The sequence below is a fragment of the Candidatus Methanoperedens sp. genome (assembly GCA_027460535.1).
GTDB lineage: Archaea > Halobacteriota > Methanosarcinia > Methanosarcinales > Methanoperedenaceae > Methanoperedens.
Genome location: JAPZAR010000009.1, coordinates 1 through 57671, shown reverse-complemented (window position 1 = coordinate 57671; position 57671 = coordinate 1). Strand labels below are relative to the sequence as shown.

At 39.4% G+C, this 57671-nt stretch carries 53 protein-coding genes (1 of these 53 running past the window's edge); 38 read left to right on the top strand and 15 right to left on the bottom strand.

Annotated elements, in window-relative coordinates; all coding sequences use genetic code 11:
• Nucleotides 1-502, bottom strand: partial view of a PGF-pre-PGF domain-containing protein gene (locus O8C65_03195; protein MCZ7355916.1) — the start only. Its footprint begins 1286 nt before the window's first position; 502 of the gene's 1788 nt are visible here — the first part of the coding sequence; it begins with the start codon at nt 500-502; the stop codon falls past the left edge of the window.
• A gap of 322 nt (nt 503-824) precedes the next feature.
• Here O8C65_03195 and O8C65_03190 point away from each other — a divergent pair, with 322 nt between their 5' ends.
• The 16 genes from O8C65_03190 to O8C65_03115 all read left to right on the top strand — a co-directional run bounded on the left by O8C65_03190 (nt 825) and on the right by O8C65_03115 (nt 21663).
• Nucleotides 825-1742 carry a glycosyltransferase gene (locus O8C65_03190; GenBank protein MCZ7355915.1) on the top strand — a complete coding sequence of 306 codons (918 nt, stop codon included), beginning with the start codon at nt 825-827 and terminating at the stop codon, nt 1740-1742.
• Nucleotides 1743-1744: 2 nt separating this feature from the next.
• On the top strand, nt 1745-1870 hold the full coding sequence (locus tag O8C65_03185; GenBank protein MCZ7355914.1) for a hypothetical protein: 126 nt from the start codon (nt 1745-1747) through the stop codon (nt 1868-1870).
• Nucleotides 1871-2830 carry a glycosyltransferase gene (locus O8C65_03180; protein ID MCZ7355913.1) on the top strand — a complete coding sequence of 320 codons (960 nt, stop codon included), beginning with the start codon at nt 1871-1873 and terminating at the stop codon, nt 2828-2830.
• Nucleotides 2830-4296 carry a radical SAM protein gene (locus O8C65_03175; protein ID MCZ7355912.1) on the top strand — a complete coding sequence of 489 codons (1467 nt, stop codon included), beginning with the start codon at nt 2830-2832 and terminating at the stop codon, nt 4294-4296. The genes O8C65_03180 and O8C65_03175 overlap by 1 nt, the downstream gene beginning before the upstream one ends.
• A 27-nt stretch (nt 4297-4323) precedes the next feature.
• Nucleotides 4324-4683 (top strand): hypothetical protein, encoded by a 360-nt coding sequence (locus O8C65_03170; GenBank protein MCZ7355911.1) that lies wholly within the window; start codon nt 4324-4326, stop codon nt 4681-4683.
• A 173-nt stretch (nt 4684-4856) separates the two neighbouring features.
• Nucleotides 4857-5870: a glycosyltransferase family 2 protein gene (locus tag O8C65_03165; protein ID MCZ7355910.1), complete on the top strand. Its 1014-nt coding sequence runs from the start codon at nt 4857-4859 to the stop codon at nt 5868-5870.
• 3 nt (nt 5871-5873) lie between these two features.
• Complete coding sequence (locus O8C65_03160) at nt 5874-7019, top strand: glycosyltransferase (protein ID MCZ7355909.1); 1146 nt, start codon at nt 5874-5876, stop codon at nt 7017-7019.
• A 54-nt stretch (nt 7020-7073) separates the two neighbouring features.
• Complete coding sequence (locus O8C65_03155; protein MCZ7355908.1) at nt 7074-8105, top strand: GDP-mannose 4,6-dehydratase; 1032 nt, start codon at nt 7074-7076, stop codon at nt 8103-8105.
• Nucleotides 8086-9513, top strand: a complete 1428-nt coding sequence (locus O8C65_03150) for a radical SAM protein (protein ID MCZ7355907.1) — start codon at nt 8086-8088, stop codon at nt 9511-9513. Before O8C65_03155 ends, O8C65_03150 begins: the two co-directional genes overlap by 20 nt.
• A 60-nt stretch (nt 9514-9573) precedes the next feature.
• Complete coding sequence (locus tag O8C65_03145) at nt 9574-10944, top strand: class I SAM-dependent methyltransferase (GenBank protein ID MCZ7355906.1); 1371 nt, start codon at nt 9574-9576, stop codon at nt 10942-10944.
• Between the two features lie 77 nt (nt 10945-11021).
• On the top strand, nt 11022-12215 hold the full coding sequence (locus tag O8C65_03140) for a glycosyltransferase family 4 protein (protein ID MCZ7355905.1): 1194 nt from the start codon (nt 11022-11024) through the stop codon (nt 12213-12215).
• 134 nt (nt 12216-12349) lie between these two features.
• Nucleotides 12350-13144: a class I SAM-dependent methyltransferase gene (locus O8C65_03135; protein MCZ7355904.1), complete on the top strand. Its 795-nt coding sequence runs from the start codon at nt 12350-12352 to the stop codon at nt 13142-13144.
• 11 nt (nt 13145-13155) lie between these two features.
• Nucleotides 13156-16191, top strand: coding sequence for a hypothetical protein (locus O8C65_03130; protein MCZ7355903.1), 3036 nt, complete (start codon nt 13156-13158; stop codon nt 16189-16191).
• 643 nt (nt 16192-16834) lie between these two features.
• Nucleotides 16835-17857: a hypothetical protein gene (locus O8C65_03125; protein ID MCZ7355902.1), complete on the top strand. Its 1023-nt coding sequence runs from the start codon at nt 16835-16837 to the stop codon at nt 17855-17857.
• A 199-nt stretch (nt 17858-18056) separates the two neighbouring features.
• Nucleotides 18057-19544, top strand: a complete 1488-nt coding sequence (locus O8C65_03120) for a polysaccharide biosynthesis C-terminal domain-containing protein (GenBank protein MCZ7355901.1) — start codon at nt 18057-18059, stop codon at nt 19542-19544.
• A 682-nt stretch (nt 19545-20226) separates the two neighbouring features.
• Entirely contained in the window at nt 20227-21663 is a 1437-nt protein-coding gene (locus O8C65_03115) for a hypothetical protein (GenBank protein MCZ7355900.1), read from the top strand.
• A 210-nt stretch (nt 21664-21873) separates the two neighbouring features.
• Here the strand turns inward: O8C65_03115 and O8C65_03110 are convergent, their stop codons facing one another.
• From O8C65_03110 to O8C65_03100, 3 genes are read right to left on the bottom strand one after another with little or no spacing between them, the layout of a single operon-like run.
• A complete protein-coding gene (locus tag O8C65_03110) occupies nt 21874-23274 on the bottom strand; it encodes a PGF-pre-PGF domain-containing protein (GenBank protein MCZ7355899.1) in 1401 nt (466 codons plus the stop codon).
• Nucleotides 23271-24065, bottom strand: a complete 795-nt coding sequence (locus tag O8C65_03105) for a hypothetical protein (protein ID MCZ7355898.1) — start codon at nt 24063-24065, stop codon at nt 23271-23273. The genes O8C65_03110 and O8C65_03105 overlap by 4 nt, the downstream gene beginning before the upstream one ends.
• Nucleotides 24066-24092: 27 nt before the next feature.
• The gene (locus O8C65_03100; protein ID MCZ7355897.1) at nt 24093-26348 is read right to left on the bottom strand and encodes a PGF-pre-PGF domain-containing protein; all 2256 of its coding nucleotides are present in this window, start codon (nt 26346-26348) and stop codon (nt 24093-24095) included.
• A gap of 90 nt (nt 26349-26438) precedes the next feature.
• On the opposite strand from O8C65_03100, the gene O8C65_03095 reads away from it, so the two are divergent.
• The 3 genes from O8C65_03095 to O8C65_03085 are packed head-to-tail and all read left to right on the top strand — an operon-like array spanning nt 26439 to nt 29218.
• Nucleotides 26439-27125 (top strand): ABC transporter ATP-binding protein, encoded by a 687-nt coding sequence (locus O8C65_03095; GenBank protein MCZ7355896.1) that lies wholly within the window; start codon nt 26439-26441, stop codon nt 27123-27125.
• A complete protein-coding gene (locus O8C65_03090) occupies nt 27112-28278 on the top strand; it encodes an FtsX-like permease family protein (protein ID MCZ7355895.1) in 1167 nt (388 codons plus the stop codon). Before O8C65_03095 ends, O8C65_03090 begins: the two co-directional genes overlap by 14 nt.
• Before the next feature lies 1 nt (nt 28279).
• Complete coding sequence (locus O8C65_03085; GenBank protein MCZ7355894.1) at nt 28280-29218, top strand: DUF1616 domain-containing protein; 939 nt, start codon at nt 28280-28282, stop codon at nt 29216-29218.
• Here O8C65_03085 and O8C65_03080 read toward each other — a convergent pair.
• The 6 genes from O8C65_03080 to O8C65_03055 are packed head-to-tail and all read right to left on the bottom strand — an operon-like array spanning nt 29205 to nt 35949.
• Nucleotides 29205-30011, bottom strand: coding sequence for a hypothetical protein (locus O8C65_03080; protein MCZ7355893.1), 807 nt, complete (start codon nt 30009-30011; stop codon nt 29205-29207). The genes O8C65_03085 and O8C65_03080 overlap by 14 nt on opposite strands.
• On the bottom strand, nt 29993-31393 hold the full coding sequence (locus O8C65_03075; GenBank protein ID MCZ7355892.1) for a DUF58 domain-containing protein: 1401 nt from the start codon (nt 31391-31393) through the stop codon (nt 29993-29995). The genes O8C65_03080 and O8C65_03075 overlap by 19 nt, the downstream gene beginning before the upstream one ends.
• The gene (locus O8C65_03070; protein ID MCZ7355891.1) at nt 31394-32341 is read right to left on the bottom strand and encodes a MoxR family ATPase; all 948 of its coding nucleotides are present in this window, start codon (nt 32339-32341) and stop codon (nt 31394-31396) included.
• Complete coding sequence (locus O8C65_03065; protein MCZ7355890.1) at nt 32342-33340, bottom strand: DUF4350 domain-containing protein; 999 nt, start codon at nt 33338-33340, stop codon at nt 32342-32344.
• Nucleotides 33333-35678 carry a carboxypeptidase-like regulatory domain-containing protein gene (locus O8C65_03060; GenBank protein MCZ7355889.1) on the bottom strand — a complete coding sequence of 782 codons (2346 nt, stop codon included), beginning with the start codon at nt 35676-35678 and terminating at the stop codon, nt 33333-33335. Before O8C65_03060 ends, O8C65_03065 begins: the two co-directional genes overlap by 8 nt.
• 4 nt (nt 35679-35682) lie before the next feature.
• Nucleotides 35683-35949, bottom strand: a complete 267-nt coding sequence (locus O8C65_03055; protein MCZ7355888.1) for a hypothetical protein — start codon at nt 35947-35949, stop codon at nt 35683-35685.
• 83 nt (nt 35950-36032) lie between these two features.
• Here O8C65_03055 and O8C65_03050 point away from each other — a divergent pair, with 83 nt between their 5' ends.
• Both O8C65_03050 and O8C65_03045 read left to right on the top strand, forming a co-directional pair.
• Nucleotides 36033-37235 (top strand): ABC transporter permease, encoded by a 1203-nt coding sequence (locus O8C65_03050; GenBank protein ID MCZ7355887.1) that lies wholly within the window; start codon nt 36033-36035, stop codon nt 37233-37235.
• A 130-nt stretch (nt 37236-37365) separates the two neighbouring features.
• Entirely contained in the window at nt 37366-38871 is a 1506-nt protein-coding gene (locus O8C65_03045; GenBank protein MCZ7355886.1) for a glycosyltransferase family 2 protein, read from the top strand.
• A 3-nt stretch (nt 38872-38874) separates the two neighbouring features.
• Here O8C65_03045 and O8C65_03040 read toward each other — a convergent pair whose 3' ends face one another.
• Nucleotides 38875-39402 carry a metal-dependent hydrolase gene (locus O8C65_03040; GenBank protein ID MCZ7355885.1) on the bottom strand — a complete coding sequence of 176 codons (528 nt, stop codon included), beginning with the start codon at nt 39400-39402 and terminating at the stop codon, nt 38875-38877.
• 201 nt (nt 39403-39603) lie between these two features.
• Between O8C65_03040 and O8C65_03035 the strand changes: the two genes are divergently transcribed.
• The 15 genes from O8C65_03035 to O8C65_02965 all read left to right on the top strand — a co-directional run bounded on the left by O8C65_03035 (nt 39604) and on the right by O8C65_02965 (nt 52631).
• A complete protein-coding gene (locus O8C65_03035; protein ID MCZ7355884.1) occupies nt 39604-39783 on the top strand; it encodes a hypothetical protein in 180 nt (59 codons plus the stop codon).
• A 20-nt stretch (nt 39784-39803) separates the two neighbouring features.
• Nucleotides 39804-40100, top strand: a complete 297-nt coding sequence (locus tag O8C65_03030; protein ID MCZ7355883.1) for a hypothetical protein — start codon at nt 39804-39806, stop codon at nt 40098-40100.
• The gene (locus O8C65_03025) at nt 40079-40363 is read left to right on the top strand and encodes a hypothetical protein (GenBank protein MCZ7355882.1); all 285 of its coding nucleotides are present in this window, start codon (nt 40079-40081) and stop codon (nt 40361-40363) included. The genes O8C65_03030 and O8C65_03025 overlap by 22 nt, the downstream gene beginning before the upstream one ends.
• Nucleotides 40364-40567: 204 nt before the next feature.
• Nucleotides 40568-40780, top strand: a complete 213-nt coding sequence (locus O8C65_03020) for a hypothetical protein (protein MCZ7355881.1) — start codon at nt 40568-40570, stop codon at nt 40778-40780.
• A gap of 161 nt (nt 40781-40941) precedes the next feature.
• On the top strand, nt 40942-41262 hold the full coding sequence (locus O8C65_03015; GenBank protein MCZ7355880.1) for a nucleotidyltransferase domain-containing protein: 321 nt from the start codon (nt 40942-40944) through the stop codon (nt 41260-41262).
• A complete protein-coding gene (locus O8C65_03010; protein ID MCZ7355879.1) occupies nt 41255-41686 on the top strand; it encodes a HEPN domain-containing protein in 432 nt (143 codons plus the stop codon). Before O8C65_03015 ends, O8C65_03010 begins: the two co-directional genes overlap by 8 nt.
• A gap of 76 nt (nt 41687-41762) precedes the next feature.
• Nucleotides 41763-42164, top strand: a complete 402-nt coding sequence (locus O8C65_03005) for a hypothetical protein (GenBank protein MCZ7355878.1) — start codon at nt 41763-41765, stop codon at nt 42162-42164.
• Between the two features lie 28 nt (nt 42165-42192).
• On the top strand, nt 42193-43251 hold the full coding sequence (locus O8C65_03000) for a DUF354 domain-containing protein (GenBank protein MCZ7355877.1): 1059 nt from the start codon (nt 42193-42195) through the stop codon (nt 43249-43251).
• 1 nt (nt 43252) lies between these two features.
• Entirely contained in the window at nt 43253-45082 is a 1830-nt protein-coding gene (gene asnB / locus O8C65_02995; protein ID MCZ7355876.1) for an asparagine synthase (glutamine-hydrolyzing), read from the top strand.
• Nucleotides 45051-46250, top strand: coding sequence for a glycosyltransferase (locus O8C65_02990; GenBank protein MCZ7355875.1), 1200 nt, complete (start codon nt 45051-45053; stop codon nt 46248-46250). Before asnB ends, O8C65_02990 begins: the two co-directional genes overlap by 32 nt.
• Nucleotides 46251-46298: 48 nt before the next feature.
• Nucleotides 46299-48089, top strand: coding sequence for a hypothetical protein (locus O8C65_02985; GenBank protein MCZ7355874.1), 1791 nt, complete (start codon nt 46299-46301; stop codon nt 48087-48089).
• Nucleotides 48090-48092: 3 nt separating this feature from the next.
• Entirely contained in the window at nt 48093-48968 is an 876-nt protein-coding gene (locus O8C65_02980) for a GNAT family N-acetyltransferase (GenBank protein ID MCZ7355873.1), read from the top strand.
• 1 nt (nt 48969) lies between these two features.
• A complete protein-coding gene (locus O8C65_02975; protein MCZ7355872.1) occupies nt 48970-49926 on the top strand; it encodes a hypothetical protein in 957 nt (318 codons plus the stop codon).
• Nucleotides 49910-51082, top strand: a complete 1173-nt coding sequence (locus O8C65_02970) for a glycosyltransferase family 4 protein (GenBank protein ID MCZ7355871.1) — start codon at nt 49910-49912, stop codon at nt 51080-51082. The genes O8C65_02975 and O8C65_02970 overlap by 17 nt, the downstream gene beginning before the upstream one ends.
• A gap of 73 nt (nt 51083-51155) precedes the next feature.
• On the top strand, nt 51156-52631 hold the full coding sequence (locus tag O8C65_02965) for a flippase (GenBank protein ID MCZ7355870.1): 1476 nt from the start codon (nt 51156-51158) through the stop codon (nt 52629-52631).
• Nucleotides 52632-52668: 37 nt separating this feature from the next.
• Here O8C65_02965 and O8C65_02960 read toward each other — a convergent pair whose 3' ends face one another.
• A complete protein-coding gene (locus tag O8C65_02960; GenBank protein MCZ7355869.1) occupies nt 52669-53343 on the bottom strand; it encodes a methyltransferase domain-containing protein in 675 nt (224 codons plus the stop codon).
• A 436-nt stretch (nt 53344-53779) separates the two neighbouring features.
• Between O8C65_02960 and O8C65_02955 the strand changes: the two genes are divergently transcribed.
• Nucleotides 53780-53944 carry a hypothetical protein gene (locus O8C65_02955; protein ID MCZ7355868.1) on the top strand — a complete coding sequence of 55 codons (165 nt, stop codon included), beginning with the start codon at nt 53780-53782 and terminating at the stop codon, nt 53942-53944.
• 76 nt (nt 53945-54020) lie between these two features.
• Nucleotides 54021-54506: an acyltransferase gene (locus tag O8C65_02950; protein MCZ7355867.1), complete on the top strand. Its 486-nt coding sequence runs from the start codon at nt 54021-54023 to the stop codon at nt 54504-54506.
• Between the two features lie 224 nt (nt 54507-54730).
• Here O8C65_02950 and O8C65_02945 read toward each other — a convergent pair whose 3' ends face one another.
• From O8C65_02945 to O8C65_02935, 3 genes are all read right to left on the bottom strand, one after another.
• Entirely contained in the window at nt 54731-55687 is a 957-nt protein-coding gene (locus tag O8C65_02945) for a glycosyltransferase family 4 protein (protein MCZ7355866.1), read from the bottom strand.
• 338 nt (nt 55688-56025) lie between these two features.
• Nucleotides 56026-56700 (bottom strand): SpaA isopeptide-forming pilin-related protein, encoded by a 675-nt coding sequence (locus tag O8C65_02940; GenBank protein ID MCZ7355865.1) that lies wholly within the window; start codon nt 56698-56700, stop codon nt 56026-56028.
• Nucleotides 56672-57671: LamG domain-containing protein (locus tag O8C65_02935; GenBank protein ID MCZ7355864.1), on the bottom strand; the 1000-nt coding region annotated here is incomplete at its 5' end. The genes O8C65_02935 and O8C65_02940, both read right to left, overlap by 29 nt.

Genomic DNA, 57671 nt, shown 5'->3' with positions numbered 1-57671 from the left:
AACTTCCGTCAAACATCATTGATGTATTAAGGGTAATAATGAATGATCTATTCAGCGGATTTGTCCCGTCACCGTATCCATATCCATAGCCGAAATTATATCCCACCCCGGTATTAAAATCATATCCATACCCTGTTCCAAAATTACCTCCCCCCCAGGGGTCCCCTCCTGGAGAAGCTATGGTTATTTCGCTTGGGAAAGCAGTACCACGGATGTCATTTCCATTCAGATCGAATGAAAAAGATCTTGGGGAATTGCCAGATAAATTCAGGAAAACGCGCTGTATCGGGACTGTATTATCTGGTCTCGATAAATTCACCCATGTTGTGAACGTGATCTTGTTCTCCGCCGCCTCTCCGATCTGTACCGAGGTCTTATCGGCATTCAACGTGACCAGTAACGCCTGCGCGATCGGTCCCGAAAAAATCAACATCGTTACAATGATCATTGTGATAACTGTACTTGCTATCAAAGATCCTTTTCTTTTTTTTCCATCCACCATTAGTATTTCCTCCTTATTCTTATTATAATAGGCAGAGATTCTCTTCGCCACTTGGTGATTTATCTCATTCTCAATAGGATATCCACCACTGGTTAATCCTTCAATACTGCAATGATGCATAAACTATAAATATCTTACTATTTGTAAATAGCGTTGGCATGAGAGATCGGTGGTCAGAAACGGGAAAAAGAGAGAATACAATTGGAATTATTACATATTATCGTTATCTTGTTGTTCGCAAATCAATAGACGGCAGGTTAATGAATGATTATTCCAGTTTATATCGGCAACGGTATAGTTCATGAAAAGTGGAAAGTCAAATATGAAAAATGATAAGCTGTCGGTAATTATTCCGGCTTACAACGAAGAAGGACACATTCTTAAAACAATAATGCATGTGAAAGATCTCTTCACAGAGCTCGGAGTGGATCATGAAATAATAGTTGTAGATGATGGATCCACTGACAATACTTATGAGGAAGCCACTTCAAAAAGATTTGACAATGTCAATGTCGTGCAAGTTAAGCACAACATGGGCAAAGGAAATGCCATAAGATACGGATTGAAATTTGCAACAAGAGACCTCGTCACTTTTCTTGATGCAGACATGGAACTTGATCCAAAGCAGATAAGCATTCTATTAGAGTACATGAAAAAATACCATGCAGATATCGTTGTGGGAAGTAAGAGACATCCCCTCTCCACCATAGAATACTATCCACTTATTAGAAAATTCTTAAGTAAGATGTACAATATCATACTCCGATTGCTTCTGCAATTGGAAATCCGGGATACTCAGGCTGGCTTCAAATTAATGAGGAGGGAAGTCCTGCAAAAGGTCTTTCCGCTGATGCGCGTGAAGAGGTACGCCTTTGATGTGGAGTTATTGGCGTATGCCAGGCGTTTCGGTTATAAGATCGTGGAAGCGCCCATAATTTTGAAATTCACAAGAAAGGGGTGGGGAAGGATAAATATTAAGGTTATCACCAACATCTTTCTCGATACAGTTGCAGTAGCAGGCCGATTCGGTTTCTTGCAGTACTATTCAAGGATTATTCGAGACTCAACTATCATGCTCATGGTTTCAATATCCGGGATATACCTTTACAAACAGTTTATTGATCCCTTCTTATTACCAGGAATTGAATCAAGAAGTTTGATTGCCCTATTCGCTTTGAGTTTTGTAATAGTTATTTTAACCTTACCTTACGAATCCCTTGCAAGAAAATTCGAGAAATGAATATGAGAATACTTTTTTACAACTGGCGTGACATCAAGAATCCTGCAGCGGGCGGAGCAGAGATATTCACCCATGAGAATGCTGAACAGTGGGTAAATTTGGAGTGCTTCGTCAGAATGGAGAATTGAATGAATATTGAAATTTCCATAATAATCCCTTGTAACGATGTAGATGCCCTCACCTTAGAGTGTATCCACGAATGTATGGAGCTCGATTATGAAAACTTTGAAATAATCGTCTTACCAGACAACGGTTCGAATTCAATTGACGATGTAAAAATAATTTCAACGGGTGGAGTTTCCCCTGGCCGAAAGAGAAATATCGGACTCAAAAACTCAACTGGCGAATTTCTGGCTTTTATCGATTCCGATGCGTATCCGAGAAAGGACTGGCTCATTAATGCAGTTAAATATTTCGCTTGCCCCGATATCGCAGCGGTGGGAGGCCCGGGAGTGACGCCACCGAGGGATACTATTCTACAGAAGGCAGGGGGATATGTTCTTTCTTCTTTCATGGTAGGTGGCCTTGCTGACAGGTACAATACCGGGAAATCCCGCGAATCCGACGATATTCATTCATGTAATTTCATTGCCAGGAGATCAGTTCTCGAAGAGATTGCCGGATGGGATGAGAAATACTGGCCTGGGGAGGATACGTTGATATGTCTTGGAATAAAGAAGCTCGGGAAAAAGATGATCGAATCCCCTGAGGTAATCGTCTTCCATCATCGAAGACCATTATTTGCGAAGCATCTGGCGCAGGTATCCAGGTTCGGCCTCCATCGAGGCTTTTTTGCGAAAAAATTCCCTGAAACGTCCCTCCGTGTGAACTATTTCATCCCTTCAATGTTTGTCCTTTTCTTAATATTTGGCATTGCTTTCCCGTTAATGAATAATTCCATTTTTCTTGCCTATATTTCTATACTGTTTTTATACCTGTTTGCAACGTTTGCAGTTTCTTTAATGGCAACTGCTTATGGAAAAGATCTGCGATATTTACCTCTGGTATTTACAGGAACAATTGCAACACACATTGCATATGGTGTATATTTTATTCGCGGCCTGACAGTTGGGGAACTGGAGAGATAATGATGAAAATTTCAATATCATATCCTCCGATTGAAAGCCCAAAGGGTACCCCATTGCTGGCCCAAAACAGGCAGTTCCAATGGTTTAATAATCCTACTTATATCTACCCCATGGTTCCTGCTTATGCTGCTACTCTATTGAAAGGAAGCGGCTATCAGGTCATCTGGGACGACGGGATCGCGGAAAATAAGACTTATGAGAAGTGGCGCAATGATATTCTAATGCAAGAACCGGATGTAATCGCCATAGAGACAAAAACTCCAGTGGTCAAAAGACATTGGAATATTATCGATGATATAAAGCGCAAGAGTCCTGATACAAGGATTGTTCTCGCAGGAGATCATGCGACTGCGCTCCCGCAAGAATCTATGGAGAACTGTGAGGCCGATTTCATACTCACAGGGGGGGATTATGATTTCCTCCTGCTAAATCTTGCAGATCATCTAGCAAAAGGTGTGAAGTTAGAACCAGGGATATGGTACAGGAAAGATGGAACCATAAAGAATTCAGGATTATTCAAGCTTGACCATGATCTGAATGAACTGCCCTTCATTGACCGTGATCTGACAAAATGGAAGCTCTACAGCGAAAAAAATGGCAATTATAAAAGGACACCAGGCACCTATACCATGGTCGGAAGAGACTGCTGGCATGCAAAATGCACTTTCTGCTCATGGACTACTACTTATCCATCCTTCAGGGCAAGAACTCCGGAAAAACTGCTTGATGAAATAGGTATGCTTATTGAGAAATATAAAGTGAAGGAGATAATGGATGATACAGGTACTTTTCCAGTGGGTAATTGGCTTCATGATTTCTGCACTGGCATGATAGAGAGAGGATATAATAAAAAAATAAATATCCACTGTAACATGCGCGTGAATGCCCTCATGCAGGAAGAATATGACCTGATGGCAAATGCTGGATTCAGGTTCATACTCTACGGTGTTGAGTCTGCGAACCAGGGTACGCTTGACAGAATTAATAAAGGTACAAAAGTGGAAGATATTCCAAATGCATGCATGATGGCTAAAAAGGCAGGGCTTGACCCGCATTTAACAGTGATGCTCGGGTATCCATGGGAGACGAAAACAGATGCTCTGCAGACTGTTAAACTTGCCCAGGAGATTTTCAAAAAAGGATGGGCCGATACGCTTCAGGCAACCATCGTTATCCCCTATCCAGGAACTCCTCTTTACAGGGAATGCAAGGAAAATGGCTGGCTTGTAACCGAAGACTGGGATAGATTCGATATGCGTGAGGCAGTTATGAAGTGTCCGATAACCGAACAGGAGATTAAAGAGTTAACACAGGAACTATACAAGGTATTTATCACACCTGGTTACATCCTGCGAAGATTGCTGTCCATCAGGAATATAGATGACCTGAAATTTATAAAAAGGGGCGTGAGTGCAGTCACAGGACATCTGACTGATTTCTCGAATAAGGAAAAGTGTGATTCTTAATCTGGTACCATAAAAGAGGATTCAAAAATGAAATGCGAACATAAAAGCTGTGGAAGCAAAGAGAAAGTCTGGCTGCCTCACATTTCAAGGGAGGAGGTATACGGCCTTAAATCGCATCCATACTGCATACATTGCGGAGCAGTCAAAAACATATCAGACGACATGCCGATGAAAATCGGGCATTATATAAACATACTCTCAAAAATTCGCAGGAGTTTTCGCATCTCGGATGCCCAGGTAAGGCTCATAATCAATGAATTAAGCAGCAAAGAGGGTTTTGAGGACCCCTACTGGTCAACAGGATTTGCACAGGAAAAAATGTTCCTGGCGTCGCTTAAGAGATATTGCAATCTTCAGGAAAACACGATCAAACCGTTACTCAGCTAGGTTGTATTGAGCTAGTGCTATGATAAAAGGCCGTGCAGAGGTAGCGGAGCTTATAATATTTGCTACACAATATGGAACAGAAATTGTGTTTTATGCGGACCGTTATTCTTCAGCTAGAAACCCATGCACCATTATTATCTATTAAGAATGTAATAAAAGAGAAAAATAAAGATATGCAAAAATCACCCTCTATAAGCATCGTTATTCCGACATATAACTCAGCAAGGACCATTTCTCTATGCCTTGACAGCATTATGATTCAAGTATATGCAGGTGAAACTGAGATCATCATTGCAGACGGCGGCTCTACTGACAGCACACTTGAAATAGCTCAAAAATACACTGATAAGATCTATACAAATCCTCTTAAAACAGGTGAAGCTGGCAAAGCCGCGGGTGTGAAACATACCAAAAATGAGATCATCGCTCTCATAGATTCGGACAATATCCTTCCTTCAAGGGACTGGCTTTCCCGTATGACTGAACCGTTCCAGGACAGGGAGATCGCAGGGACTGAGCCGCTTTATTACACGTATCGAAAGGAGGATGGGTATATTACGCGATACTGCGCCATGCTCGGGATGAACGACCCGCTGTGCTTATTCCTGGGAAATTATGACAGGATGTGCATGGTAACCAATAAATGGACTGAGATGCCAGTGATCCAGGAAGATAAGGGGAATTATATTAAGATCGAACTTGATGATAAGAAGCTGCCAACCATAGGCGCGAACGGGTTCCTTGTGAGGCGGGAGGCGCTAATGGATTGTTCCAGGGGTGATTACCTGTTTGATATCGATATTGTTTATGAACTGATCACGCAGAAAAAGAATAAGTTTGCGAAAGTCAAGGTGGGGATTGTGCATCTTTTTTCAGGGGATGTTTTTACTTTCATTAAGAAGCAAAGGCGAAGGATTAAGGACTACGCATATTATAAAAAGCTGAAGCTTAGGAAGTATCCATGGGGAAGTCTTGGCAAACTGAAACTGTTGAAATTCATTATTTATACGATAACTATTCTTCCGCTGGTTTCTCAAGTTTCGAGAGGTTACTGGCAGAAGCAGGACAGAGCGTGGTGGTTTCATATTCTGGCGTGCTGGATAACCATGGGCGTGTACGCATGGGGCCTGATAAAGAATACTATACATGTAGAAGAAGAGAATAGGAGTGGATGGGTACAGAGGTAAAGAATGTTATTTGATAAAAAGTATGCTATTATAACCCATCATCTCTTCACCGGCGCTGGTCAAGATCTTTACAGATTTTTGAAGAAAAACAATACTCGGTACGTGTTACTGGTACAACATAGTTTTTCTTCTTTGCCGGATAGAAAGACAACTTTCACTGAATTTAATAAGAACAAAGAGAATATTATCGAATGCTTAGATTACAAATTATTTCCAGACACTATCATATACATTAAAGATTTCTTCTATTCTTTTTTTGGAATTTTTTTCAATAAAAACAAATTCGATCTAATTGTAGGATGTGGAGGCTTTAATGCTTTGAGTGCGTTGTCACTTAAATGGGCTGGTAAATGTGAAAAAGTTGTTTTTTACACCATAGACTATGCACCTATCAGATTTAATAATAAATTTTTGAATAAAATATATCATTCTATAGACAAAATATGTGTAAGATATTGTGATCAGACATGGAATCTATCCCCAAGAATGGCTGAAGGTAGGGGAAAATACAACAATATGCCAACTGAAAAATATAATAAACAGAAAGTTGTTCCGATAGGAGTTTGGCTAGAAGATCTGCCACAAATAAATAAAAAGTATGGAAGAAAAACATTGATTTTTGTCGGGCATTTACTGGAAAAACAAGGAGTTCAACTAGTTTTAAAGGCTATACCTGAAATAACCAACAAAATTAGAGACTTTAATTTTATTATAATTGGAAATGGCGAATATGAGACGGAATTAAAAAAATTGGCATATCATTTGGAGATTGATAAATATGTTGAATTCAGGGGACCGATATACGATTCCAAAGAATTAAATAAAATATTAGGAAAATCACATATCGCTGTTGCTATGTATGATAATGGAAAAGCCTCCTTTACATACTATGCCGATCCCACGAAGTTAAAGACATATTTTGCGATGGGATTGCCTGTTCTATTAACTGACATACCTTATAATGCCCATGAAATTGAGCGATGCCATTGTGGGAAAATAATTAGAAATAATGTGGAAAGTATAAAAAGCGCAATAATAGAATTGATAGAAAATGAAGACATTCTAAAAGAATATTCTATAAATGCAACCAAATACATAAAACAATTTGATTATAACGAAATTTTCATGCGAAATTTAAATGACGTTTAAATTGTGGGCAATTAATTAATAATATATGAATAAAAATTAAATAAATGTGATACGATGAAAATACTAATAACAGGTGGAGCAGGTTTTGTTGGCAGCCATGCTGCAGAATATTTTGCAAGAAAAGGAAATGAGGTTGTGTGCTATGATAACCTTTCTAGGGGAGAACTTCTTAGAAAGGATTCTATCGATACCGCATATAACTGGAATTACTTAAAGAATATTAAAAATGTGAAATTAATCAAAGGAGACATTAGAGACTTAGAAGAACTAAAAGAAGCTGCAAAGAGTGCGGATGCGATCATACATACTGCTGCGCAGACTGCAGTTACTACATCGGTAGTTGATCCGAAAACGGATTTTGAGGTAAATGCTCTAGGCACATTTAATGTAATGGAGGCTGCAAGGACTTCTGATGTTGAGGCAGTTGTATATTGTTCTACGAACAAGGTATATGGCGACAATGTAAATGCGATTAAAGTAATGGAAAAAGAAAAACGGTATGTATTTGAGGATAAATTTAAGAATGGGATTTCAGAGTCTTTTGCGATAGATCGGTGTGAACATACACCATATGGTTGCTCAAAGTTAACTGGTGATATTTACTGTCAAGATTATGGGCATCTTTATGGGCTTAATTCAGGCGTCTTCAGAATGAGCTGTATTTATGGCACAAGGCAGTTTGGCGTCGAAGATCAAGGCTGGGTTGCGTGGTTCGCAATTTCAACAATATTTCGGAAACCTATCACGATTTATGGAGATGGAAAGCAGGTGAGGGATGTGCTTTACGTGGAAGATCTAGTAAAAGCATATGATGCCTTCTTGAATCTAAACAGCAGCGCAGTTTTGAATATTGGTGGTGGACAAGAGAATACTATATCGTTACTGGAGCTTCTGGATCTTCTAGAGGAATTGACCGGCCATCGCTCGAAAATAAATTTTGCGGACTGGCGCCCCAGTGATCAGAAGGTTTACGTTTCGGATATTTCGAAGGCTAGAGAAGTGCTGAAATGGGCGCCAGAGGTGGGGCATAGGGAGGGAATTAAGCGGCTTTTGGGATGGGTAGAAGATGTCAAGAAAGGAGGCTAAAATGAATATTATTTTTATGAATCCTCTGAGAGACACAATATCCGATAAGATTCAAAGTAGTTCTACATTTCCGAGAGTGGGTTTGGCAAGTATCGCAGCGGTTTTGCAAGAGAATTATAATGTCAAAATAATTGATCCAGTTATCGAAAACTATTCGCTGGTTGAACTCTGCGAAACACTAAAAGGATTAGATCCCGATGTGATTGGGATTAATGCTTATACAGAGGAGATAATTGACGCAGATATTATGTGCCGTGAAATCAAAAGAGTTCTTCCTAATACTTATTGCATAATCGGTGGACCGCATATCTCCGCAATTCCCGAGAGAACCATGAAAGAGTTTAATTTTTTTGATTTTGGTATTATTGGAGAAGGAGAAAAGACATGCTTGGAACTTGTTGAAGCAATTGAATCAAATAAAAAATTCGATTGTGTCAAAGGTATAATATTTAAAAACTATAATAAAATCATCAGAACCGAAAAAAGGGAACTAATAAAAGATATAAATGAATTACCATATCCAGCATGGAATCTTTTTAATCTTGAAAAATATAGAAAATTTAGTCCAACAGGAGAGCATATTGAAGGCTTGGAGTTACCCGTAGAAGGTGCAAGGGGATGCCCTTTTGACTGTATTTTTTGTTATAGAACTTTTGGGGGAAGTGTCCGATTTAAAACAGCCAAAAGAATAGTTGATGAAATAGAAAGCAATTTAAATTTTTTTGGGGCAACAAAGGTACATTTTGTAGAGGGAAGTTTTGGCATCAATAAGAGAATTGCAGTAGAAACATGTGATGAACTGATAAAAAGAGGACTTCATAGGAGGATCACATGGGAAACAGGTGGAAGAGTTGACTTGATGAATGACGTTGACTTATTGAAGAAGATGAAAGAGGCAGGTTGTACAGTGATAGGATATGGGGTTGAAAGTGGGAACGAGGAAATATTAAATAAGATTGGAAAAAAGACGAACCTAAGATTAATTCAGGAAACTGTTAAAAAGACTAAAGAAGCCGGTATCAAAGCAGGAGCATGTTTTATCATCGGATTACCTTATGAAACTGAAAAGACTATTAAGGAGACTATTAATTTTGCCTCACAACTCGATGCATTCAATCCAAATTTTGCAATACTGGTCCCCTTCCCAGGAACAAGAATTGCTGACATGGCGAGGACGGGTGAAGGAGGTTTGCGATTATTATCTGAAAATTGGTCCGATTACAGCAAACAAACTGGTAAAACGCTGGAATTGGCGGGTGTAGATCAAAAAAAGTTGGTAGCTCTGCAAAAGAGGGCATATTTGAAAGTATATACTAGCTCAAAAAATATATTGAATACTCTTCACCTTTTGAAGTCGCAAGGCGCCAAAAATTCCATGGTAAAGTTAAGAGCATTGCTTAGAATATAAATGCGGAAAAAAATGTTCAAATATTCGGAAGAATGTTATTATAATAAGATAGTATATAATTTGAATATTGAACTGAAAGACAACTTTTTGATATTAGATATTGGATGTGGTAAAGGAAATCTCGATCAGATATTATCAGAAAAATCAAAACTAATCTGTATTGACATTAAAAAGTTTGATGATTGGAATAAGATAAAAAATTGTAATTTAGATTTTTTGATAGCCGATGCATCCAATCTCCCATTTCGCAATAATATATATGATGTTGTTATTGAGAAAGATGCCTTACATCATGTTTTGCATTACAATGATGCACTGAAGGAAATGAGTCGCGTTACAAAGAAAACTGGGGTTATTGTTTTAATAGAACCTAATAGATATCACGTACTGAATTATATTCACTTAACTTTACTTAGAGGTCATAAGCATTTTTCAAAGGATAAATTTAGAAATTTGGTCGGCGGTTATTTTGAAAATTATAAAATTATATCTTTTGAAGCACATGTGTATCCATTGAGAAATATATTCTTATTAAACATAATACAAAAATTTGAGAATATTTTGGAAATTATACCTGTCTTAAAGAATTATCTATCTTACAATATGATTTTTATAAAGAACAGATTTAATTCTTCTGCTAATATTAATATCAATAATCAATATAATTTTCAAAAAAAATATTTTGATAACGAATACAAAAATTATAAAAAATATCATCTGGAGAATTGGAGACTCAGTTACCTTCGGAGGATATGCGCCATGCTAGATATGAATGGAGAAAACTCAAGTTACTATCTTGATATCGGGATTGGTGGTTCTGGCTATACTGTTATAGAAGCTGCGCAAAGAGGTTGTGTATCAGTGGGTATCGATATCTCACTGCAAGGTGTTAAAAAAGCAAAAAATTTTGCAGAACAAATATTGAATAACGATGAAGTATGTCATTTTATTGTGGGTTCAGCAGAATATCTGCCATTTAAAAAAAAAGTGTTTTCTAAAATTAGCTCAATAGCAGTTTTAGAGCATCTGCCGAATGATTGTAAAGCCATAGAGGATATGGCCAGGGTATCAAAGATTCAAGCAAAAATTGTAATCATAGTCCCTAATGCATATAAAAGAATTCTTCCTATTTTTTGGCTGCCATATTATCTTCATGACAAGAAAATAGGACATTTAAGACACTATAGTGAGGAACAATTAGGCATAAAATTTAAAAATCATGGTTTTGATATCAAAAATATATTCTATAGTGGGCATCTAGTTAAAATAATTCAAATTGTTTTATCGAGATTTATTCCGGAGATTAACAAACCAGACTCTTCTTTATGGTGGAATTTAGAAAAAATCGATTTGAAACAAAAAGATGCCAAAAATGGGCTACAATTATGTATGGTATTTGAAAAATTAAGGGAAACTACATATTCTAAATAAATATTTGCAATTTCCATAGAATAGAGAAGTAATGATTATTAGAAGGCGTTTTGTAAAACTATATTCAAGTGGTTAAAATGAAAATATTATATATCGCTAACGGAAATGGTTTATCGGGTGGGGTAGGGGGAAGTTTAATTAGAACTATAGAAATCGCAAAAAGGTTGCAAAGAATGGGATGTGAAATTCATTTTCTTACTACCATTGGTGGATTCAAAGCTTGCCGATCTATGGGATTAGAAGTGATATACCATATTCTTCCAGCGTCTATTTTCAAGAAGATAGAATCTGGAATCTATGATCGAATCGAGGCATATTTCATCTCTACAATATTTTCATTTTTCATTGTTCCGCGTTTACCAAAATGTGATATATGTTATACTGATTCAGATTATATATGTGATATTATCCCAGCATTAATATACCATAAAATTAACCGCACAAAATGGATTGCTATGACACATCATTTAGTAGGGATTAATCAAAATAAACCCATTGATTTTTTTGTTAGCTTTTTATCTTCAATAATGCAAAAACTAAGTTATAGGTTGATTAAAAATAATGCCGATAAAGTCTTTGTATACGATTCTGCAATGGGGGAAAAAATAGCTAAACTTTTTCATTCAAAATATTCTGTTGAAATGATCTCTAATGGGGTGAATCTAAAATTTATAGATGATATAAATAATACAAAAAATGATATAATTTATGATGCTTGTTTTGTAGGTGGACTACGTCCAAGTAAGGGTTTGCACGATATAGTTCCCATATGGAAAGGAGTTGTCAAGAGTAATATAAATGCCAAATTAATTGTCGTAGGTGGAGGACTTAAAGAATATGAAAATGAGCTAAAAGCGTCTATCAAGGGGGAGGGATTAATGACATCTATAGAACTCGCCGGAGCTAAAAGCCATAAGGAATGTATTGAAATAATGAAGCAGAGTAGGATATTTATTACTCCCAGCCATGAAGAAGGATGGGGAATTGCAGTTTGTGAAGCGATGGCCTGCAAATTACCGGTTGTTGCATATGATTTACCGACATATCGTATTTTCAAAGATGGACTAAAAACGGTAGAATTATTCGATATATCTAAATTTGCAGTAATTGTGAATGATCTTCTTTATGATACGGATTTATGCGCTGAACTTGGATTAAAAGGGTTTAATGGTATTCAACAATATGATTGGGATCTAATATCAAACAAAGAGTTTGAGATATTCAACAAATTGATCAAAAATGAAAATCCAATGAATATGAAAGGACACTAATCGAATATATTGCTTCAGAAATATTAATAATTTCATAATTAGATAAATATATCTTAGCTCAATTTCAAATTTTCAGAAAAAATTACTCGAATATCAAACGATAAAACATAATTTTACTACTAGGTTGATATTAAATGAAGACATTACAAAATAAATCTTATGAACGAGAATTTTTTAGGGGCGTTCTCGAAGAACCAACAGAATATGATAAAGAATACTTTGATTATCTCAGGAAAGTTCTCATTAAATATATTCCCAAAATTAAATATAAAAAATATAAAGTTTTAGAAGCTGGTTGTGGTATTGGAATATTTGGAAAGTTTCTTCTAAATCTAAATCCAAATTTGAAGATAACAGGAGTAGATATCACTCCAGAAATGGTTAAACTAGCTAATGAACCTCCAACCCAGAATTATCATGCAATAACTAATGATTTGGAAGATGAAAATATATTTGACAAAGATCAATTTGAATTAATATTATGTCCTTTTATTCTGCATCATTTTCCATTAATCGACAAGGTTTTTTATAATTTGAGTGAATGGATCAAACATGATGGGTTTCTCATAATTATAGAACCTAATGGATCTAACCCAGTAAATAAACTGTTTGGTTTGATGAGAGTATATTTGACATCTATATTTGGAAAAGATTATATTATCAATCATAGACTAGCTACCCCAAATGAGGTGGCTCATTCCGTAAATACTTATATGTATATTCTTAAAAAATTAAATTATAACATACTATTTATTGATACAAATCATTTCCAGATGAATAATGTTAAATCACTATCAATTAGCAGATTGATTCTGTACGAAATCAAAAATAGTTTATATAAAATTTTAGTGTTATGTTTGCCGAAGCTAATGAGAGGAAGTCGTATTGTAATTATTGCTAAAAAGATAAAGAACGGCTGCATACTCTAAGGGAAAAAACCATGAAATCGATTAAAGTATTTTGGGCCGAAAATAATGAACTAATGTTAATAATTCTGCTAGGATTAACTCCTTTGCTTTGGTTCAAAGGCTATTTAATAGCAAGTGCTGATGTGGATTTCCCATTTAATCCTCTTCAACGCTTTATACAACGTTTATACGTTTGGAATACAGGTATTCTTGGTGGGACTGATCGCTCATCAGATATATCAGCTGAATTTTTTACCAGTTTGCAAGCTTTATTTCATAATATATTGGGATTCGATTTAATCACCACAGAAAAATTAACATTTATTTTTTGGTTCACCCTCTCAGGACTTTCAATGTATTTTCTCATGTCACAGCTTATTAATCACAGAGAAATCAAAGAAAGAATAATGCGAATAACTGCTGTTATTTTTTATATGTTTAATTTCTATCAAGTTTATGCATGGGAAATGGCAAAAATAGGCGAACTTACGGGTGTTGTAATTATACCTTCATTGTTGGGATTGTTTATAGGAGGTTTAGAAGAAAGAATATCGTATAAACAAGCTGCTATGCCCATCTGTATTTTCTCTATAATTGCTTCTGGCACAGGGTTTCAACCCCCTATGTTAGGAGCTTTGTTTCTTATGTTAATATTATTTTTTATTTTTTATCTATCTAAATTAATCATAAGAAAGGATAAAGAGAACATTTTTCATAGCATTAGATTCTCAGCATTATTTTTCTTAATTTTCTTTTTAATAGCTATGTTTTGGATAATTCCTATTGGAAATTTCGTATTAGACTCTGATTTAACCTCAACTTCTAAGGCTATGGAAGTGTACAGTTCCACTAATTTATTGGAATATACTAGCAAATATAATGGATTTTTAAACATATTCAGACAGTTTGGGCAGGTTTTTTGGTTTGATTCGTGGGGTGGTGAACTTTATAATCCTTATTTTCAATCTTATCAAACAGATGCTATATTGATTGCTTTTAGTTTTTTCATACCTATTTTAGCTTTTTCTGCAGTCTTATTTTCAAGAAACCGTTATGTTATATTTTTCACCTTTACAACTGTCATAGCTCTCTTTCTAGGGAAAGGAATTCATCCCCCTTTTGGAGAGCTATACTCTTGGATGTTTGAAAATATACCCGGATTCTGGATATATCGAGCACCATGGCAGAAATTTGGAATTCTCATCGCTTTGGGATATTCATTCTTGATTGGCGTTGCATGCAGCAAGATTTATGAATATTTACAGAAACATAGCGGTAATTATGATATAAAATTTTCATTGCTAAAAATCAAAATAAATTTTCCAATCTTATTCATAGGATTGATTCTTCTTTCAAATATAATCTATACTTATCCTCTTGTATTTGGCGATATGTTTCCAAGTTCTGAAGGCGATGTTGGTTTTCACCAGAAATTTGATTTAGGTTATCATATTAACTTTCCCCAATATATTTTTGAAGCATCAGAATGGATGAATTCCAATGAAGAGGAATTCAAAATAATCTTACTTCCTGATGATAGGACAAATGTATATGATTGGGGATTTGGTGGCGTAGGAGATATTTCGAATCAATTATTTAATAATAAGGGAATGCTTTTCAGATCCTATGGAGAAGGTTATATACAGCCTCGTCCGATTGATAATATGCATCGGTTAAGTATCAATGCTATTTATAATAACTTAACTCCTAATACAGCAAAAATTCTTGGGTTACTAAATGTTAGGTATTTATTGCAGCGTAATGATTTCAGATACGATTTTTATGGAGATGTTGATTCTCCTGAATTCATAGAATCAAGATTGAGTTTTCAAAAAGGAATTCATCTAGAAAAAACATTTGGAAAGTGGGATTTCTACAGAAATGATTATTTTGTTCCCCATATTTATGCAACCACAGGCCCCATATATATCAACGGAAGTATTGAGTCATTAATTCCCTTAGTATCGGATAATGATTTTAGTCCCCAATCAGTTTTTTTCTTTTCAGAGATTCTTAAAGAGCAGAATAATTTTGTACTGAACATTTCTAAATACCGAACATGCAATTCGTCCGAGCAGAGAATCGTTATTCCAGTGTATAACGGAATAGATAAACCAATTGATTGGACTATGATGGCGGATAAATATGCTGCCAGATCATATATTGGGAAAAAAGGGATTATCAATGTAAAAAGTAAAGTTGATCCCGATATGTTTGTTATTTCATCCATAAAGGACAGTCCCTATATATTCCCATCGTGGTGGACTCCACCTATGTGGTTCTCAATAAATTCAACACATATCTATATAAGAAATGGGTCAGAACCTCTACAAATAAATGGCATATATGCAGATGGAAAACCGGCATCTGACGTCAATGGAATATTTTGGGAAACTGGTTGGATGGGAATGACCACAAAAGAAGTGACTTACCCAGCCATAATTCCCGCAAATCAAAAAGTAATAATTCAAATAAACCATTTGGTCAATAAAACTGTAACATTGTTGGTAGCTCAAAGCAATAAGGAGTTGAATTTCTGTTCATTTGATAACCCTGATAAATATTCAAATATAAGTGATGTATTTCATACAAACCAAAATAATAAATTTGATATAACATTCCAAGAAATTAATCCCACAAAATACAAAGTCCATGTTAACACATCCAAACCATTTGTCTTAGTATTTTCAGAGTCATATGACCCTCAGTGGAAAGCTTACATTGAAGATAAAAACTCTGAACCTAATGATATAATTAAAAGCTACGAAAATACAAAAGTGAAAGAAGCTAAACATGATATGAAATTTACTCCAAGTGATGTATCTTATTTATTTAAGAAATCCTTGCCAGATGAAAATCATTTCATGGCAAATGGTTACGCTAATTCTTGGTATATTGATTCGCAAGAACTCAGCATGGGTGAAAACTTCACGGTAGTACTTTACTTCAAACCACAGTCTTACTTTTATATTGGACTTGTCATTTCTGGAATTACATTTATTTCCGTTGTAGGTTATTGTATTTGGAATTGGAGAAGAAATAAAGCTAAGAAAAATGATTTATTATGAAATCAGATAAGAAAGCTATTTTTTTGATTATTTCATTAATTATTTTTTTTGATATTAATATATCAAAATATATCTTATAATGTGGTTGAAAAAGGTCACAATTATATTATATAAATGCCTCTAACCATTAGAAAATAGCAGAAAATAATAAAACAGACACTTTTATAAGAATTAATAATTTTAAAATAATATTTATGCAAGATGTAGTTGCAACAATAAAAAATGGAGGATATAATGTATCTCTGACGATCGAACGTTCAGGTAAAAGGAAGGTATTGTCCACATCACCCGGGATGCCGCCAGCATCCTTTCTTCCAATCCTTCTAAAGCGTATGGGTTTGTCCCTTTGTAGATATAAAGAAATAAAGAAATGGCTGATAAAAATAAGAATACATTTAATGATATTTTCTTTATTTCATCTGAATAATTCATGCTATACCCTGTATATTCCTTTTTTTTATAAAACCATATGTCTGATTTAAACCTAAATCTTATTTATGAATTTTTCATGTCGTGGTAAATTATTATTATTGGCAAGTTCTTTGAAAAAAGAGACTGAGAGGCGAGTATAAGCCCTCAGCAAGGGAGGTCATTCCGTCCAGGGTAGTTTCGTATGCACTGTACCCGCAGTTGATGATGCTCCTTGATAGGAATTGTGGCTGCGCTCTCTGTACGGAGCCACATGCATCCTAGGAGCTGGAGCCTGCCGCTTGATCTTGTCACCGTCATCTGCGATTTCCGGTGTGAGTTGGTTGCAGGAAAAGATGAAATGACAATTAAGGGTATGTTGCTTGCAGGTGTGGGTTTCTGGCTCATAATGGCGCGCGAGCATTATTCGAGGCTGGACTGGCTTCTCATGCGCGGCCCGTCCATAATTTGTATGGCTGATAAAGATATTTCTGAGCGCTTCATACCTCATGTTCCTTGTTCTGGAGTGGAACTTTATGCTTACCGTGAGAACGCTTATCGTGTACTATGTAGTGATACATCTTCATGGAGCAGAAGTGAGATGAAAGACTGGCCCCCCTCAAACTACCCCATTTTCCTGGCACTCCTGCTTCTTGCAGCAACCGCTGTTACGCTTGCCATGGGTGATGAGCCCCGGGCAGAAAATCTGGCGATCTATGCCTATTACCTTTTGGTAATAGGTGTAACGATTCGCTTTTTTGAGCTTTCGCTGCCGGAAAGTACATTGCAGAGATTGGGTTTAATAGAGACGCAAATTTCAGGCTCGATGATACGGCTTATACAAGGGATAAAAGTATTGACTCAAAAGGTGGGGAATCTCAGAATACCCCGTATTAACATACCCAACATTGAGATACCTCATATCAACCTGCCCAAAATTAAAATATTCCATATCAACATACCACATACTAACATACCCTTTATCAAAATGCCCCAAATTAATCTGCCCAAAATTAACATGCCCCACATCAAAATGCCATATACTAAGCATCTGCGACAGAATAATTTAGAAAAAGAATCTCCAGTGATTGCGGATGTGTCCAGAAATGTTGTTATCCTCCTCTCTCTTTTCTTTATAATATCCCTGATCTATGGCCTGATGATAAACTGGTTGGTCGTTACAGGGTATATCTACGACTTGATTCTGGTTATTTTTGGGTTCTTTGCTCTGCATGTTTTTACTAGAGGACGCTCTTAAAAATAAGCAAATAACGCGGGCAAAAACGAAAGGTCAATTATTTATTCTAAGCCAGAAATTTAATAATTACAAATAGATATATGTTATTTCGCCACGCCCTTCAAGCATTTGCCTACCCAAACCTATGATAAATTATGGGATAACCACAAAAGCCTATATCTAATATCACCTCTATCAACAGCAGCAGGTGATATCTGGTTTGGCAAATCCTTCAAAAGACACTCTGCTGATGCTGATTGTCTTTGCAATCGGAGCATTCCTCAACTATACGTATAACATAGTCATGGGATGGCTGCTGACACCCCAGCAATACGGTATACTCGGTGTGGCAATATCTTTTCTTACCATCCTTTCATTATTCGTTAGTTCGGCTTTTCCATTGGCTGTAGCGAAATTCTTATCCGAAGGTATCGGAGACGACGTAAAACACAGGGTTTTTAAAAGCTCGCTTGTGGGGAACCTTGGTATCGCTTTGCCCGTATCTTTCTTATTCTATGGTTTATACGCATCCGGGCTAATACGTCTTGACAGCACATACAGGCCTTTTGTATTGTTCATCATCATCGCACTTATTATTTCAGCGGTGGGAGGGGTCTATACAAGTGCGCTCCAGGGGATGTTCCGGTTCAAAAAGTTCGGGTTGGTCAGTATAACCACAGTCGCTACCAAACTGGTTTTCGCAGTTCTTCTTGTTTTATTGGGTTATGGAGCTTTCGGGGCATTTTCCGGGCTTATCGCCAGCACTGCAGCAGGGCTTTTGCTATCGCTTATCTTTACCCGGGATTTTAAGTTCTGGAAGACGGGCGGATGGGAAAGCAGGAGGATTTACTCATTTGCATTCCCATTGTTCGTCGGCACTTTTTTTATGACCCTGCTCATGAACCTTGATATACTCGGGGTGAAGTTCCTGAGCGAAAAGGTTCTCTCGGATACCCTCACGGGCTATTACCGCAGCGCCCTCATCCTTGCCGAGCTTCCTGTCTTCGCAGCCGGGGCCCTGATGGGTGCCATGTTCCCCTATATCTCAAGGTATTCATCCACCAACAGCAACTATTCCAACAAAACCCTGAAATATACCGTCCTGATGATATGTCCTGTCTGCATAGCCCTTTTTGTGATTCCTTCTTCCATGATATCACTGGTTTTCCCTCCCACCTATGCCGCTGCGTCCGGCGCATTGGGTATACTGGCTGTCGGGATGGCTTTCTTTACAGTCATAACCGCGCTTGTAGGCATTTTTCAGGCCATGCATCGCCCAAGGGTACCTGCGATAATCCTCATGCTCTCCATAGCTGTTGATGTGATCGCCCTGTTTTTCCTGGTGCCAAGATACGGCATCATTGGCGCAGCAGCTTCCACCACGATAGCCTGCGCAGCCGGTCTCCTTGGACTTACGGGAGTATATTTAAAATGCGGATTTCTTGAATTTGAGTTGACAAAAACTTTAAAAATCCTTCTGGCTTTTATCTTGTTTGGAGCGATTATCTTCATGTTTCCCAGTGGCACGAAGTTGTTGACATTTCTGGACCTTCTTGCTGGTTTTGCTGCATATACTGTGATCCTGTTCAGTTTCAGGCTGCTGGATGGTGAAGACGTAAGAATGTTCCTGGCAGGATTTGGCAAGAGTGAAATACTGGAAAAGATCATGAAAGATGTGGAAAGTCTGAAATGGCTTTTCAAAGGATGACGCTTAAACGTGATAAATTCTTATTCCTGAAAGGGCTCTTGGGGTCACTGCATCGTTAACTTTATAGTTATTGTAGAACAGTTCTAATGGAATGGTACACTGGATGGATTCTATTCTCAGGTTGAAGAGAAATCTATTTTCTAAAAGTTCATTCCCCCACCTTGTATTCTCCGCTATTTCATTGATATTAATTTGGGGCTTTCTTTCGAAGGGTTACATTCTTACCCTTGATACAGTCTTCACCGAGAATGCGTTTCATGTATCCAATTGGTTTTATGGATTGACAAATTATTTTTCGGTCTTACCTTTATTTGCCTTCCTTGATTTTCTCAATATTATGTTTTCAGCGGAGGTTATTCAAAAATTAATTTTTTTCATTATCTTTTTTCTGTCCGGAATATCAGCATATAAGCTTTGCCCTGAAGAATGGGGGATAGGAAGGTATTTTGCCGGTTTTCTGTACATGATAAATCCTTTTGTTTACGTCAGATTTCTGGCAGGGCATTGGCTGCTTCTTCTAGCTTATGCGGTCACACCCTTTGTCATAAAGGGTTTTATGGATTTTTTTGCATCTCCCTCCACTAAAAGGGCTGTATATGTAGCCTTTCTATTAACTTTTGTATTTGCCCTGGAAACTCATACCCCATTTCTCTTATTGATCGTTTTTGGTATTTTTTTTCTCATGGCCGTAATAGAAGCCAGAAAAAAAATAGATTTGTCAAAATATGCCGCGCTTGTTCTCCTTTTCTTGCTTATTCTCAATTCCTATTGGCTAGTCCCAAGTTTTAGTGGAAGTTCAGCTCCACTTGGCGAGATAACGAATTCAGATCTTTATACCTTTACGACCAGGCAGGACATCAATTTTAATACTCTTTTCACCACAGCTTCCATGTACGGATTCTGGCGTGTGGGTTATATTTATGCAAAAGACCTCCTGCCCTACTGGTATATTTTCTTCATATTCATACTATTCCTGGCAGTTCACGGTTTTACTTCGAATTATAAGCATCCGGCACGTGGCGTTTATGTCAAAGCTTTCGGCGCTCTGGCAGTGCTGGCAGCAATCCTCGCCACAGGTATTTCTGGTCCCTTTGAAAGGATATTTGAGTTCCTTTTTAACAACGTATTCTTCTTTAAAGGCTTCAGGGAGCCGCAGAAATTTGAAGCGCTTCTGGTATTGGCATACGCTTACCTTGGTGGGCTCGGAGTGGCCGAAATAGCCAGATACAAAGGCAGCGCAGGCACTTCTAAAAAGATAGGGGCATGGATTATAATTGCTATTGCGATCGCCACGCCTTTCATTTATTCTTTCACCATGTTCAATGGCTTCTGGGGGCAGCTGAAACCTGCTGACTATCCGGAAGACTGGTACGAGGTGAATGATTTTCTTAACCTCGATAAACAGGACTTCAATGTGCTTTTCCTGCCCTGGCATCTTTACATGGACTTCAAGTGGCTTCCGACCCCTCAGAAAAGGCTTGCCAACCCCGCCCAGGTATTTTTCGACAAACCCGTGATACAGGGAGATAATATGGAAGCGGGGGTATACAGTTCCTCCATGAGCCCGGTTTCCGGATACATCCAAAACTTGCTCCAAAACAAGGACGGATTAAGCAATTTTGGTAAATTTATGGTACCGCTCAACGTCAAATATATAATTCTGACAAAAGAAGTGGACTTTAAACAATACTTCTTCCTCTTCAACCAGACCGATCTTGTCCTGAAAAAGGAGACAGATAACTTCTATATCTTTGAAAATAAGCACACAGTCTCGCGCTTCTATCAGGCTGATAAAATCGACCAGCAGAACTCTACCGACCTTAAGCCCATATCATATACCCAGGCTTCACCTGTGAAATTCCATGAGGAAGCAGGGGAAGGATATATAGTATTTGTGCCTCCCAATATGGACTCTGATTACTGGGAACTTGAAGGGCGGACATCGATGGTCAATGGATCCTATGCAGTCTATCATGCAGAGATGGGGACGATTTATTACAGGCGGTTTGATACGTTTCTCTTTGGATACATTGTTTCCCTGCTCACATTCATCGGGCTTGTTGTCTGGTACAAGAAGGAGACTCTGCAAAGGATGCTTGAGAGGAACGGGAGGAGATAATATTGACGCTGTAAATTAATACAACGATGTCATATTTAATTTATGCACGGAGATGTGCAAGGTGCGGGAGCCAACTAGGATGCCATAGGTAGGAGATGGTTTATACCTCATGAAAAGCCAGAAAAGGTCGAACTCATCCTGGAATGCTGAAGATCAGGCGCTCATATCCGACACAAAATACCAGCAATCCATTCTCTTGTCATTCCCGTTTCATTTAATAATTCTATCTCTGAGGAACGAGGCAATCAGCAGTGCTATTGAAAATAAAGCTGTCTCAAATCCTGGGGTCACTTTCTGGGTTGTCCCCGTTTCAGTTGCCTCTGGAGTAAAAGCGGTGGCTGTGGGTACGGGTTGGGCGGTCTCTGTGGTTGCTGCCTGGGATTTCACTCCGATTATTGCGAAGCTCGAAAAAGATTGGGTTTTAGCTTCAAAGTATGTGTATGTGCCATTCTTATTTGTTTCAGTTGTTTCCAGATCAGCCCACATGCTCCCATCCCACCTGACCAATTTTATATCACTGCCTGCGAGGCTGTTATCTCCAAGCCATGAATTCTCAACCTTGAACTTTATTATGCCTGCTTTGATATTCTTCGGATTAGCAAATCCGGAGGTGCCGACCTGGATATTGATGTTCTTATAAGTCGTACCCGGCGCCGGGCTTTTCACTAAGGTGGAGGTGCCGCGGAGTATCTCAGTTTTTACAGTTGTATCGCCAGCATTGTTATTTCCCGTTATTACTATCTCGCTGACAGGATTGCTTGACTGCCTGAACACATATGAGATCGGTACATCTTTTGATATATATTTTTCATAGGCTTCGCTGGATTCAATGTTCTTGAACTCTTCACCTGAAGACCCGCTACCTCCACCACCGCCGCCGCTGATCCCACCGCCAGAAGATAGAGCTGTAATTTTAATAGCCCCGCCGTCGCCTGCACCTATGAGTTCTGGGTAGCCGGAAATATTCTGATTTGTTGTAATTGCCGCAAACAATCGATAATCGCCAGAAGTCGGTATCTGGACATTCGCTTCATAAGTTCCCGTCGCTGTTGCCATTGCATTGCCTCCGGAATACGTACTCGTTGAACCAAGCACGAACTCTACCTTTATAATATTATTCGGTGCTATATTTACCGGAATCCCATTCTTGGCTACCTGAACCGTGACCTTGATTGTGCTTCCCGCGGTTGCTTGAGTCCTATCTGGCGTTACAGTCAAATCATATTCAGAAATAATTACCGGGTTGGCTCCAATGACATAGCCCTGGCTCGATATGACAATACCATAAATACCGGAAGCAGAAACAGTATTAGAAGGAATCGTTAGGGATATTTGCCCGCCTGGAATATCGACTGGATTACTCCACTCACTGAGCCTATCTGCATTGTAAAGAATTACTCTCATACCTGCCTCACCGGAAGTAATCGTTACAGTGATCGGATCATTCAATTTATAATTCCCGACATTGGTCACGGTAAAAGTGCTGTTCTGCCAGTTGAAATCCTTGGCCGGAACGGTGATCGATTTATCAAACGTTATCGTTGCTGTCCCCGCCGCGCTTGCAGCGAACGAGCCAAATAAAATGAATGCTATCAATACCTGCACTTTCATAACTTCTTCCTCTTGAGCAATACAACGGCAAGAAGTATAATCATTGCTACTATCCCGTTTAAGAATGGTGTCTTTTCAGCGGAAGGCGGCAGTATCTCTACAATCCCGCCGTTCTCCACCCCCGTCATCTCTGGGTAGTTCATGTAAACCTTCCGCTCCGTCGTTATTGCAGAATAGAGCGAGTATGTCCCATTCATGGGCAGGGGTATATTGATATGCGCCTCATAAATTCCTGTCCCAGAAGCCGTGGCATTCGCATCGATGGATGAGCTTCCCCTTACAAGGACGACCTTTACAGTGCCGTCCACACTCACTGGGACACCGTTCTTATTGATCTTCACTTCCACGTCCAGAGGCTTGCCTGCCGTCACTTTCCTGCTTTTGGGCGACACCGAGAGGTCATAATCGGATATTACCACCGGTATTGCTCCAATGATATTCCTTTGATAGGAAACCGCAAAAACGTATGTGCCTGCCTCGCTTGTCTTGTTTCCAGGTATCGTCGCAACAACCCTGCCGCTCGTATTATAGAATCGCTTGAACCATGTCGATATCTTGTCGCGGTCATAGAGCACAACAAGCATTTCATCTGTACCTGGTGCATCCACAGTGAAACTGATATCCTGGTTCGTCCTGTAATTCCCTATGTCAGTGATCTCAAAGGTCTGGTTTTCAAAACTGACCGTCCTGTCAGGGACGTCGATCGTCTTGCCAAGGGTAATCACTGCATTATTTGCTGCAGCCGTACCTGACATCAAAATCATTATCAAAAAGAATTGCAAAAGCCGCATAAAAAATAAAAAGAAAGTGAGAGAAGATTAATCTTCTCTTCTAAGCAGGTACGCTATTGCCAGCATTCCTGCAAGGGCTGATATTGTCTCAAATCCGGGGGTCTTGGGGGTGGCCGTAGTTGTGGGGGTGGCTCCAGCTGGCGTAATTGCTGCGCCAGGTGTTGCTGTGGGTGCTTCAACCCCTTTGATGCCGCTTATTGCGAATATCGAGAGGGTGTCCGTCTTTGCCTCATAGTATGTATATCCGCTATCCTTTGTCTTTTCAGCTGTCTCAAGCTGCACCCATTTGCTTCCATCCCACTTGAGCAAAATGACATCACCAGATGCAACATTGTTGCTGCTGATCCAGGTGTTATCAACCTTGAATCTGACCAGGACTTCCTTTATCCGCTGTGTGCCTACCCACATATTTATATTCTTATATAATGTTCCCGGAGGCGACACGGTCACGAGTTTGGATGTGCCTTTCAATAATTCTGCTCTCAATGATATCGAGCTCTCATTATTTGTGCTGGTAACCGCTACTTGATAGACGCCGAGATCAGGAGTAGTGAACGAATATGTTATGGGGGTGTTAGAAATAAGGTCTCTATCCTGCGTTTCTGCCTTTGCTATGTTGTCAAAAGGTTCTCCCGTCACTACACCTCCCCCTCCTGTAGCCGTGCCGCTTCCGCCACCGCCGCCCCTTGGTGCTGACGCTGAAGTTCCCAGAAGGGCAAATGTTGAGAAGTGAGTCACTCTTACTGTGATGAATTTACCCCCCCCAGTATAAGTCCCTTTTGAGTCAATTACCAGTGCTTCCCACAAATTAGTAGAACCATTGTATGTATATGCATCTATCCCACCCTCTCCAACTCCAGGCGGAACATCAGATTGTGAATAGTTGAACGTTATCAGAATATATGGAGTGAATATTGCCCCTGCGGGCAGGAGCGTCACATTCTTGCCAAGGAATCTCAGGTTCGAAGCTGATGCGGCATTCACTAATGTTGGATTGACAGATGGCAGTGAAAATGCGGTTGTACTCGATATCGGAAGCCCATTAAGCGTTGCTCTTGTACCATTTCTAATGTTCACTGTAATATTCGCATCTGGCGTCGGAATGGTCAAATTATCAGTCAAGTATCCCGAGCCATTTATGGTCAGGATGGGCGTCGTTGTTGTGGGCTGAAGTGTCAATAGAGTTTGATCGAACGCGACCGAGAGGTTGGTGTTGTTGAAAACAACCGTATTGACAAAATAGCTTCCGGTCGGGAGCGATCCCGTTTTTAATTTCAATATGGCTGATGTAGAACCTGTTGTCGTCCTTGAGATATTGGAGCGCGGTATTATGTCGGTAAGAGCAGTTGCTGAATCAAGTAATGTGCCGTTTACAGTGGCTGAATTGGCAAGTGTTCCAGAGGAATTCCATGATATGTTTATTTTGCCAATGTTAATTCTGTAATCGCTGCTATTGATTATGCTTGTAATGTAAGTATAACTTCCGGGGGGAGCGCCTGAAAGTGAAATGTTGACATCCAAATCCAGTCCTTGAGGAGCAAAGCCTGAGTCGTCCCCTACCGTGATGGCTGAATTGAAAGGCATTACTTTAATGATGTTCCATGTAATGATCTTCTTCGGATCGGTGCCGTTTGTAACCATTATCAGATAATTTCCTGCAGGCAGGTTCTGTGTTATAGATTCGGAATTCCCGCTTCCACCCAGCTTTATTGGCATCTTGCTTACATTGTTTAAATCGTTAAAAACTGTGTCCAGTAACTCATCCATTACTTTTGTGTTGTTATTCCATGTATCCTTTAAATCAGCCAAATTCAATAAAGCAATTGAAAAATCCGAGAAAAATGGCAAGTTTCCGCTGATCTGTTTATATATGGACACATTGACCATGGTATTTGGAAAAGATGGGGCATCTATGGTATACTTAACTGCTGCCTTACCTCCTGATATCGTAGTTCCGGACACGATATAGACTTTCTGCGGCGGTAAGGTCGTGATTTTATTAACAAAGGGACCAGCCTTCAGAACAAGACTCCTGTTCCCGCTCGTCAGAGTTTTGTCAATAGAAAGACTAAGGTCTATTGAGGGCACCGTTATATCGCCCCCGGTCAATCTTACAAAATTGGGCGTATTCAATACCGCATCCGGTATCGTGTAATTGCGGGGTGTCACATTGGTAAAATTGAAGTTTATCCCTGCGCTTGCAGGGAAGGCCGAAATTACTATCAAAACCAATAACACACCCAGAACCGGATACCTAATTATATTTATTTCTTTGTTGATCATGTGACTCCACCTTTACCGTAATCTATAATACGTCCTATTAACATATAATATTTTCTATATAAAATAATAATAATTATAATGAGGATGCACATGTCAAGAAAAATTGTCCAGATTACTAACATTCATAGACAGTATCGAGTAGGGGAGGTAGTTATCGAGGCACTTCGCGGCATCGATCTTGAGGTCGAAGAGGGTGAATTTGTCGTGGTACAGGGTTCCAGTGGTTCGGGGAAGTCCACCCTGCTGCACATCATAGGATGCGTGGACGTCCCGTCATCGGGCAGCGTAAAGATAAATGGTACCGATACCGCGAATCTGAGTGCGGACAGGCTTGCAAACCTGAGGCTTCATGCTCTTGGCTTCGTATTCCAGCATTTTTATCTTCTGCCTACCCTGACGGCATATGAAAACATTGAGCTGCCCATGAAAGAGGCAAAAATACCCAAAAATGCAAGAAAGGAGAGGGTTTTATCCCTCCTGGAATCCGTGGGGCTTTCGAACCGGGCAAACCACAGGCCGGGTCAGCTCAGCGGAGGGGAGCAGCAAAGGGTGGCCATTGCAAGGGCTCTGGCGAACGATCCCCCGTTAATCCTGGCAGATGAGCCGACAGGGGAACTGGACAGCATCATGGGAAACAGGATAATAGATCTGCTCATTGAGCTGAATAAAAAATATGGTAAGACCACGATAGTGGTGACCCATGATGAGAGCCTCTCAAGAATTCCGGCCCGCATAATAAAGATCATGGATGGGAGAATAATCAGTGACGTTCGTTAAGATAGCCTTCTTGAACTTATTGAACCGAAGATCAAGAACCATGCTGACCCTCCTTGCCATTGGGGTATCCGTGGCTTTTGCCATTTTACTGGTATCTGTCGCTGTTGGCCTGAACCAGGAAAATAATGCCGTCATTGATAAACAAACGAATTTCTGGATAATACCTGCGGGTTCAAGTGTTCTTGACCCGGTAACGAATTCTGAGAAGACCATGCTCGGCAATGCTCACCAGAGGATCGATGAAATAAAGTCATCTCCTGATGTGAAGTCTGCTGACCCTGTCCTTAATAAAGTGCTTTATGCTGCAAAAAAAGAACCTAAAATGGTTCTGGGCATGGGTGTCATTCCTGATGGTTCCGACACCTTTTCGCAGGAGGCTCTAACGCCGGGAGATCCTCATTTCTACGGGAATGACTGGACGCATGAAGTCGAAGTTAACGGGAAGCTATCAAAGTTGCTGGGAGTTGGAAAGGGAGATCTCGTTCATTTGAGTGCATATCCGGGGAACATTATGAATTCTACTCCTTTCAAAATAACAGGGATCGTTGATTCTGCCGAGTTTTCAAATGCCCCGGTGGTAATCTTGCACCTGTCCGAGCTCCAGGAACTCACAGGTAACCTGAAAGGGGACAGGGTAAACCAGATCACTGTAAGAGGAGAAAACGTTTTGCCACTCCTTCAGGCATATTTTCCGGATGCAGTAATCCTTTCTGAGGCAGAATACTATGCTCATACCCTTACGGACGACAAACGTGTCCTCGCAACCGCAACAGCCGTTACCCTTGTTTCTTTTATTATGGGGATACTGTTCATATCCAGCGCAATGATCTTTTCGGTCAATGAAAAGCAAAAGGAATTCGCCGTCATGAGGGCTATCGGGATCTCAAACGGGTCTATCATGAAAATCATATTTTATGAATCCATTATGATCTCGTTGTTAGGGGGCGCCGCCGGGGTATTGATGGGCATCATGGGCAGGTATGTTTTGAATGAGGCTATTCGTTCTTACTTTAATATGGATATTATTCTGTCCTCCAATCCATTAATTCCTTTGATGGTTTTTTCCGCGGCATTAATCGCGGGGATGATCTCAGGGATCGTGCCTGCAATTTCTGGCAGAAATGTAAATATAGCCAGCGTGCTTGGAGGTTAACGTGAAATCGGAATTACTGATGGACTTATTGAACAATTCCTCTCATGGGCTCATTGATATGATCCGCCGTGCGTCGAGGACTAAAATTCCCTCCGACCTGAAGGTGGTAATTTATTTTATTGTCCTGGCCCTATTGTTCGTGCTCGTTCCACCATTTGACGGCACCCCTATCAGAATAATTTTCGGGATACCCGCAGTGCTATTTTTCCCTGGGTATGTTTTGATCGCGGCACTTTTTCCGGGTAAGAACGATCTTGATCCAATTGAGCGCACGGCTCTCAGCTTCGGACTCAGCATTGCAATAGTCCCCCTGGTAGGCCTGGGATTGAACTTTACGCCATGGGGCATACGCCTCGTTCCAATAATAATAGTACTAACTCTTTTTATCCTGGCAATGACCGTTATTGCCCTCTTCCGGCGCCTCAAGCTTGCGGAAAATCAGAGGTTTGATGTAAATCTGAAGGAAATTTATAATTCGATCAAAACCGAAATTGTCCATAAACCCGAGAACCGCGTTGATAAAATTTTAACTGTCGTTCTTATCATATCCATCATAACATCTCTCTTTATGGTGGTTTACGTTATTGCCACCCCAAAACAGGGCGAGAAGTTCACTGAATTCTATCTTCTTGGCCCAGGTGGAAAAGCCGAAGGATACCCGGCAAACCTCACCGTTGGAAAGACTGATTCGGTCATCGTCGGGATAGTTAATCACGAATATGAAAACGTCAACTACACGCTCAGGGTCGAAATTAATGAGGACATCCTGAAGGAAGAGCAAATCCAGACCGCTTATAATCAGACCTGGGAGCATCAGGTCAACTTTACGCCCAGGCATGCAGGCACAGAGCTCAAGCTCCAATTCCTCCTTTTTAAGAACAATAATTTTACCCAGCCCTACAGGGATACCCATCTATGGGTTGGGGTCAGTTCAGGCTGAATCTTGTAATAATTTTGTTCTTCCCGTGCTCAACCTGCTCTATCACTACGTTTTTCCCTGTACTTTTTGTGATTATGCACGCTATCATACTGCAGAAGGAACAACCCACTGCGCATATGCCGGGGGCTTCTACGGAAACCTTCTCGCACAGGTTCAGGTACAGCGGGTTATTTATAATAACGGTTATATCACCGCTTCCTTTCGCCACCTCAACGCTATCGGCAAGCTCAAGCCCTTTAGCCAGCACTTCATTCAAAGCCCCGTATATATCGCTAAAGTCTGCGCCCTCTTTTTCTGCCATCTTCATCATAGAATACCCAAGCGGGACGAGCACCAGGGCAGTACTTTGGCCTAAATTAAATGTCCTCCGGAGGGCTTCACCTCGCGGCATATTTCCGGGTTTGAGCGGAAGTACGACCCTGATCTCATCATCAAACATTAAATAAATTCCTTTAGAATGTATTTGGAGTTCCTGGATGATATTATTTATTACTATAAGGCTGGATAGATTGCTTTTCTCGAGTATCTCTTCACGCACGAACTTCTCAGGCGCGAGAAAAAGGGACAGGATACCAAGATAAGTGGTACCCAGCCCTGCGAATAGAAGGATCGATGCAAGAGTGGTATTGTTATGGGTGAAATAAGAGATAGCAAGCGTGGCCGCCCCGAAAGCGATAAGCGCATAGCCCGTGTTCCTGTACTCATTTTTTTTTGCCCGGCTGCGTTCTTTTCTCAGCCTTTCGACCTCCCGCTCCGACTCTGCCAGTCTTTTTTCTAAAAATGAGTTTTCCATCCCTGCACCGCCTTATCGATAATTAGTTCCGGCCTTTCACCCGGTCGTGCCTCCATTACTTTTACACTTTTAAGACGCTTGAATTTTTCAATTTTTTTCTGTAATCTCATGTATTCAATATAATGTTCTTCAAGCTCAAGCACATCATATTCCTTGAAAAGAACGGGTGATGTAACGATCACAAGAACCCGATTCCCGTAATATGTCGCAAGGCGCACGCTGTCAAGCACCGGCACTTCATACGCAAGGTCCGTAATTATCGCGATCAGTGAAGGTGTCTTTGAAAACTGGATCAGATGCTTTATGGCACGGTATATGCCCTGCGACTCCATAATCCTTGAGTGTTCAGAACCCTCGATAAAAAACGGCGAAAGAATAGAATGGAAGCGATCTCCATTGGAGGATCTCAACTTTCTTTCAAATTCCTTTATCTCCCCGGCATCCATGGCCAAGGTACACGGTTTACTCGTCTCAGGGACCAGAGAAAAGAGATCTCTTGATATTTCAAACGGGTTCTTCCCACTTTTTATCAGGCATTTGTTGGTGATGCGATCATGGGTGAATGTGATCACGCCTGTTGGCTGGTTGTCCCTGGCCGCCTGCTGCGTCAAATAATTTGCTATCCGAATTGCATAGTCAAGGTTATCCTGGCCATCCATCTTGCTGTGATCCACCAGAACGAACATCGAAAGCCCCGTATCAGATTCAAACTCTTTTGTGAACATGCTATTAAGCCGCAAACTTGTTTTCCAGTCTATATGCCTCACATCGTCTCCGGGCATATAATTCCTGATCTCCGCAACTTCGGTTCCCATGCCTTTTTGCCTCAACCTGCCGCTTCCGTACTGTGTGGAAATATAGTGGGCCAACATGGATTTTCTCGATAGGACAGGCGGATAAATACTTACCTCGATATGGCTTTCAATATCAGACCTGTGCCTGAACATCCGAAGATTGCTTTCAATATCAAGATGCGATCTTGAGAACGAATAAGTTCCGCGCCCGGTTGCTTTCAAGCAGTATGAAAAATGGTGCTGGGTTTTTTCAGGGTTGATATTCTGGCCCGCATCCCCTGAGATGAAGGTAAACGATTCGGGATATAAATCCTGAAAATGAACTTTCTTTAGATTTCTGGCATTTATTTTCAGGTCTACCTCAACATCCAGCAGGTTATCCATATGAATTTTTGTTTTGCCTACCTTTCTTACGACCGATGCATTGAGAGCATCAAGGGCTATCAGAAAACTTACCAGATCGAAAAATACCGCGAGGGCAATGACTGCGCCAGGGGCGTAAAAGAGAGGATTTGATGTTATCAGGCCTAACAGTGTAAAAATGAAAACAAATATAGCTGAATTTTTTCCTGTTGGTTGAAATTGCATTTACAAGACTTCCACACTGTCTAAAGCGTCCTGAATAACGTCGTTAACTGAGACTCCGCCAAACTCCGATTCCGGGGAAAGTATGAGGCGGTGCCGGAGTACAGCAGGGAGAAGATGCTTAACGTCGTCCGGGATAACGTACGACCTGCCCTGGATCGCAGCTAAGGATTTTGAGGCATTTAAAAGGGCAATGGATGCCCTGGGGCTTGCTCCGATCAGAAGATCTTTATTATTTCTCGTTTTCAACACAAGGTTCCGGATGTAGATCAAAACTTTCTCGTCTATGTACACCTTTTTCACGGCATTTATCAATCCAGTGATCTCAGCAGGGGAACTGACTTTCTTAATTTCATTGAATAAATCCTTGTCCTTGCGCACCAGTATTTCAAGCTCTTCTTTTTCATCAGGGTATTTCACCTCAAGCTTGAACAGGAACCTGTCTATCTGTACCTCTGGAAGCGGGTATGTACCTTCAAGATCTATGGGATTCTGCGTGGCTATGACCATATAAGGCCTCGGGACAGGGATGGTCTTCCCTTCAAGCGTGACCTGGCGCTCTTCCATACATTCAAGAAGCGCGGATTGGGATTTAGGCGATGTCCGGTTGATCTCATCCGCCAGTACGATATTGGCGAACACAGGTCCTTTCCGCAGCTCAAAGGTGCCGGTCTTTTGATTGTATATGTATGTGCCTGTAATGTCCGCAGGCATGATATCGGGCGTGAACTGTATCCTCTTGAAATCACAGCCAAGTGCCGATGCAAATGTTTTTGCAATAGTCGTTTTCGCAACGCCGGGATAACCTTCCATCAGAATGTTGCCCTCTGAGAGAAGACTTATGATAAGGTGATCGATCAGGTCGTTTTTCCCCACGATGATCTTATTCACTTCATTAAAGATCGCCTTGGCGGTGCGCTGTATCTCTATGAACTTAGTTCCCGTGTTCATTTATTTATTTCCTCGGATCCTGTTTCTAAAAAGCATGAACCTTCGTTTATCCCAGTTCTTCCTGCTCAATATTTCTGAAATAATGGTATCTTCATCCGGATCAAACCTGTATTTTGTGGTTTTGGTTTTAAGCTTACTAATCTCGTCTCTTTTCATATATATAAATGCCAGGGATATAACTACTGCTGCAAACAGGTACTGAAAGGAGGGATTGTTTCGTATCATGTAATTAAAAGCCGGTATAGGCGGCATGCGTACGGTTTCGTCAAAGCCCACGAATGGTCTTTCCTCAACAAGTTTCCCAAGGAGTAGCCTGTTGTCCTGCATTGGAAGCATACTGTTAATGAAAATACTTGGGTCTGATATCACAACGATCTTTCCCTGCCCGAAGGCGAGATCCGCTATTACCGGATAACTTTCCCTTTCGCGATCTGATTGCGCCCATCTGGAGTCGTTCTTTGAAAGCCAGCTGAATCGGCTTGTATTTGCAAGCACGCTGATAGATCCATTCGTGATCACAAGGGATGTAGGATAATTCAAGGTGATGTTGCTCACATTTTCGATGTTCGCTTTTACCACTGCCAGTGTGGAGTTTTTCCAGAAACTCACGTCATCCTGGAGCAGCAGGCCGGAAAAGGATACGGACGTAGTTAATCTGTTGAGGAGCTGGTTCCCTGTGCCAAAGTCATCTGAGAGAACAAGGAGCCCGCCCGACCTTACAAATTTTTGAATGATCTCTATGTCCTTTTCTGAAAAATTGCTTCTCGGCCCAAGAACAACAAGCGCCGATCCATTGGGTTTCAATAAGGTGAGGTCCTGGCGGGCAGGCATTGAGATTACCGTATGGTTCTCAGATATGAGATCTTTGATCTTCGTGGCTCCATTCCAATCAGGATTGTAGGTGCTGAAGTCTTCGCCATTCTCGGAGAACCTGAAGAAGGCTATGAGCAACAGGACAGATACGACCAAGATCAATATTTTTCCGTTTATTTTATTCATTTTTTGATATTTTATAAATTTTTTTAAGCAGATCCAAAGTTTTCAAAGCCATATCTTCATTCATTTTATTGCTGCTGTACATGGCGAGCTCATAGACTTCGGTCAGTTCCTTGAACTCATTGGCGTATTCAAGCGCGCTTTTTTTTACAAGGTCATAGAACTCCCTGGGGGTTTGCTGCTGCGTGACCTTGATCCCTGAAACTGCCGAAATGCAGTCTTTCGCGCTCTTGAAAGAAATTGAGATGGATTCCCTGTACCACCTTTGCCTGATAAGGTTGTCCAGATGAGCCAATATCTCCTCCTGCTGTACCTTTGCACGAGGCTCTTCCTGTTCAATTTCTTCTTTTACAGGTTCAGTTGCGATCGATGGCTCTTCGATTTTCTCAGATTTGCCGAACCTTGCTCTAATCGAAGAAACAAGGGCTTCAATCTGAGGTATGCGAACTTTTTCCTTTCCCAGGTAGAGGATACCTGAAAGTACGGCCAGTGCGAGCATCAGGAATATGATATTTTTATAGAATACAGGATTAGTCTTTATCTCAACTGGCATTGAATTTTCAGAGGGTAATAACGAGGATTCTCCATTAAATCTGATCATAATGAGATGATTCCCAAGACTCACATTTTTTGCCATCCAGTAACTAAAAGAAAAGTTCCCATTATTTACAATTGCTGTGCCGATTTCCCTCGAATCGAACTGGACTGAAATATTGGAAGCAGGAACTCTACGATTCTTAGAGGTCAAAAGATTCCCTGTAATATTCAAATAATCATTCTGATAAACCATCTTGGGCCCCGCTATTGAAAGCGTGGTATTTGTCTGCATCACTTCTATCTCAGTTGCATTTCCTGATCGTATGAGCGGCTGAGCAGATGGGATGAAATCCGAACCAATTCTATGCACCCCGTTTTTTATATTGGGAACTGTAAAATTGTACTTATATGAACCATCTTCATCAGTTTTCACATTCGTGAATGTCTGGTTATCGATCGAGATAACAATATCTGCATCTGATATGCCGGATGCATTCCTAGTGAGAAGATTTCCTGAGATCGACAGGAAATCACCAAACACCAAATAATTTGCATTTGAATTAACGCTAAGCATGGTGTCGGCTGCAATCACATTTATTGTGGTCATATTGGTTGCTCCAAGAAGCAGTGGATCAGATGAATTGAAATCTGCACGCACCGTATGCTTGCCTCCCCTAATCATCGAAATTTTGAAATCGTATCTATATGTTCCATTATTGTCGGTTTTCACGTTTACTATGGTGCCGTTATCTATGGAGATCATAATGCTTGCCTCAGCCACCCGGGACGCATTTTTTGCTGTCAGATTTCCTCTCAGGCGCAGAATGTCTCCAAATTCTCCATATTCTGGTTTTGCATCGATTGTTATGCCAGTAACCGATGGCTGGATGAAAAAAGTGCTCTTAGCTGCAGATGATAACAGAGGCTCATCATAAGGTACGAACTCTGCATAGACGGTATGGTTTCCGGGTTTTGCACCGGGTATTTTGAATGTATAGTTGTATTTGCCTTTTTTATCAGTGGTGAGACTGGTAAAAGTCTCATTATCTAATTTCACGGCCATTGTTGCATCGGGAACGCCTGAACCATTTCTTGGCAGGGTCAGGTTCCCGGTGATACTTATCGTATCCCCGAATTCGCCGCCCGGAGGAGCGACCGAAAGCTTTGTAACGGTGTCGTCGAAAAGGGTTAACTCAACGGGGCGCCATCTTTTCTGGATCTCTTTAATGGTATTATTGAAGGTAGATAATCCGGTCTCGTATCGAGTGATATTCACACCGGGAAACCGTGCGACTGCGTCCATGATCTGTGCCTGCTGCAAAGAACTCAGGTTCCCGATGACCTCCCTGGCACTGATGGCTATCTGGATAGCTTTATCAGTCTGGTTGTTCTCATATGCAGCTTTCCCTTCATCATAGAGAGCACGCAACCGATTTACATCTTCGGTGCTTAAATTCAATGAACCTGCGCTTCCTTTTAACTCCCCGTACACGTCGCCGTCAATCTGAACTAAAATATTGTCATTCTCTCGAAGTAAGCGCAGATATTCATCAAAATTCTCTTTGGCATCCTTGATATTGCCCTTGTTCAGTGATATGAAAATCTCTGACCTGTAGAGAAGAAGTTCATTGATGATCGACAACTGCTGCGCAAGGAGGTTTGAATTCGAGACCGTGACGTTGCTCGGGTTTATATGAGAGGGTAAGCCCCCGGAAGCAGCCGCTATCATTCCAAGAATAATTAAGATCAGTAGAAGGTTTGAGCGCAGTATCAGGATCTTACCTGACCTCTTCACATTTCCCATAGGATTATCCGATTATCTTCAATACTTTTTCTGCAACTATGATCGAGAAGCCTATTGCCCCGATCAGCACCACCCATTTCAACCTCTGTTTCCATTCGGGCTTGAAATTGAACGGCGCGGTGATTTCAACAAGCACGAGGAAGCCTATCAGGTTCAAGACAAAAAATATCTCAATGTCCAGACTGTTGACTATTATAAGGAAGAAGAGCACCATGAACATCCATGCAGAGAGGAGATACACGAATCTGTGCTGTCTTGGGATCGATACCATTGTAGTGGGATATGCTTCCAGGATATTATAACTTTCTCAAAGAATGCATAAAAATATCTGCAATGCAAGCGTTGCATCGCTGTATGATCGCGCTTCGGAACCTTGCATATAACAGGTTCAGGACATTACTTTCGATAGCAGGCATAGCTATAGCCGTAATTTCCATTATACTTCTGGGTTCTATTGGCAACGGGCTCCTTATAACAGGTGAAAAGACCCTTGAAAAGAGCAGCATGCAGATGTGGATGACCGGCAAGGCCCTTGATCTTGAGTCGCAGTACTCCGGCGGTACGGAAGGAAAAATAGCAGATGCCCATAATCTTGAGAAGGAGCTTTTAAAGAACAGCAATATTAAAAGAGCGATTCCCGTGCTGACCGAGATAGTGTATGCTTACAGGGAAGGGGCAGAACCGAAAGCTGTATTCGGTCTTGGGATCGAAGAAACCAGCGGCAGTTTTGTCTCAATTCTGCAGGGGGAAGGTCTCACAGGCGATACGCATTACAACAAAGGGCTGTATAGCGGTCCCTGGGTAAGTGAAATACTGCTGGATGAAAGGGCTGCAAAGCTCCTGGGAGCAAATATCGGCGATACTCTTAATATCGGAAAAACGGTCATAGAGGCGCGCAAACAGAAATTCAAGGTAGTCGGGCTTACCAATTCGATGTCAAGCTTCAGCTCAGGCCCCATGCTCGTTTTTTACCTCTCAGAGCTTCAGGACATTTCCGGGAACAATTATTATGATACCGTGAATCTCATAATGCTCAGGCTGAAAGACCCTACCAAAGCCGAAGATACGCAGAAACAACTGGAGGCACAATACCCGGACTATACCGTGAGCACGAACCTGAATCTCCTGAAAAAGATAGTGAAGCAGAATTTCCCTATACTGGCAAGCGCATTTTCTATCGTTGTCCTGGCAGTGATCATGGGAGCCATTCTCATGGTGAACACGGTGCTTTTGTCCCTGAACGAAAGAAAGAACGAGATAGGTATCTTAAAGGTAATGGGTTTCATGCGGTGGTCCATATTCAAGTTTGTGGGATCCGAAGGCTTCCTGGTATGCATAATTGGCGGGATCACGGGAGTTTTGCTCAGCATTCCACTTTCAGGGATGCTGAACATGATCGTCTATAAAGTGGCGGGATTCAATAACCTTGTACTGATCGATAATACCTATATTTACATGGGCATGGCCGTCGCGATCATCACAGGACTCCTGACGAGCTTCCTTGCCGTAATGCAGATAAGCCGGATGAAACCTGCCGAATTGATAAGGGGGACATAATAAAATTGAGCCGGTAAACCGGAAGCTATAGGCATAGTGCATTATAAGTAAACCAGGTAAATGTCCAAAATCACATCTAGAGATAACCCTAAATACTTTTGGATAAATAAATATTAAGAGGGATAACCTTGTGAAAAATGTACCAAAGATTACCGCGATTCTCCCTGCCTTTAACGAGGAGGTCTCTATCGGCAGCATGGTGCTGCGCTCAAGACAGCATGCCGACAGGGTAATAGTCGTCGACGACGGCAGCACGGATAATACTGCAGAGGTGGCAAGGCTTGCAGGAGCAGAGGTCATCAGGCATCCAAAGAACCTGGGAAAGGGATGGGCGCTGAGGACGGGGTTCGGGGCTGTGAACGGGGCGGATATCATAGTCACCATGGACGCGGAAGGCAGGCCTGAAAGGATACCGGAGATGGCCAATGCCATAAAAAATGAGTGTTATGATATAGTGATCAGTTCAATACCCCGCAATAAATCTTCAGGTAATGAAAATCTTTTTTTCCTGAATAGAAATAAACCTTACAATAAAAAAGAAGAATTTCTTGCCCTCTCAGCGAAATCATTAAGCAAGATCGATCTAACTATCTTAAATGGATCGTCTATTAAGAACATATTATCCCAGGCTGAAAGGAGCCAGATGAAGATAAAATACTTATATTCCGGAAAAGAACCCAATTTCAGCCAGCTCAAAGGTTATAATATTGGGGTCGTGGTCCCGGCATTCAATGAAGAACTGCTGATAGAAGATACACTCCGGGGCATCCCGGAATACGTCAAAAGGATCTACGTGATCGACGACTGCAGTACCGACAGGACACCTGAGATCGTAGGGGGCGCCTCCGACCCCAGGATCGTATTTGTCCGCCACGATAAGAACCGCGGTGTCGGCGCGGCCATTGTCTCGGGTTATAAACTGGCCCTTGAGGATGATATGGACATCGTGGCAGTCATGGCAGGGGATGACCAGATGGACCCCGAGCAGCTTCCCCGCCTGCTCATGCCCATTATAGAGGAAAGGGCCGATTATACCAAGGGGAACCGGCTGATAAGCAAGGAGTTCCGCCATGGAATGAGCAAATGGAGGTTCTTCGGGAATGCGATGCTTACGATGATCACGAAGATAGCGACAGGATACTGGCATGTGATGGACCCCCAGAACGGCTATACGGCAATATCCAGGCGGACGCTTGAGATACTGAACCTGGATTCCATCTATCCCTATTACGGGTACTGCAACGATCTGCTTGTAAAGCTCAATACATTCGGGATGAGGGTAGAAGACGTGGTGATGCCAGCGCGATACGGGAGGGAGAGATCCAAGATAAAATACAGCAGATACATCCTGAAGGTTGCCCCGATGCTCTTCAGGGGGTTCCTGTGGCGCCTCAAGACCAAGTACATAGTGCTGGATTTCCATCCGCTTGTGTTCTTCTATGTGGCAAGCATGGTACTTCTGCCTGCAGGAATGCTGCTCAGCCTGTGGATATTGGTTCAGAAGCTGTATCAGAATCCGGTCTCCCAGAACCTCCCGCTGCTTGCGGTATTTATTGATCTCATGGGGTTGCAATTCCTTCTGTTCGCAATGCTCTTTGACATGCAGGCTGATAAGAGCAGGAGCGGAACGGTTTAAACGCTATTTTCTTGCTTTTCTCCGGGAAATGAGGCATGCCAGTACACAGATCGCTATCACAGCGAACCCGACGGCCTCCGCGACGAAATCAAAAGAGAATTCAGGATGTATAGATCTCCTGAACATGATCGTGAAATAATCGATCCAGTTATCCGGGGGAGTACCATGCGGTAAGCCCCATCCGAAGAGGGGCCAGAGAAGAAGCGCAGGCTGTGTCCAGAGGCGGTCTTCCAGCAGGTGGAGGAGGGAAGCGCCCGAAATGAGAAGGATGCGAGCATCCCCGTGATCCCTGAATCTTATTAATCCTGCAACTGCGAGGATAAGAACGAATGCGAGAGTATGGGCAATGAGATGCCCGCTGGCAAGAGAATACGGGAAAAGAACTCTTCCGACCAGTTTATCAATAATATCCGGCAGTACCGCGCCCAGAGCCACGTACCAGTAATTGATATGGTTCCTGAATCCGGGAACAAGATATCCGAGGATGAAAAAAAGCGCAAGTGTGACGCCCAGGTGCCCGAAGAGGAACATGATACCAATCAGGAGTTATGACCAGAAAAATGCTTTCAAGACCATATGCTGCAACAGGTTCATCAGGAGTGAATAATTTTATTGATACCGCGCATATTGGACTTCATCGCTCTTGGAAAAGGGTGGTTATAGATTGCATGGTATAATGGAACTTTACGCTTTCAAGTTTCCGCTCCCTCTGCTCCACAGTGGCGCCCCACCATGACGCTGGCAGAGTACTTCAAGGCAGAGAAGCTGCCTCCGCGCTTTGCCATGATGCGCCACGACTTCGACCGCAACCTGAAACGCGCTGAACACGGCGAGGGTGGAGCAGAAATTCAGAATAAGATATTAATAATATCCATGCATAATTTAATCCATGTGTGTTTATCTCAGGTATAATAAAAGAAATGTGAGGAAATATGCAAATAATTGAAGATGTTGCGCACGTTCTCAACATAAGCAAGGAAAAATTGGAAATCGAAAGCATTAGAACCTTTCTGGAAAAGGAATTGAGAAATATAGAGGCGGAAATATACAAGATCGGTTCAAAGCATGGGATAAAATCAATTTTTGAACTGGATGAAAAGTTAAAAACGGGGGAGATCAAAGAAGAAGATATGATGGAAGACTTTATGGAACTTGATTATCTCGAATCCCGAAGAGATGACCTGTTAAAGGCAATGGAGAAAATTAGGTGGCAGAAATCCTTAAACTGAAAAGAATTGTTGATACCGAGTACAGTGATATTACAATAGATTCGAATATTTATCATGATAAGCTAAGGGTATTTTTGAAAGACGGCTCTATCGCTGATATCTGGTTCTCAACAAAGATACCCGGACGTTTCTCGTATCACTGGGAAAGAAGGCAAATCAACGGGAAGATGTATCGTCCCCTGACCCACGCTGGAAAGGAGTTTCTACCTACCCCAAACATTTCCATAATGGTTCACAAAACAATGCAGAAGAGAGCAGAATAAATGACGACCAGCTTCAGGTATTCGTGAATTTATGAATTTAATAAAAAAGATGTTAGAATTAGAAGAATAAATGAATATCCAAAAAACCTTGTAAAAGAGGAAAAAGACTAATGCCCCTCGACTTCACCCTCCATAAATTCCGCTCCCTCTGCTCCGCTGTGGCGCAGCACCCTGACGCTGGCAGCGTACTTCCAGGCAGAGAAGTTGCCCCCGCGCTTTGCGATGATGCGCCAGGACATCGACCGCAAACCCATGAGCGCGCTGAACACGGCGAGGGTGGAGCGGGAGCTGGGGATAAAAGCGACGTATTATTTCAGGATGAATGTTTTCCGTCCTGAGATCATGCGCGAGATAGAAAGTGTGGGCCATGAGGTCGGGTATCATTACGAGGTGCTGGGGAAGGCGAATGGGGATTGAAATATCCCAAGACGGCATGAGGTCTACGATGCTCACTAATTCGATACCTTATACTAAAGATTTATAGTGGTCTGAATCATAACTTATATATCCTTGTTTTATATAGAAGTAATTCATAGCAAGATAACCAGAAATAAACAAACTGAAGAGAATAAACAATAATGAGACAATTTAATAATGAATTATTAGATGAGATTAAAAAGAGGATTATTGAAAAAGTCCATCCTGAAAAGATTATTCTTTTTGGTTCACATGTGTGGGGTAAACCTGAAGAATCAAGCGATATAGACCTATTTGTTATCCTTCCCCATTCAGATCAACCATCTTATCGGCGAGCAAGAGTTATTTATGAAGTATTGCAGGGTATAAAATATCCTATCGACATTATTGTGCAGACTCATGATGAGGTTGAAAAGAATAAATTGGTAAGAACATCACTTGTAAATAATATTCTATCCAAAGGTAAAGTATTATATGGATGATCCAAGGATCAATGAAGTAGTTCAATGGCTTATAAAAGCTGAACATGATATTGGTTCGGCTCGTCGTCTCCTAAGTGGTGATATTCCCTACCTTGATACCGCTGTATACCATTGCCAGCAGGCTGCCGAGAAATCTTTGAAGGCATATCTGACCTTAAAGGATACACCTTTCCAAAAGATCCATGATCTTTCATTCCTGGTCGAACAGTGCAAGGAATTAGATATTGAATTTGAACAAATCATGGATATTTCTTCCATTTTGACACCTTATGCCATCGCTTTTAGGTACCCTGGAGATGTAATTCAGCCAGATCCACAAGATGCGGATGAAGCATTAAGATTAGCTGTTGAAGTGTTTGATTTTGTCCTTAACAAAATGCCTGACGACGTAAAAAAAGCGCTTTTAGAACAAAAAAGATCATAACAATCGTTGAAATATCCAGATAAGGAGCTTAAAAAATGTTTAGGAAAAGCAAAGAGATCTGAACCAGAGCTACCTTATGCCCCTCGATTTTACCCTCTCCAAATTCCGCTCCCTCTGCTCCGCAGTGGCGCAGCCCACGCTGGCGGAATATTTCCAGGCAGGGAAGCTGCCCCCGCGCTTTGCCATGATGCGCCACGACATCGACCGCAAACCCATGAGCGCGCTGAACACTGCGAGGGTGGAGCAGGAGCTGGGGATAAGGGCGACGTATTATTTCAGGATGAATGTTTTCCGTCCTGAGATCATGCGCGAGATAGAGGGTATGGGGCATGAGGTGGGGTACCATTACGAGGTATTGGGGAAGGCGAATGGGGATCATGGGAAAGCGATAGAGATGTTCGGGAGGGAGTTGAAGGAGTTCAGGAAGGTATGCGATGTCAGGACGATTTGTATTCATGAGGAGATGGTTTTTAATTAGTGATCGAATAATTGAAAGGAGCACCTAATTGAGAATACTAATAGATATCGGGCATCCGGCACATGTTCATTTTTTCAAGAACACTATCTGGGCTCTCGAAAAGCATGGGCATGAGGTAATGGTCACAGCACGGGATAAGGATGTAGCTATTGACTTGCTTAAAGCATATAATATTCCACATATAGTTCTGACCACTATGGGGAGGGGAAAGATTGGACTAATGAAGGAATGGCTAATTCGAGATTATAAACTACTAATTCTTGCAAAAGAATTTAAACCAGATATCTTAACAGGAATACTTAATCCATGCGCAGCCCATGTTTCCAAATTGCTCGGCAAAAAAGCGATTATCTTTAATGACACGGAGCATGCAACTTTCGCCGAGGCGATCACATATCCGTTTACAGATGTCATCATTACACCATCCTGTTTCAAAAAGAGCCTGGGTAAAAAACAAGTTCGATACAATGGCTATCATGAACTCGCTTATTTGCACCCGGATTATTTTAAACCAGACCCTGCTGTTCTTGATGAGCTTGGACTGAGCAAAGAGGATATATTTATCATTTTGCGATTTGTTACCTGGGGCGCGAGCCATGACGTCGGGCAGCATGGCATACAAAATAAAATAAGATTGGTTAAGGAACTGGAGAAATATGGTCGAGTGTATATCACCTCTGAGGGGCGGCTGGATAATGAGTTAGAAAATTATAAGATTAAAGTTCCTCCTGAGAAAATACATGATTTATTGTATTATGCCACTTTGTATATGGGAGAGGGGGCAACGATGGCTACTGAAAGTGCAATATTGGGCACTCCTGCAATTTATGTTTCATCTCTTGCAGGGACAATGGGTAATTTCATCGAACTTGAACAAAAATATGGGCTAATGTTTAATTATAATGATTCCGATATAGCAATAAAAAAGGCGGTCGAACTTATACAGAAGCCAGAGATAAAAAGGGAATGGAACGAGAAACGAGAGACGTTATTAAAAGACAAAATAAATGTGACTGGATTTATGGTTCGGTTTTTAGAAGATTTTCCCATGAGTCTTGAAAAAATAAAAGATGAGATATTAGGTTAGCATGTGTGGCATCAATGGATTCAATTGGAAAGATACAGCTCTAATTGAAGATATGAACGGAGTAACCAAACATAGAGGTCCAGATGACAAAGGGATTTATGTCGATGAGAAGACCTCATTAGGTCATGTCCGACTTTCGATAATTGACTTATCCGAAAAAGGCCATCAACCGATGTCTAATGAAGATGAAACGATATGGATAACCTATAATGGAGAGGTTTATAATTTTCAAGAGTTAAGATCTGACCTGTTGAAAAAAGGGCATGTTTTTAAAAGCAACACAGACACTGAAGTAATAATTCACGCTTATGAGGAGTACGGTTTAAACTGTGTAAATCAATTTAATGGCATGTGGGCTTTTTGCATATATGATAAAAACAAAGATATTTTGGTTTTAAGCAGGGATCAATTTTCTATCAAGCCTCTTTATTATTATATAGAAAACAATAAATTTATTTTTTCCTCTATGATCACTGGAATCTTATGTCATGACATTATAACCGCTCCAAATGAGAGAGCGATAATGGAGTATCTGGCGTTCAACCTTGAAGATCATAAACAATATACATTTTTCGAAAATATCTACTCGCTGCCACAAGGCAGTACACTGACATACGATCTTAAAACCAATCATCATCATATCCAGCAATGGTATCATTTAAAATTTAGAAACGTGAAAAATGATGGAGTCATTCGAGATAAATTTATAGAAAGTGTCAGGTTAAGAACAATATCCGATGTTCCTATAGGCAGTTGTTTGAGCGGTGGAATTGATTCCTCTGCAATAGTATGCACTCTGGATACTATTTTAAAAAATAAATTTTTTACATTCTCTCTTGTTGCACCGGGAAGCTCGAAGGATGAGAGTAAATATATCAAGGAGGTTGGAAGAAATACAAATACGCAACAATTTTTCACTACGATAAACGTTGATGATTTTCTAAAGGAAGTGGACGACTTTATTATTGCGCAAGAAGAGCCAGTAACAGGATTAAGTCCTTATGCCCAATATCGCGTAATGAAACTTGCCCATGAGCAAGGTGCAAAAGTGCTCCTTGATGGACAGGGTGGAGATGAAATATTTGCAGGATATGTATATTATTTTAGTTATTATTTTTATGAATTATTTAAAAAATATAAATGGCATACGTTGATTAAAGAAATGGTGCTATATATAAAAAATTTTAAAAATGTTTATCCACACTCAATGCTTGCATTTTTGTTCCTGCCCGGATCGTTGAAATATATCTTCTGGAAAACATTTGACAAAAAATGGATAAACCATGAACTGCTCGAAAAAGTATGTGTCGATAAAGACCCACGCTGGAAAGCCATGAACCTTAATGATAGCCTTAGATTAACACTTTTTTCTACAGCGATCCCACATCTTTTGCGATGGGAAGACAAAAACTCTATGAGGTGGAGCATCGAAAGTAGAGTTCCATTTCTGGATGTTGGGCTTGTAGAATCAGCAGACTCTCTGCCTTCAGAACAAAAATTACGCAATGGAGAAACAAAAGTGGTTTTTAAAAGGGCTATAGATCATCATATTCCAGATATGATAAGAAATAGAACGGATAAAATCGGATTTGAAGCCCCGGTAGATGATCTTTTCAGGAATGAAAAGATTGTAGAATTTTGTAACGAAATTATTTATTCTGAAAGTTTTAAGAACAGACCTTATTGGAAATGGAATGATGTTGAAAAAATATTTATTAGTCATATTCAAAATAAAAAGAACGCAGGAGATACAATTTGGAAGTGGATAAATTTGGAGATTTGGTTGAGGGAGTTTTTCAATGAGCAAAAAATCAGTAGAGTCAAAAGTTAATAAAAGTCTACTATTTGTTTCCCATAGTTATAGTACATTTGTTAAGGATCAAATAGAACAAGTATCGGATCATTTTGATAACGTAACTATTTTGTCCAGATATAATCCAATTTCGGAGATCTCGAATATCTTACCTATACATAGCTTGAGGCCATTTAAAAAGGCTTCGATAATTGATCTATCAGACAAGCCTTCTAATGTTAATGTAATAGTTACACCAATATTTTATGTACCTACTGATTCAGGATATAAAAATCTTGGAGAGAAGCATTTTAAAATAGTAGAGAGAAAAATAGAGAGGGATAACATAAGATTCGATTTAATTCATTCTCACTTTTTATGGTCTGCAGGATATGTTGGAGCAAAACTTAAGGAGAAATATAATGTACCATTTGTAGTTACTGCTCATGGCTATGATATTTATGATTTACCTTTTAGAGACAATGAATGGAAAGAAAAAATCAGATACGTTCTTGATTCTGCAGATTGTATTATAACGGTAAGTAATAGTAATCTGAAGTGCATTAGAGAATTAAATGCGAAAACACCAGTCCATGTTATACCAAATGGTTTCCGAAGCGATCTGTTTTACCCACAAGATTCAAAGGAATGCAGAAAAAAACTAAATCTCCCACTCGACCGAATGATATTATTGAGCGTTGGATGTGTATACGACGAAGTAAAAGGTGGAAAATATTTAATAGAGGCAATTAGAGAAATTGTAAAGCATAGAAAAGATATTCTATGCATTCTTATAGGCAGTGGAGAATTAAAAAATAAATTACAAAAACAAATTAAAAAAGCAGAATTGGAGAATTATATTATTCTCGCCGGAGGACGACCACATAACGAAATTCCAATCTGGATGAATGCCTGCGATATTTTCGTTTTGCCGAGTTTAAACGAGGGCAATCCTACAGTTATGTTCGAATGCCTAGGGTGCGGAAAACCATTCGTGGGAACAAAAGTTGGTGGTGTGCCAGAAATAATAATTTCAGAAGACTATGGGCTGTTAGCAGAGCCTGCAAACTCAAAAGATTTAGCGGAAAAGATTTTAATAGCTTTAGATAAGGATTGGGATTGCGAAAAAATAAGAGCTTATGCGGGCCGGTTTACATGGGAGAACATAACGAAGGAAATATTGATTATTTATCAACATGTGATTTAATCCACCATGAATGAAATAATGAAATTCGCCGTTTAATGGAAGTTTGGAATGGCACGAATCGACTGTAAACTAAAAATTGTGGCGATACTTTGCTTTGTGTTCATATCATTATCAACCCTAATAGCCTACACTAATCCAAGCAAAGATTTTGAACTATCAATTTATGAATCCACCCCAATTTCAGTATGGGTTCTCTTAATAATTAGCATTGCTGGTGGAGTGGCTATAATAGTTCATCAAGTTTATACGAAAGAATATAAATACGGTAACTTCTGGCAATTGGGATTTTTGATACTTATTTTAAGCAGAGTGACCTTACTTTACATTCCATTCATAAGGGGTTATTACACTTGGAACGGTGACAATATCTCACATATAGGATTTGTAAAGGATATTCTATTTACGGGTCATATTCCAAGCGATAATTTCTATCCTATTACCCATATTTTATTAACTATGCTTATATCTAGTTCTGGTGCGCCAATTGAGTTAATAGTAAATCACAGTACTGCGTTACTCTCCATTTTTTATGTAGTTTCTATATACCTACTTGCTACTACCGCATTGTCATCGAGGGAGGCACAGCTCTTATCTGTGGCAGCAATCGGTGGAGTTTTATTTAATGGTTATGATGTCTATCTTATGCCAAACGGGTGGTCTATACTTTATCTTCCACTCGTTTTTTTCTTATTCTTTAAATCTTTATTAAATAGATTTCCCTTAGAACATAAACTCTTGTTAGTCGTTACATTGGTATTATTCCCCTTTTTCCACCCACTATCTTCATTGATGCTCATTATAATGATATTAACAATTGGAGTTATAAGTTGTTTAATTCATATTATTGGAAATAAAAATGTTTTTTGGCATAACATTCCATATCTTTTTCCGATAACTTCCACATTCATTGTTCTCACAATTCTTCTTCCCTGGATATTATCATTTCAAGGATTTAAGATTAATATTCATCTTTTATATAATGCACTTACAACAGGGTACGGTCAAGACGTAATTGCTCAGATGGGAGAAAGATTGAATAAAATAAACGTTCATGGTCTTGATTTTGTAAATCTTATTCTTAAAATTATGGGAGATGACATTATATTTTTGGTTCTATCAATTATTGCTGCCATAATCTTATTTAAAAACCATGAAGAAAGAAAACGCAATAACAACTTATTGGTTTTTATTGGCATAACTTTCGTTGTAGGAATGATGTATGTGGCATATCTATTTAATATCATTCCAGGACTTGGAAATATCGGTTCGCAAAGATTACTAGCATATCTCGTGATTTTTACGCCGATATCAGCCGGGTTTACCCTTAAACATTTTATAAACAAAAAAAATTATATCTCAGCCATAGTTTGTATAGTTATAATTATGATGGCATCAATAATCAGCATACTTAGTTTATTTCCTTCTCCGTATATTTTGCAACCCAATGTTCAAGTTACGCAGATGGATATGTATGGAGTGAAATGGTTTGTAGATAATAAGGATCGAAAGATATCAGATACGGTGATTATGAGTCCAACGTATCGATTTGCAGATGCAATAATAGGAAGTAATGAAGTAAATAAAAGAACAGATATTAAACACTTTTCTCTACAGATTCCTGATCATTTTAATTATTACTTAAATAAATATATAGGTGAATCGTACACTGAAGATAAATACGCTGTGATTACAGAGTTTGATAAGACAATTTATGACACCGTATGGAAAGTAGTTGGAAGGTTTCATAAGGAAGATTTTGAAAAATTAGAGATGGATAAAACAGTTGATAAATTATATAATAATGGGGAGTTGAATGTTTGGTATGTCAGAGCAGTGTGAAACATGAATAAGAACGGAAACACAACAGAGTGGAATGGCTATAAAATAATGCAAAATGAGAAATTTATGAAAATATATTGTAAACACAAAAACTTTGAAATTCTTAAAATTGACAACACAATTGTTTATTTTCATATGCTTCCGATTTTTGGATATACATTTATGAAAATGCATTCTCCTGATTTAGAAAATATTCTAGTTACTATCCAGAAAGCTCAAACTATATGTAAAGAAAGGAATGCTGCTATTTTAGAAATATTGACTCCATATAAAGACAGTGCAATTGAAAAATCTATAGTAAAATCCGATGGAACATTTATTAAAAATCTTGACAGTCCTGAAGATTATCTCTGGACACATCTAAACAAAACAACAAGGAATTATGTTAGACAGGCCGAGAAAAAGGGTGTTACCATTGAATATGCAAAAAATGAAAATGATTTTAAGGACTGGTGGAAAGTATATGAGAGTACAGCAGGTATTAAAAAATTTAGTGCACAGCCACGTAGTTTGGTGTACGAAACATTCAAATATCCAGACATATCTCGTCTATTTGTAGCAAAAGTTGATGATAAAGTAGTCGCCGGGGCTTTTTTATTAATTGATAAAGTACCTTTATATTGGTTAGGAGCTACCGACTTGAGTTATATTAAAGATCGCCCTAACAACCTATTGCACTGGGAAATAATAAAATGGGCGAAAAAACAGGGATATCCTTACTATGATATGGGTGGCGCTGTTATAACTAAAGAACATGGACCAACAAAGTTCAAAAAAGGTTTCGGTGGAGAATATAGGCAATATTATATATACAGAATTCCGATTGGATTTATTAAGTCTAAAATAGTGGAAACGGCTCTAAAACTTTATAAGCAATAGAATGATAAAAAAATTATTTGTTACAATTGGATGCGACACGGATCCCTTAATTGAAGTCAATCAAAGAGCTATTTTTAATAAAGAAAGTGCTTGGGATGATGTTATTCAATCTGTTATCAGATTAAAAGAAGAGATAAAAACATTTGAAGACGAACAGAAAAAACCTCCAAAAATTATATGGTATCTTAGATCCGATCATCAAATAAATATAATATGGGGAGATTGGTGCTATCCTGTAAGAGAATATGTATCATTGTGGAATGAATTTGAAAAATCTGGAGATGAAATAGGTTGGCATCCTCATCTATGGAAATTAAATGAAATAAAAAATATATGGTATCAAGAAATAAAAGATAAAAATTGGATATCCCATTGCCTTGAGAAAGGCTACAAAGAAATTTCTAAAATTTTCAGAGTCAAAAGTACAAGAATGGGTTGGGATTTTCATAATAATTACACAATGAACATATTAAACTCTCTTGGTATCTTGAATGATCTCTCCGCTATTCCGGGGATTAAAAACAATGGCACTATTGATAATATATATGATTGGAAAAACACATCAAGATATCCTTATTTTCCATCAAAACATGATTATAAAATCGAGGACAGTGACCCCTCTAATAATCATAAAATTGTGGAAATTCCAATAACAACTTATCCTATACCATTCTATTTACGTGTTCTAACGAGAAAAGGAATTATAGCAGCAAATATCGCAAAACATCCATTATTTTTTAAAAATGCAATTAAAATTGTCGTTAATCGTAATGAAGAAGAAGCCTTCTTGTCTACATATTTTCATCCCTCAGACATTAAAGACGAGAAGGGGCTATTTTCGTTAAATAACTTTAAGAGAAATCTAAACAACATTGTAGAAATTGCAAGGAAAAAGAAATTAGAAGTTTTATTTATAACTCCTCAAGAGTTAGGAGAACGGTATGATACAGTTGCTTAGGATTGTATATGAGTTTTATCCAATCAAAGGAGGTTCTGTAACTCATATCATTGAACTATCAAAAAATATTAACAAAAATGTTGACCAACGAATAATTGCACCTGATTTTGGCGAAGAATGCAAATGTAAAGAATTTGATAATAGGTTTGAAGTTCCAATAATAAGAATTAAATTTAAACCAATAAAAGGGATATTCCATATTCCTGTAACCCCTTTAAATCAGTTGATTTATCTTTTTAAAGTTTTTTTATATTTAAGAAAAACCAAGAAATTTGACTTGATTCAAGTGCATTATATGGAAGCAGCAGCAGTATGTATTATGTTTAAGAAAATAAGGGGGGTTCCAGTTGTAGCTATGATGCACGGTGCAGATGATGCATATTCAAGACTTTCTGGTTTTCAAGAGGCTATATTGGCAAAATTATTCAAGCCTGATCATGCTTTTATTTTGGATGATGGCTCAATAGCCCCAGAAAAATTCAAAAAAATATGGAAAAATCGAGTTACTGTTGTCTATCATGGAATAGATACCAATTTTTTTAAAGCAAAACCAAAAAATAAAGAGTTAATCGAAAAATCCAAATTAACGGAATCTGATTTTATAATATTATCAACAAGCTCTTTAATTCCTGTGAAAAATATTGATTTAGCTATAAAATCATTTGGAATTTTTTTGAATAAAACCAAAACCAATAGTTGTCTTCTTCTTGCAGGTGAAGGTACTTTAAAGGACGAATTAGTCAAGTTAGCTAAAGAATATTCTTTAGAGAAGAACGTAAAATTTCTAGGAGGGGTTTCAATAGATCTGATTACAGAATATTTATCAATTGCTGATGTAGTTATTGCTACAAGCCTTTATAGCAATCTAAATCGCTCCGTTCTGGAAGCTATGGCATCTGGAAAACCAATAGTGGTATTTGATAGCGGTGGGACAAGCAAACTAATCAGACATATGGAGAATGGACTTTTAGTAAAATCCGGGGATATAGATTATTTTGCAGAACAACTCAAACTTTTATATGAAAATCCTGAGCTGGGAAAAACATTGGGAAAAAACGCCAGAAAAACAATAATAAAAGAAAGAAGTTGGGAAACACGGATTAAAAAAGAGTTGGATGTTTACGAAAAAATAATATGTGAAAAAAATGGAAAATAACAAAACAATCAGAAATTTAATTCTAAATGTTTCCAACACTTTTACCTTATGAAGTAATTAAGTGTGTGAGAATATGAAAGAACCCAAAAAATTCGCATTTGATGTCGGCATAACATTCATAGCCTCTGTAATCAGCATGCTCCTCGGCTTTATCATAACCGTGCTTCTTGGGAGGTATCTTGGCGCCGAAGAGCTCGGATTATACCGTATGGCTTTCACGATTTATGGAATAGCGATGCTATTTGCTGCGATAGGGATTCCTGCTGCAATAATAAAATATGTGGCTGAACATAAAGGAGATAGAAGAAAAACAAATTCGATTGTATCTGCCGGCGTTATTACTTCTTTATTCCTTGGTATCGGGTTTAGTATACTATTTTTCATTTCGTCGGGCATATTCGAAGGAATATTCAAGATGCCAGGATTGTCCAGCCTTTTGATAATTTTATCTCCCGTCTTTCCTTTTGCCTTGGTGAGTGGGACTCTGCTTGGATTTCTGAACGGACTCCGGGAGATGAAGAAATATGGGATTGCAACAATTCTCCAGAGTATTTTGATGCTAATAGTCTCACTAGTATTGATCTACCAGGGGTTTGGGGTTGCTGGTGTGGTAACAGGCATTGTACTCTCCTCTATAGGGTCATGTTTTTATCTAATGAAAATCAGTAGGCACTATTTTGAGATTGTGCTGGAGGGGTATGCTCAGACAACTAAAGAAATACTGTTATTCGGTGTACAAATACTTGGGGCAAATGCAATGGCTACGATAAATTACCAGGCAGATACACTTCTGATAGGATATTTTTTAACAGCGGTGGATGTAGGGTACTATGGTGTGGCAGTTGCCTTCAGCACATTTATCTGGCTGGTTCCCCAAGCTATTCAAACGATAACATATCCTGCGACTTCCGAGTATTGGAGTACGAATAATCATGTCGCGTTGCAAACTATGATTGATAAAAGTATGAAATATACTGCTTGTATTTTATTACCAATTGGATTGGGGGTTGGATTTTTTGCGAAAGAGATTATAACGATAATATTTGGATCCAGATTTATTTATGCCGTTTTGCCTTTGGAAATATTAATTGTAGGAACAGTGATTCTTGGAGTTGCTAAATCAATAGGTGGGGCTGTAACAGGTGTGGGTCGACCAGATATAGGTTTGAAAATAGTTGGCATTTCCGCAATAACAAATGTTGTGTTTAACATCTTACTCATACCCAAGTTTGGTATCGCTGGGGCAGCAGTAGCTACAGCGGTATCTTTATCTTTAGCATCTTTTTTAAATTTATTTATCGCTATCAAGATGATAAAAATAAAAATGGACTTTAAATGGTATGCCAAAATATCTGGTCTAAGTTTTTCGGCTATTTTAATTTTTATACGATTTGAATTTATAAACCTGTATTTATTGGGTATTATGATTTTGTGCGTTTATGTTTTTATGATTGCCACATTTTTTCTGAAAAAAGAAGATAAGATGTATTTCATGGATATTATACGTGAGAGCTGCTTTTTTTTAAAGAATCTCGTATACCTCAAATAGCTACCTGCCTTGCAATCTTTTAATATAATTTAATATATTAATTAATTTTGTCATTCTTTTTCCTAAAAACATACATTGCCCCAATATACGGTTTAATAGGCGCAGGATGAATGTTGACTAAATCAAAACCAGCTTCTTTAAAAATTCTATAATAATTACTTAAATCCCTATATTTTTGGTACTTCCCATCTGAGGTATTATCTAACAACAGATTTCTCAGAAATAAATCAAACCTTAATGAACTTAAAAGATTTAATCTATATTGGAACTTAACAAATGGATTTTTATTCCATGTAAATATAAATATATATTTTTTGGAATATTCACATAAGTTATTGAGGATTTTTTCAAATATAGCATCATCCATAATATGAAAAAGCACATCATTACAGATACCAAGATCAGATTTTAAATTTAACTTTTTTTCTGAATTACTAATCATAAAATTCCAATGCGGCTTATTTTTTCTATTTTTTTCAATAATGTTGGGAGAAATATCAACTCCAGTATAATGTTCACAATCTCGTCCTTCCCAGAAACTTAAATCACCACATCCAATATCTAAAACATTGTCGATTTTAGGTACATATTGAGTTATGACTTCCCATTTAAAATCTCTATATTCTCCAATCGAACCTTCTCCACTCCCACCACCACTTGAATATCTTTTATCCCAATAGTTTGATTTTAGCAAATCTCCATTTTTTGTCATTTAACCCCTTGAATAAATATATTTGAATTGCGCCATATTTTTTAATAATAGGAATCCTTCCCATAATAGAGGATTTCGATTAACTTATAATTTTCCATGGTATTTGAGCATGTTATGAATATTCACGCCTGTGCTGCACTTTTTCCGTTCTCAAGTTCATGAAGAATCGATATTTTGATTTCTCGTGTGTATTTTTTTCTTGTTTTCATATTTGCACCCTTTGTGTAGATGTTTGTTAAGAATGTTTCTTAACTACCTGTCCACTTTTTGGGGTGAAGTCCACAAACATTGCTTAAATATTAAGGGTGAAAAAATGCCAGCTAAATCAATAGCAAGATGAAAATGGTTTATTAAAAGATGTAAGGATGGATGTCAGTTATACGGAAGGAAAATACCCACTCTACTCCCCAGTAATGGGCTTGAGTTTTCTCACTTTATGGGAAAAGAAGAAAATGAGAAGTCCATATATTGCCAAAAGATTAATGAAATAGAATGCCCTTATGTTGGCTGGTCTGGTGGATCCGATGATTATAAGTTAGGGCTTGAACCAATGACCTGCCAAAAAGAACTTAAAGAGTATGAAGCTGCTCACATCCATTGACGTATGAGAATACCTATAGCAAGTGACGTACCCCGCTTGAAGAGCAAGACATCAGATTAAAATTAACAGGTGTTATATGAGAACAATATTTTTTGAATATTATATTATGTATAAATTAATCAAAACAAAAATAAGAACAAAGTTTTATAAATTGTTTATGAGAAAAGTTGGTATACATGTTAGAATCGGAGAAAATCTTGTGTTCGACGGACCAGAAAATATTATCATTGGTAATAACGTCCGAATCGGAAACAATTGCAGGTTTTTTGGGCGTGGTGGGATACACATTGGAAATAATATTTTTATAGCAGATAATGTAACATTAGCTTCTGCAACGCATGATTATAGCGATAAAAATGCTCATATAATAATGGCAAGACGCAAATCTGCACTGATTGATATTGAAGATAACGTGTGGATCGGTGTCAATGTTATTATTATGCCTGGAATTACAATTAATGAGGGGGCAATAATTGGCGCAAACGCTGTTGTAACTAAAGATGTAGCGCCTTACTCTGTCGTTGCTGGCGTTCCAGCTAAATTTATTAAAAATCGATATTGAACTTTGAGGTTACAATCTTTTCAATAAAGTCGCATAGAATATCTGTGATAAGGCATCATATATGGAGGAATACCATAACACAACTAATTTGAAGAGGTGTTGACTATTGATGCATGAGGTCTAGTATCGCAAATGAGGCTCCCAACCCTGAAGGGTAATGGCATTAAGTTTAGCATATAAAGATATAATCTGAGGACTGCATAATGAATATTAAAAAAATTTGGCTACTTTGGGGAGTGTAATCCACTTGTTATCTCATCCACATTATAAAAACGGATTACTTCCTTTGCTACCTCTTTTGCATCATGCATCTCTTCAACGTATTTTCTACCTTTATCTCCCACTTCTTTTCTTAACCTTCCATCTTCTATCAATATTCTAAGATTTTCAGCAATATTTGTTGATGAGGTATTGATTATCGGGTTAAAGGGCATATATGATTCCAAATCATCGCGAATATATACGCATACCGGCTTTCCCAGTGCCATGCACTCAACAGCAAACAAACCATACCAACCAATTAGTAATTGATCTATTACAATATCTGCCTTTTTATAGTATTCAATCGCTTTATTATGTGGCATGTTTTCTACTAAAATTAGATTAATTTTATAGCCTTCATTTTTCAGTTTGTTAATGGCTTTTAGTATATATTCGGTACCTTTTTTTGCTCTATTACTTGGTGCATGGACGATATTAATATTTTCTGATTTGACTTTATTTTCGACTCCCACATAATGAAAACTATCAAGAGAAATAGGGTTTGGTATCCATATAGCACATGGAGACCACTCCAAAAGATCGGGCGTAGAAACAAAAATTTTATCTGCAAATTTTGAATAAATTAATTTTTCACCAGTGTATCTGATATCAGAACCGTGGTGGTGAATAACCAATTTTTTTTTTAGATATTTCCATAATACTGAATCAATCCCTTTTGGTAATAATGTTCCCCCATGGAAATGATATACATCATATTTACTTAAGAATTTTGAAAATATTATCATCTTTTCTATATGATTTATAGGAAATCCTGAATTTAATGGAAAACAATAATCAACTCCATAATCAAAAGGATGCCTCTGATATGACAGTACATCACTTTTATAACCTAATTTTCTTTGTGCTTTAGCTAATATTAGTGGGATACCTGCAACGTCACCGATGTGTAATATTTTCATTTATATAATCCTCTATAATTTCCCTCTTATCCGTCCCTGCCCTGTATGCCAGTATGGATGAGGATTTCTTCACGCTCCGTTATAATCTCCCGGGACAGTGGCGCACACTTGATGAACTGGGGGTGGGCGCCAACGATTGAGATGATTTTCATGTTCTGCTCTTAGATATAACGCCGGATATATAAATAGGGCGCTTTTGGACATGCGGGGGCCGGTGGTTGCCCCGGTTCTTGCAGAGCGCCGCAACTGTGGAAATATATAGTTTATGTAATTCAATTTATCTTAATCCCTATCAACAAATCTGCGTTTATCTGCGTTCATCTGCGGTTGATGCAAGCTTAGTGCTGGGTTGTCTTATCTGGTGGAGTGGGATAGGTAGAGGTAATTTCCGAAACTATGGCCATGTTTGACACTGTCCAGGTCCATGTTTGTATATCGCTGCCATTATCATTTATTGCACCCGCGCTCACGTTCCATATTCCAATGGATGCACTGGTATTGGTGTACTTTGCATCAGTGATACTATTATTGACCTGAACCTGAGTACCGTTGATGTACCAGGTAACATTCACGGTCTGGTTAACGGTGATATTGAATTGCCTGGTAGCTACTGGAGTATCAATGGCCGGTGATGGAGGAGCAAAATTAACTATTGCAGGCGGTGCACCTCCGCCTCCTGCACCTCGACCTTGTATCGGTGCTTGATGATTCGTGAAGTTCAGGTTCATGATGTCATTATTGAGAGTTATCACTTTGAAAGTGGCGTTGGTGGGACTCCATCCTGCTCTCGTCTCTTCGGTTACATTATAGTCGCCAGGAGCTAGGTTCGTGAGCTGATAGAAGCCGATAGCATCTGTTGTTGAAGTGGCTATCTCTGCGTCTGTTGTGCTATTCTTAATAGTGATATTCCAGCCTGCAATTCCGTGCTCGCCAGCATCCCATATCCCATTATTATTGTTGTCGTATATCTTGAAACCTGAAATGTTAAATGTTGTAACTGGCGGTGTTAACACATTCCGATCCCATTTCTGATTGGCTGTGCCGTTTGCATTGCTCACTCACATTCCATACTCCAATGGATGCACTGGTATTGGTATACTTTGCATCAGTAACACTATTATTGAACTGAACCTGGGTCCCGTTGATGTACCAGGTAACATTCACTGTCTGGTTAACGGTGATGTTGAATTGTCTGGTAGCTCCTGGAGTATCAATGACCGGGGATGGAGGAGCATAACCTGTTATCGAAGGACCGCCGGGAACTGGTGCAGAGATCAATGTCAATGTTCTTGTCTCGGTCTGGTTCACATTTCCTGCTGCGTCCTGTGCGTACGCTTTGTATGAAGTTACAGAATTGGTATTATTTGCCGCATATGTTCCACTTGCAACCTGGATGCCATCCAGATATGCATAGATCTTATCACTTCTATTAAAAACACATACTCCTTGATGCCAGGAACCAGCAGTGGGAACAGAACTTCCTAAATGCTGGCTTGTGCCGGAAGACGCTTGAATAGAACAGGTTAATTGGTTGCCACTACTTATCTCCATGCCATATCCAACAGCCCCGGAATCACCTTTGCTGACGATGGTTTTCCATGCATTGGGCAGGGAAGACATATAAAACCATGAACTTATTGAAAAATCACCGGTTCCAAAGTCCAGAGCACCATTCGATGGATTTCCCATTGTTATATAATCATTAATTCCATCAAAGCTTGATCCATTTCCAAATTTTCCCGAAGTTGAATTCGGACATGAAGCCCCTGAACACGTCCCGTTGTTCCCCCAGCTGCTCCAGTCCCGGAAGAACGTCCGACTTTCACCGCTTTCGTTATTGAACCTCCACCAGCCAACTAACGAGCGGTTCCAGTCGATGAAGGCTGTTCTGGAGCTTAAAGCGGTTGTATTGATGTATGCGTAGTTCTGAGTGAGAGTCGCACCGTTTGCCGGCGTAGGATCGGTAAAGAAGATGGAGGGAACT

Coding starts and splice junctions, on each gene's coding strand:
- O8C65_03190 (MCZ7355915.1), top strand. CDS start 825: ATGAAAAATGATAAGCTGTCGGTAATTATTCCGGCTTACAACGAAGAA.
- O8C65_03185 (MCZ7355914.1), top strand. CDS start 1,745: ATGAGAATACTTTTTTACAACTGGCGTGACATCAAGAATCCTGCAGCG.
- O8C65_03180 (MCZ7355913.1), top strand. CDS start 1,871: ATGAATATTGAAATTTCCATAATAATCCCTTGTAACGATGTAGATGCC.
- O8C65_03175 (MCZ7355912.1), top strand. CDS start 2,830: ATGATGAAAATTTCAATATCATATCCTCCGATTGAAAGCCCAAAGGGT.
- O8C65_03170 (MCZ7355911.1), top strand. CDS start 4,324: ATGAAATGCGAACATAAAAGCTGTGGAAGCAAAGAGAAAGTCTGGCTG.
- O8C65_03165 (MCZ7355910.1), top strand. CDS start 4,857: ATGCAAAAATCACCCTCTATAAGCATCGTTATTCCGACATATAACTCA.
- O8C65_03160 (MCZ7355909.1), top strand. CDS start 5,874: ATGTTATTTGATAAAAAGTATGCTATTATAACCCATCATCTCTTCACC.
- O8C65_03155 (MCZ7355908.1), top strand. CDS start 7,074: ATGAAAATACTAATAACAGGTGGAGCAGGTTTTGTTGGCAGCCATGCT.
- O8C65_03150 (MCZ7355907.1), top strand. CDS start 8,086: ATGTCAAGAAAGGAGGCTAAAATGAATATTATTTTTATGAATCCTCTG.
- O8C65_03140 (MCZ7355905.1), top strand. CDS start 11,022: ATGAAAATATTATATATCGCTAACGGAAATGGTTTATCGGGTGGGGTA.
- O8C65_03135 (MCZ7355904.1), top strand. CDS start 12,350: ATGAAGACATTACAAAATAAATCTTATGAACGAGAATTTTTTAGGGGC.
- O8C65_03130 (MCZ7355903.1), top strand. CDS start 13,156: ATGAAATCGATTAAAGTATTTTGGGCCGAAAATAATGAACTAATGTTA.
- O8C65_03115 (MCZ7355900.1), top strand. CDS start 20,227: ATGGCCGTAATAGAAGCCAGAAAAAAAATAGATTTGTCAAAATATGCC.
- O8C65_03110 (MCZ7355899.1), bottom strand. CDS start 23,274: ATGAAAGTGCAGGTATTGATAGCATTCATTTTATTTGGCTCGTTCGCT.
- O8C65_03105 (MCZ7355898.1), bottom strand. CDS start 24,065: ATGCGGCTTTTGCAATTCTTTTTGATAATGATTTTGATGTCAGGTACG.
- O8C65_03100 (MCZ7355897.1), bottom strand. CDS start 26,348: ATGATCAACAAAGAAATAAATATAATTAGGTATCCGGTTCTGGGTGTG.
- O8C65_03095 (MCZ7355896.1), top strand. CDS start 26,439: ATGTCAAGAAAAATTGTCCAGATTACTAACATTCATAGACAGTATCGA.
- O8C65_03080 (MCZ7355893.1), bottom strand. CDS start 30,011: ATGGAAAACTCATTTTTAGAAAAAAGACTGGCAGAGTCGGAGCGGGAG.
- O8C65_03075 (MCZ7355892.1), bottom strand. CDS start 31,393: ATGCAATTTCAACCAACAGGAAAAAATTCAGCTATATTTGTTTTCATT.
- O8C65_03070 (MCZ7355891.1), bottom strand. CDS start 32,341: ATGAACACGGGAACTAAGTTCATAGAGATACAGCGCACCGCCAAGGCG.
- O8C65_03065 (MCZ7355890.1), bottom strand. CDS start 33,340: ATGAATAAAATAAACGGAAAAATATTGATCTTGGTCGTATCTGTCCTG.
- O8C65_03060 (MCZ7355889.1), bottom strand. CDS start 35,678: ATGGGAAATGTGAAGAGGTCAGGTAAGATCCTGATACTGCGCTCAAAC.
- O8C65_03055 (MCZ7355888.1), bottom strand. CDS start 35,949: ATGGTATCGATCCCAAGACAGCACAGATTCGTGTATCTCCTCTCTGCA.
- O8C65_03050 (MCZ7355887.1), top strand. CDS start 36,033: ATGATCGCGCTTCGGAACCTTGCATATAACAGGTTCAGGACATTACTT.
- O8C65_03040 (MCZ7355885.1), bottom strand. CDS start 39,402: ATGTTCCTCTTCGGGCACCTGGGCGTCACACTTGCGCTTTTTTTCATC.
- O8C65_03035 (MCZ7355884.1), top strand. CDS start 39,604: ATGACGCTGGCAGAGTACTTCAAGGCAGAGAAGCTGCCTCCGCGCTTT.
- O8C65_03030 (MCZ7355883.1), top strand. CDS start 39,804: ATGCAAATAATTGAAGATGTTGCGCACGTTCTCAACATAAGCAAGGAA.
- O8C65_03015 (MCZ7355880.1), top strand. CDS start 40,942: ATGAGACAATTTAATAATGAATTATTAGATGAGATTAAAAAGAGGATT.
- O8C65_03010 (MCZ7355879.1), top strand. CDS start 41,255: ATGGATGATCCAAGGATCAATGAAGTAGTTCAATGGCTTATAAAAGCT.
- O8C65_03005 (MCZ7355878.1), top strand. CDS start 41,763: ATGCCCCTCGATTTTACCCTCTCCAAATTCCGCTCCCTCTGCTCCGCA.
- asnB (MCZ7355876.1), top strand. CDS start 43,253: ATGTGTGGCATCAATGGATTCAATTGGAAAGATACAGCTCTAATTGAA.
- O8C65_02990 (MCZ7355875.1), top strand. CDS start 45,051: ATGAGCAAAAAATCAGTAGAGTCAAAAGTTAATAAAAGTCTACTATTT.
- O8C65_02985 (MCZ7355874.1), top strand. CDS start 46,299: ATGGCACGAATCGACTGTAAACTAAAAATTGTGGCGATACTTTGCTTT.
- O8C65_02980 (MCZ7355873.1), top strand. CDS start 48,093: ATGAATAAGAACGGAAACACAACAGAGTGGAATGGCTATAAAATAATG.
- O8C65_02975 (MCZ7355872.1), top strand. CDS start 48,970: ATGATAAAAAAATTATTTGTTACAATTGGATGCGACACGGATCCCTTA.
- O8C65_02970 (MCZ7355871.1), top strand. CDS start 49,910: ATGATACAGTTGCTTAGGATTGTATATGAGTTTTATCCAATCAAAGGA.
- O8C65_02965 (MCZ7355870.1), top strand. CDS start 51,156: ATGAAAGAACCCAAAAAATTCGCATTTGATGTCGGCATAACATTCATA.
- O8C65_02960 (MCZ7355869.1), bottom strand. CDS start 53,343: ATGACAAAAAATGGAGATTTGCTAAAATCAAACTATTGGGATAAAAGA.
- O8C65_02955 (MCZ7355868.1), top strand. CDS start 53,780: ATGGGAAAAGAAGAAAATGAGAAGTCCATATATTGCCAAAAGATTAAT.
- O8C65_02950 (MCZ7355867.1), top strand. CDS start 54,021: ATGAGAACAATATTTTTTGAATATTATATTATGTATAAATTAATCAAA.
- O8C65_02945 (MCZ7355866.1), bottom strand. CDS start 55,687: ATGAAAATATTACACATCGGTGACGTTGCAGGTATCCCACTAATATTA.